Origin of the sequence: Oceanicola granulosus HTCC2516 (genome assembly GCF_000153305.1) — a bacterium.
Taxonomy (GTDB): Bacteria; Pseudomonadota; Alphaproteobacteria; order Rhodobacterales; family Rhodobacteraceae; genus Oceanicola; species Oceanicola granulosus.
In genome coordinates this window covers 452,267-498,076 of record NZ_CH724108.1, presented here as the reverse complement: position 1 = coordinate 498,076, position 45,810 = coordinate 452,267, and the positions used below count along the sequence as shown (strand labels likewise).

Genomic DNA, 45,810 nt, shown 5'->3' with positions numbered 1-45,810 from the left:
GCCCGCCCCCGGCACGCCCGAGCCGGACGCCGATTGGGGCGAGCCGGGCCTGTCCCGGACGGAGAGCATTTCGGCCTGGAACAGCGCCATCGTCCGGGCCATGATCGCCGTCCAGCCGCAGAACCCCGTCCCCGCCGTGGCCGGGACGGCCACCTCCCCCCGTCACCCCTTCACCGCGCCCTCGCTCAACCCGCTCACCAGGTAGCGCTGGGCGATCAGGAACACGACGGTGATCGGCAGGCCCGACAGGATCGCGGCGGCGGCGAAGTCGCCCCAGAGGTATCGGAACTCGTTGAGGTAGAGGCGCGAGCCGACGGCGAGGGTGAGGTTCTCCTCGCTGCGGATCAGCACGCTGGCGATCGGGTAGTCGTTGATCACGAAGATGAAGGCCAGCACGAACACCACCGCCATGATCGGCACCGCCAGCGGCAGGAACACGTAGCGGAAGGTCTGCCACGGGCTCGCCCCGTCGATCTCGGCGGCCTTGTCGAGCGCGGTGTCGACGGAGTCGAAGTAGCCCTTGATGGTCCAGATGTGCAGCGTGATCATCGACAGGTAGACGAGGATCAGCGCCAGGTGGCTGTCGATCCCGAGCATCGGGCTCACCTCGCCGGCGGCGTCGAAGATGGCGTAGAGCGCCACCAGCGCCAGCGTGGTGGGGAACATCTGGATCAGGAACAGCCCGTCGAGCATCGCGCCCTTGCCGCGGATGCGGATGCGGCTGAAGGCGTAGGCCGAGACCACCGACAGCGCCAGGATGCCGGAGGCGGCGATCAGGCCGATCTTGATGGAGTTCCACATCCACAGCAGCACCGGGTAGGGCGGCTCGACGACTGTGCCGTCGTCGCGCACGTAGTCGAGGCCGAAGGCGAGGTACCAGTGCTCGAGCGTCGGGTTCTCCGGCCACAGGCTGCCGACGGTGAAGTTGCCCTCCCGGAACGAGATCGACACCACCACGAGGAACGGAAACAGGATCAGCGCCAGGAACAGCAGCAGGAAGCCGTGCGCGAGGATCTTCTTGACCAGGAGGTCGCGGGGGCGCTCGACGATCATTGCGGCGCCCTCCGCGCCGCCGCCCGCCGCATCGCGACGAAGTTGGCGTAGGAGACCGCGCCGACGATGACGAAGATGATCAGCGTGATCGCCCCGGCGAGGCCGAATTGCTGGCTCGAATCGTTGAAGGCGAGGCGGTAGGTGAAGCTCGCCAGGATGTCGGTCTTGCCCGCCGGGATGGCGGTGCCGGGGATGTCGGGCTGGCCGCGGGTGAGCAGCAGGATCAGCATCAGGTTGTTGAAGTTGAAGGCGAAGGCGGCGATCAGCAGCGGCAGGAACGGCGGCAGGATCTGGGGCAGGGTGATCGAGAAGAAGGTCCGCACCGACGAGGCGCCCTCGAGTGCGGCCGCCTTCTTGTGATCCGCCGGCACCGCCTGCAGGAAGCCCATCGCCAGCAGCATCATGTAGGGATAGCCGAGCCAGACGTTGACGATCAGGATCATCACCCGCGCCAGCGTCGCGTCGGTGAACCAGTGCGGCCGGAGCCCGAACAGCGCCTCCAGGATCAGGTTCAGCTCGCCGAAATTCTGGTTGAAGATGCCGCGGAAGACGAGGATCGAGATGAAGGCCGGCACCGCGTAGGGCAGGATCAGCAGCACCCGGTAGACCGCCTTGAAGCGCAGGTGCTCCCACTGCAGGATCACCGCCAGCAGCAGCCCCAGCCCGAAGGCGAAGACGACGGTGCCGCCCGCGAAGAGCACGGTCCACACGAAGATCGACACCATCGGGCCGCGGATGCCCTCGTTGGTGAGGATGCGCTCGAAGTTCTGCCAGCCCACGGTGACGCGCCAGCCCGGCGGCACCCGCTCGCCGGCCTCGGTCTCGAAGAAGCCGGTGCGCGGGTTGGCGGTGAGCAGCGCGCCGTCCGACGTCCGGCGCAGGGTGTCTGGGTCGAGCAGCTCGTAGTCGGGCTGGACGCTGGCGAAGGTGCGCAGGCCGGCGTTCATCAGCACGGTTCCGTCGGGGGCGGTGAGGGTGGCGGCGCCGAGGCCGGAGCGGAGCGCGATGGCGTCGCGCCGCTCGAGCAGCGCGGCGGGCGCGTCGGCGGGCGCGAGCGCGGCGTTCTCCTCGCTGCCGTCGAGCGCGAGCGGCTCCGACAGCAGGCCGCTCTCGGGCAGCCAGACGCGGTAGAGGTCGCCCTCGGGCGCGACGGCGAAGGGCTCCTCGGTGTCGGGATCGACCGTCCCGCGCGACAGCAGCACCTCGACTGTGCGCGGCTTGGAGAGCAGGTTGAACGAGCTGTAGTTCGTGAAGCCGATCCAGATCGTGTAGATCACCGGGAAGGCGATGAAGATCAGCACCGCCGCGACACCGGGGAAGATGAAGCGGGCGCCGTAGAAGCGGTTGGAGCCGAACACGACGGCGATCCCGCAGGCCAGCGCCAGCAGGATCAGCCCGAACAGCGGCTGTTGCAGCTGGTAGAGGTGGAACGCCCCCCAGAGCAGCGCGAGGGTGACCAGCCCGGTCAGCGCGAGCCGGGGCCATTGGGCGGCGGAGCGGCCGCCATCGTGAGCTTGATCGAGCGCCGTCATGGGCGAGGTGCGGGCCGGCGCGCAGGCCGGCCCGGCGCCGGATCAGTTGCCGAGGATGCGCGCGGCGGCGGCGTCGAGTGCCTCCTGCGGCTCCTGGGCCTGGGTGGTGATGTTGGCGAGCGCCGGCTCCATCGCCGCCCAGAAGGCGCCCATCTCCGGGTTCGACGGCATCGGCACGCCGTTGGCGGCGACCTCGAGCATCGCGGAGATGTTGGGATCGTCCTGCGCCTCGGCGGCGGAGATGTCGGCGAGCGCGCCGAGCTCGCCGTTCCGGTTCCAGGTGGCGAGGCCCTCGTCGGTCAGCAGGTAGTTCTCGATGAACTCGACCGCGAGGTCGGTGTTCGGGCTCGCGGCGTTGAGGCCGAGCGCCTGCACGCCGAGGAAGGGCGGAGCCTCGTTGCCGTTCACCGTCGGGATCGGGGCGACGCCGAAGTCGATGCCCGAGTCGGCGAGGTTGCCCCAGGCCCAGGGGCCGTTGAGGATCATCGCCACCTCGCCGTTGTTCATCGCGGCGTCCATGATGCCGTAGTCGACGCCGGCATCCATCACGCCCTCCTCGATCAGCGTGTCGAGCACCTCGGCGCCCGCGACGGCGCCCTCAGTGTTCACGCCGGTCTGGCTGCCGTCGTAGCTGCCGTCGACCTTCTGGAAGGCGTACCCGCCGCCGGCCATCAGCAGCGGCATGGTGAAGTAGGTGTTGTTGTAGTCCCACAGGATCGGCGCGACGCCGTCGGGCGTCTCGAGCGCCATCACCTCCTCGAAGCTCGCGGGCGGCTCGGAGACGATGTCCTTGTTGTAGATCAGGTGCACCGCCTCGACGCTCACCGGGTAGCCCCAGGTCTTGCCGTCGAAGGTGACCGCGTCGAGCGTGGTGTCCAGCACCCCCTCGGCGAAGCTCGCGGAGGGCGAGACCGGGGCCAGCAGGCCGCCGTTGGCCCACTCGCCGAAGCGGTCGTGTGCCCAGAGGATGATGTCGGGGCCGTCGCCCGTGGCCGCGGCCTGCTGGAAGCGCTCGGGCAGGTCGGGGTCGACGACCTCGACGGTCACCTCGATGCCGAGATCGTCGGTGAAGGCCTGAGCCGCCTCGAGCAGCGCCTCGCGGTCGCGGTAGGCGCCGGTCCAGATCAGCAGCTCGCCGTCCTCGAAGGCGGCGGCGGGCAGCGCCGCGACGAGGGCGAGCGCGGAGACGGAGAGCGTCTTGGCGAAATGTGGCATGAGGTCCTCCCAAGGATGTTGCCGCCCGGGTTGTCCCGGTGTCGGAGTCATTAGATGCGCCTGCGCCCGCGCGCTGCAAGCGCTATCGGTGCGCCGTTGCGTCAGGACGGATGCCGCCGCTTGCCCGGCCCGCGCGGATGCTGTCACATGAGCCTGATCCACCAGCCCGGAGGCGTCAGATGCCGCTCGACACCCGCTCCGCCGCGCCGATGCGCACCGAGGCGCTGCACAAGTCCTACGGCGAGGTCGAGGTGCTGAAGGCGATCGACATCGACATGGCCGCCGGCGAGTTCCTGGTGCTGGTCGGGCCGTCGGGCTGCGGCAAGTCCACGCTGCTCAACTGCATCGCCGGGCTCGAGCCGATCACTGCGGGCAAGCTCTTCATCGGCGGGCGCGACATGACCAACGAGCCGCCCAAGGACCGCGACATCGCCATGGTGTTCCAGTCCTACGCGCTCTACCCGACGATGTCGGTGGGCGAGAACATCGGCTTCGGCATGAAGATCCGCCGGGTGCCGAAGGACGCGATGCAGCAGCGCATCCGCGAGGTGGCGGAGCTTCTGCAGATCGGCCACCTGCTGGAGCGCAAGCCGAGCCAGCTCTCGGGCGGGCAGCGCCAGCGGGTGGCGATGGGCCGGGCGCTGGTGCGCGATCCGGCGCTGTTCCTGTTCGACGAGCCGCTCTCCAACCTCGACGCCAAGCTGCGGGTGGAGATGCGCGCCGAGATCAAGCGCGTGCACCGCACGACCGGCGCGTCGATCGTCTACGTCACCCACGACCAGATCGAGGCGATGACGCTGGCGAGCCGGATCGTGGTGCTGAAGGGCGGCGTGGTGCAGCAATTCGGGACGCCCGAGGAGATCTTCGACCGGCCCGCCAACACCTTCGTCGCCGATTTCATGGGCGCGCCGCCGATGAACCTGATTCCCGCCGAGGTCGAGGGCGAGGCGCTGGTGCTGGGCGGCGGCCACCGGCTGAGCCTGCACGCGGGCCTCGCGGCGCGGCTGCCCCGGCGGCTGATCCTCGGCGTGCGCCCCGAGCGGATCCAGCGCAGCGCGACGCCCGACATCACGGTGCCCCCGGTGATGGTCGAGAATACCGGCGCGGAGTGCTACTTCACCTTCCGCCTCGGCAAGACCAGCGTCGTCGCCAAGCTCCCCGGCCGGATGCCCGACGACACCACCGAAGCGGCGGCGCTGGCGGTGGACCGGGAGGGGCTGAGCTTCTTCGACGCCGAGACCGAGCAGCGCCTGACCGTTTGAGGGGCGCTGGCCGGACGACCCCGCCGAAGTTTCGCGCTTCGCTTGCCACATGTTCCGCCCGGCCCCCGGCGGGGCAGCGCCGTCCCGCCCCCCCGGGGCGGCGCTTCTGGCGAAGGTCTGTCCGCCAACGCGACGTCGGTGCTTGCGGGAATATCCCAAGCAGCTCGCACCCGCCCCGGCGGGACGGCGCTGCCCGGCCGGGCGAAGGTCACGCCCCGGTGACGCGCCAGATCACGTTGCCGACGTCGTCGGCCATCAAGAGCGACTTGCCGTCCGGCCCGACCTGGACGCCGACCGGGCGGCCGTAGGAGACCGACTCGTCGGGCGCCAGGAAGCCGGTGAGGATGTCGCGCGGCTCGCCCGAGGGGCGGCCGTCGGCGAACGGGACGAAGATCAGCTTGTAGCCCGACAGCGTCGAGCGGTTCCACGAGCCGTGCTGGCCGATCGCCATCCCCGCGCCGAACCCCGGCAGCGTCCCTTCCGGCACCCAGCACAGGCCGAGCGACGCGGTGTGGCCGCCGAGCGCGTAGTCGGGCTTGGTCGTGGCCGCGACCTTGGCCGCGTCCTGCTCGACGCGGTCGTCGACGATGCGGTCCCAGTAGCAGTAGGGCCAGCCGTAGAACGCGCCGTCCTCCACCGAGGTCAGATAGTCCGGCGGGGTCTCGTCGCCGAGGCCGTCGCGCTCGTTGACCACGGTCCAGAGCTTGCCGGTGGTCGGCTCGAACGCGACCCCGACCGGGTTGCGCAGCCCGCCGGCGAAGATCCGGGCGGTGCCGCTGGCGATGTCGTACTCCCAGATGCAGGCCCGGCCTTCCTCGGCCTCCATCCCGTCGTCGCCGATGTTGGAGAGCGAGCCGACGCCGGCGTAGAGCTTGCTCCGGTCGGGCGAGACGATCAGCGAGCGGGTCCAGTGGCCGCCGGGCTTGAAGTCGCAGAGCTTCCTGCCCGGGCCGGTGAGCGAGGTCGCGCCCTCGGTGTAGTCGAAGGCGACGATGCCGTCGGTGTTGCCGACGTAGAAGGTGTCGCCCACCAGCGCCATGCCGAAGGGCTGGCGCTGGTTCTCGAGGAAGACGTGGCGCTCCTCGGCGATGCCGTCGCCGTCCCTGTCGCGCCAGAGCGAGATCCGGTTGGCGCTCTTGCCGATGGCGCCGGCGCGCCGCATCGTCGCCTGCGCGGCGCGGTCGAACAGGCTCCGGGGCGGGCCGGCCTCGTTGAGCGCCTCGGCCACGAGCACGTCACCGTTGGGCAGCACCTCGATCCAGCGGCAATGGTCGAGCTTCTCGGCGAACGCGTTGACCTTCAGGCCCGGCGCGGCGGTCGGGGTCTGGCCCGGGTCCCAGCCGCGGGCGGTCGGCATCTTCAGGGTCATGAGACCCTGCTTCTTCGCCTCCGGGATCTCCGGCTCCAGGCCCACCGCCTGCCGGCCGGGGGCCCCCATCCGCCGCAGCAGAACCATCGTGCCGCCCACGAAGGACGCCGCTTTCGCCATGAAGTCCATGAAGTCTCCTGATCGCTGGCCGGCCACGCCGGAGCGGGCCGGGAGAATGCTGAAGGCTGACTACCGCATCGCGCGGGAAGAGGGAACCTGCGCCTCCGGCGCCGCGGCGAGCCAGCGGCGGCGGCTCTCGGGATCGGGCAGCGCGCGCAGGGCGGCGACGCAGGCGGCGAGGGCAGGCAGGCCCTCGTGCGCGGCGGCCCGCGCGAGGCTGCCGCCGGGGGGCGCGTCGGCGGGAGGCCAGGTGCGGTCGCCCGCGAGGTGGCGCTCGATCATCGCCGACAGCGGGCGCAGCACGGAATCCACCGGCGCGGCCTCGGTGGCGATGCGGTGGCGCAGCGCCTCGGCCATGCCGCCCGGTGCCCGGCCGGCGAGGCGGCAGGAGGCGCGCACGACGACGTCGTCGGCGTGGCGCACCCGCCGCCCGGCGAGGCGCAGCCGGCGCACGAGGTCGCGGTCCTCCCCGGTGGGGCGATGCGCGAAGCCGCCGATGGCGCGGTAGGCCTCGGCGGTGACGCCGAGGTTGCACCCGGCGCACTGGCCGTGGTGCGGGTGGGGATTGAGCGGGTCGGGCGCGAGCAGGGCCTCGAACTCGAGCGTCAGCGTGATCCATTGGTGCTCGATCGCGCCGCGCTCGAAGAACTCCGGCGGCAGCAGCGCCGCCTCCTCCTCGATCAGCGCCACCTTGCCGCAGACCCCGTCCACCCGCGCCAGCCACGCCTCCGCGCGCGCCACCCAATCGGGCGCGGCAAGGCAGTCGGCGTCGCTGGTGAGCAGCCGCTCCGCGCCCGCGGCCAGCGCGATCTCCGCGCCGTACGCGCGCGCGGTGCCGACGCCGCCGGGGCTGGCGGGGATCTCGGAGACGGTGAGCGGCAGGCCGAGCTCGCCCGCCGTGCGGCGGGCGACGGCGACGGTGTCGTCGGTCGTGCCGTTGACGACGAGGATCGTCTCGGGCGGCCCGGCGGTCTGAGCGGCGAGGGCGGCGAGGCAGGCCCCGATGCGCTCGGCCTCGTCGCGGGCGGGGAGGATGACGACGGTACTCACGGCAGCCTCCGGTCGATGCGAAAGTCCGGCCCCGGGCGCAGGCAGGCGAGCGGCCGCGTCAGCGCCGCGTCGAAGGCGGCGAGGGCTTCGGGGCCTTGCAGCGGGTTGCCGCTGTCGCCGAGCCAGTTGACGCAGACCAGTTCGGCCCCGCCCCAGCGCCGGTCGATCTGCTCGGCGAGGTCGGCGAGGCCGGGGCGGTCGAGGAAGTACAGGATCTCGCTCATCAGGATCAGGTCGTAGTCGCCGTCGGGAAGCTCCGCCGGGAGCATCTGACGGTGAAACCTCCCTTCCGGCACCGCCACCCGCGCGCTCGCGAGCGCGCGCTCGACGGCGTCGACGCCGGTGTAGGCGCCGGCCCGTGGGGCGATGCGCCGGGCCAGCGCGCCGTTGCCGCAGCCGACCTCCAGCACCGAACCGTAGCGCGGCCGGGCGAGCGCGGCGGCGACGGCGTCGAAGCGGGCCTGTTCGTAGGGCGAGGTGGCGAATTTCCACGGGTCGTCCGTGGCGCTGTAGAGGCGAGCGAGGTGGTCGGGGGTGACGGCGTTCATGGATCGGCAGGCTCGAAGTAGAGCTCCTCCCCGGTCGCGAACATCTCGACGAAGCGGTCGTCGAGCACGAAGCCTTCCGGATCGTCTGTCACGACTTGCCCGAGCTGGCTGCGATGGGCGGCGATGGCGCGGCGCTTGGCGGGCTCGGCCGGGCCGGGGGCGAGACGCAGCTCGGCGCGGTGGGGCAGGTGGGTGCGGAAGCCGGGATCGTCCCAGCGCGACCAGACCGGGTAGTGCAGCAGCTCGACGCCGCCCAGCCGCGCGGCGCGGCGGGCGATGTCGGCGGCGGCCTTGTGGTCGGCGTGGTGATCGGTCGGCGCGGGCGCGAAGAGCCGGGCGGCGCCGGTGATGGCGCAGCAATCGGCGATGCGCTCGGCGAGGACGTCGTAGCGGTCGGTGAGCTGCCACATGCCGCCGTCGGGCTGGCCGAGCCAGGTGACGTCGGATGCGCCGCCGCCGAGGCAGCCAACGGCCTCGGTCAGCTCCGCCCGCCGGATTTCCGCCAGGCGCTGCCGAGGCCAGGCCCGGGAGCCGGGGTGCGAATTGCCACCGTCGGTGAGGCAGATGACGTGCGCGCCCTCGGCGGCGAACGCCCCGGCGAGCAGCGCGCCGCAGCCGAGCGACTCGTCGTCGGGGTGCGGCGCGAACACGACGACGGGCGCGTTGCCGGTCAGGTCGGCGACGCAGACGCGGCGGGCGGTGACGGTCTCGCTCATGATGCGAGCCAGTTCGAGAACGGCGCGTCGCCCGCGAACAGGCGGCGGGCGGCGCGCTGCAGGAAGGCGTCGCGCGCGGCCTGGCGCATGTAGCAGGCGAGGTCGCGCGCGGTCTGCCCGACGGGGCTGTCGGCGGCGAACATCGCCAGTCCGACGCTCTGCTCGGCGGCGGCGATGGCGGCCTGGCCGATCTCCTCGGTGAGCAGCCGGGCCGCGATGGCGCGGGCGACGGCGGCCTCGGGCTCGACACCCGGCGCGGCCACGGCCTCGGCGGTCTCGCGGACCATCTCCCCCGCCGCGAGGGCGCGGAACAGCACCGGCGCGAGGCGGGCCATGTGGGCCTCCGCCTCGAGCTGGCCGCGCGCGGCGAGCATGTCGCGGACCTGCCCGAGCAGTCCGAGCGCCCCGCCGAGCTGCACCGCCGCGATCCGCCAGACCCCGCCGACGAAGTGCGGCTCCTGCCCGTAGGCGCCGGGCGGGCCGATCAGCGCCGCCTCCGGGGCGGGCAGGCCGGCGCAGTCGAAGTCGCCGCTGAGCGTGTCCTGCATCCCGGCCATGTCCCACGTCTCGGGCCGCTGCCGGCCGGGGTCGGTCGCGTCGACCAGCACCAGCCGCTGCGCCGCGCCGCTGCCGGCGGTGACGAGCGCGCGCGCCACGATGCCGAGCCCGGAAGCAAAGCGCTTGCCGCCCGACAGGCGGCCGTCGAGCAGCGCGACCGGCTCGGCCCCGTCGGCGCCCCAGACGCCGAACAGCCGGCCCCGCGCCGCCTCGGCGCGGGCGCTTGTGATCTGCTCCGGCGTGCCGTGGACGGCGATGAGGGCGAGGGCGTTGGCGTGGCCCTCGACGAGGCGGGCGAGCGAGAGGTCGTCCTCGGCGACGCGGATCAGCCGGGCGGCCAGCGCGGTGGGAGTCTCGTCGCGCGGGGTGAGCGCGCCCCGGGCGTGGAGCGCGGCGATCGCTCCGGCGAGGCGCGGCGCGGCGGCGGGGGCATGGGCGCGGGCGAGGCTCATTCGGCGGCCATCGCGAGCGGCGCCGCGCGGACCGGCGCGAGCGTCTTGCGCCACGCCTCGAGCACCGCGCTCATGCGGAAGGCGGGGCGCATCGTCACCGCCGGCGGCGCGGCGCGCCAGTCGGCGAGCCGGGCGGCGAGGGCGTTGTCGTCGGTGGTGTCGAACACCTGCTCGGCGCTCGACACGACCTCCTCGTTGGCCCCGAGGCCGTGGTGGGCGATGACCGGCGTGCCGGTCGCGTTGGCCTCGGCGAGCACGAGGCCAAAGGTCTCGGCGAAATGCGTCTGCGGGTAGAACAGGCACAGGCTGCGCCGCATCCGCAGCAGCACCTCCTCGCGCGGCAGCGCTCCGAGCACCTCCACCCCCTCGGGCGGCTCCGGCACCTCCCAACGCATGTAGCCGGGATCGGCGACCCAGAGCTTCAGCGTCGGGATCCGCGCGCGCATCCGGGCGAAGCGCTCGTAGACCTGCCCCAGCCCCTTGTGCGGCGCGGACGCGAACAGCAGCTGGTCGCGGTCGCGCGGGGTGGCGTCGGGGCGCAGGTCGTCCTCGACGGGATTGTGCACGTGGCAGAGCCGCGGCAGGCCGGGCTGGTGCGAGAGCAGCGCGCGGCGCAGCATCTCCTCGTGGCTCGCCGACACGCACACCACCTCGATCCGCGCCGCCTTGAGGCGGGGGCCGATGTCGCGGTTGTGCTTTCCGGGCAGGACGTGGAGCCAGATCAGGATCCGCGCCGACGGGTTCAGCTTGCGCAGCCGCAGCGCGACCTTCCACGAGTTGATGACCACGATCACCGGCTCGCTGCGGGCCACGTCGAGCGCCTCGGCGAGCGGCGCGAGTCCGAGCAGGCCGTTGCGCAGCGGCGCGGCGCGGCCGGCCTGGGCGAGGGTGACGGGGCGCTCGGCGGCGAGCCGGGTGAGCACCTTCAGCACGGTCGCCTCGGTGCCGCCGATGCCGCCCCTCGCGAGGGCGGCGGTGTCGTAGGGCGCGGGGCAGCCGGGATCGACGACGAGGAGCGGCGCGCTCATTGGGCCGCGAGCCCCAGGCCGCCGTCGCCCTGCGCGGCGATGATCGCGGCGACGCGCGCGGCGGTGGCGTCGCTCATCAGCGCGGGCGACACGGCGAGGTGCTCGGGGTTCCAGACCTCGGCCACCTCGAGGTCGGCCAACTCGATGGGCACCGGCTCGACCGATCCGCCCGCGCGCCAGTTCTCCGCCTGCGCCCAGACCACCGCGCGGTCGCGCTTGCGCCGCTCGCTGTCGTAGTCGGACTCCGTCGACTGGGTGAGGGAGTCGGCCGTCTCGATCTTGGTGAGCAGGATCTCGGGCAGCACCCAGACGATCTCGCCGCCGAACAGGATGCGGTTGCGGATCTCGCGGTCTTCCTCGACGCAGTCCGAGAAGCCGCCGAGGCGCTGGAACAGCGAGACGTGGAACAGTCCCGAGTTGATGTGGGTCCACTCGCCGGGGACGCGCGAGCCCATCTGCAGGTTGGGGAAGATGTCGTCGACGATCGACAGGTCGCGCCGGATCTCGACGCGGCGGCCGTCGGGCAGGACCAGCTCGTGGTGCGTCAGCACGAGGCCGACCTGCAGCGTCGAGTTCGGCTCGTGGCCGGCCATCTTCCAGTTGAGGCAGGGGTGCGCGCCGATCTCGGGCTGCGCGAGGGTGCGCGCCTGCAGCAGCACCTTGTCGGGGTGCGGGCGGTCGTCGCTGTCGTGGAAGGTCCAGGCGTCGGGGGCGGTGAGGGCGAGGCCGACGTTCTTGGCCTGCGCGGTGCCGACGTTGCGGGCGAGGCGGATGTAGAGGAAGTCGGGCCGCTCGGCGAACCGGGCGAGCGCGGCGCGGGTGTCGTCGGTCGAGCCATCGTCGACCACGACCACCGTCTTGCGCGGGTGGGACTGGGCGAGAGCGGCGTCGACGGCGGCGCCGATCAGGTGCGCGCGGTTGTAGGTGGGAATGACGATGGCGACATGTGGGTCCACGGGCTTAATCCTCTCGGTTCAATGCGGCTGGCAGGCGGACAGGGCGCGCGACAGGAGCAGCGCGGCGGGCAGGAGCGACATCAGGCAAGCCAGCCCGGCGATCGCCCACGGCCCGGCGGCGAGCGCATTGGGCAGGGCGAGCAGGCCGGCGGCGAACAGCGCGAGATGATCGAGCGGCAGGGTGGCGGCGGCGCGGGCGGCCTTGGGCGTGACGGCGAAGGGCAGGCGGCCGGAGCCGAGGGCGTCGACGGTCCCGCGCGCAGCGGCGGGCAGCAGGGCGAGGCGGGCGACGAGCGCCGCCAGCACGGTGCCCGCCCGCTCGCGGCGGCCGACGAGGGCGAGCCGCAGCCCGGCGCGCAGCAGGCCCGCGAGCAGGCACAGCGCCGCCAGCGTCACCACCGCGCCGCGCTCGCCGGCGAGCAGCGCGCCGACCAGCACCCCGGCCGGCAGCAGCGCCGCGCTCTGCCACGCCGAAAGCTGCGCCAGGACGTGCCAGCCGCGCAGACCGCCGAAGCGGCGGCGGGCGAACTGGCCCAGCACGCGCGCGTTGCCGTAGCTCCAGCGGTGGCGCTGGCTTTCGCAGCTCGCGAGGTCGAGCGGCAGCGCGCCGCGCCCGACGCTGGCCGGCACGAAGCGCCCGGCGAAGCCTTGTCGGCAGAGCTTGAGGCCCAGCTCGGCATCCTCGGTCACGCTCATCGCGCGCCAGCCCCCCACCGCCGCGAGCGCGGGGATGGCGACCACCGTCAGCGTCCCCGTCGGCAGCGCCGCGCCGGAGCGGTTGGCGGCGCGGGCGTAGGTGGCAAAGTAGTCGCCGAGCTCCAGCTCGAAGCCCGCCGTCGCGGGCGCGCCGCGATAGGCCTGCGGGAATTGCAGCCAGTCGTCGCCGGCCTCGAGTTCGGCGGCGGTGCGCGACAGGAAGTCAGGCGCGACGACATAGTCGCAATCCACCGTCACCACGTGCGTCGCGCGCGCGTCGGCGGCGGCGAGCGCGATGTCGAGCGCCCCGGCCTTCGCGCCCTTCACGCCCTCGCGGTGCAGGAACGTCGCGCCGAGCTCGGCGCAGCACGCCTCCACCGGCCGCCAGAGCGCCGGGTCGGCGGTGTTGTTGTCCATGACGATGATCTCGTGGCGCTCGCGTGGCCAATCCTGCGCGGCGAGCGCCCGCAGGGTCTCGCACACCACCTCGGGGGGCTCGTTGTGGGTGGCGACATGGACGGAGAAGAAGGGCTCGTGCCCCGGCCGCCCGGCCGGCGGGGCGCTCGGCAGGCGCAGCATCGTGGCGAACTGGAGCAGGGCAAGGCCGGCCTCGAGAGCGAGGCACAGGATCATCAGCGGGAGCATGAGGACGGGGTCGAGGAAAGCCAGGGCGACCGAAATGCCGAAAATTGGCCGTGACAGGCGCATGTAGTCTTTCTCTCTGAAGATGCCGAGGGTAGGCTGGAACGGCGTGTCGTATTGATGGGTAACGGCGCCCGATCCTGCCGCGTTCCGGTGCGGGTCGCTAAATTTTGTCAGCGGAGGCGAGACGGCTTCCGAAGCTGCCCGGAAGGCGAGCGAACCTTTGTCGATGATGAAGCCCCCGAACTTCGGCCGCGAGCACAAGGTCGGCCTGCTACGGCAACTCACCGACGCCGACTGGACCAGCCTCTCGGCGCTGCACTCCGAGATCCGTCAGATCCCCGCGCGCACCCGCGTCATCGACGCGGGCGTCGCCCTGCACGAGAGCCTGCTGCTGTTCGACGGGCTGATGGTGCGCCACATGTCCGACCGGCGCGGCCGGCGGCAGATGGTGGCGGTGCAGGTGCCGGGCGACTTCGTCGATCTCCACTCGCTGCCGCTGGGCCATCTCGACCATTCCGTCACCACGCTGACGGAGGTGCGCGTGGCGGTGTTTCCGCACGATCGGCTGCGGGCCGGGTTGCCCGAGAATGCCGGGCTCAGCCTTCGGCTCTGGCGGCTGACGCTGATCGACGCGGCGATCCACCGGCGCTGGACCTTCCGCCTCGGGCGGCTGCGGGCGCTCGCCGGGATGGCCGACTTCTTCTGCGAGATGGACTACCGCATGCGCAATTGCGGTCACGGGACGGACGACGGCTTCCACCTGCCGCTGACCCAATCCGATCTCGCCGAGGTTTGCGGCCTGTCGCCGATCCACGTGAACCGGGTGCTGCGCGACCTGCGCGAGGCGGGGCTGTGCACCTTCGCCGACGGCCGGGTGCTGATCCACGACCGCGAGGAGCTGTGCCGGCTCGGCGAGTTCGACCCGAGCTACCTCTACTTCGAGGACGACCTGAAGCCCGGCTTCGAGGAGGCCCCGGCGCAGCAGCTCGCCGAGCGCTGACGGCCGGGCCGGGCGGGCAGGGCAGGCGGCTCAGCCGCCGTCTTCGCGCGCGATATTGGCCAGCATCCGCGCCATGATCCGCTGGAAGTGCGCGAGGTCGTCCTCGCCGATGCCCGCCACCAGCGCCGCCTCGCGCTTGATGGCGAGATCGAGCACCTTGTCGTGCAGTGCCTGCCCGGCCTCGCTCAGCCGCCAGAACTTGCGCCGCGGGTCGGTGGGGGCGGGCTCGCCGGCGAGGTAGCCGCGGCTCTCGAGGAACGCCAGCGACCGGCTCACCGCGCCCTTGTCGAGGTTGACCAACTCGCAGATCCGCACCGCCGGGCAGCCCGGCTCGACGGCGACGGTGGTGATGACCCTCACGTCGATGATGCCGATGCCGAGCTCGCGCAGGAACACGTTGGAGCCGCCCCGGGTGATCGCGTTGGTCACCGTCACCAGCCAGAACGGCGCGTAGCGCTCGAGGTCGAGCACCCGGCGGCCGTCGACCTCCTTGATGGGCGGCTGGCGGCCGGAGCCGCCCGGGGAGCTGTCGTGCTGCACTGTCACCTCGCTCGGCCGATTGGTGACGTTCAGACTAACCCCTTGATGCCGCTGACGTCTACCGAAGCCTCAGCTCCGGGCGTACACATCTTCGTAGCGGATGATGTCGTCCTCGCCGAGGTAGGAGCCGGTCTGCACCTCGATCAGCACCATCGGCACCTTGCCCGGGTTCTCCATCCGGTGCGTCGCGCCGAGCGGGATGTAGACGGACTCGTTCTCCGTCACGAGCTTGACCTCCTCGCCGACCGTCACCTTCGCGGTGCCCTCGACGACGATCCAGTGCTCGGAGCGGTGATGGTGCGATTGCAGCGACAACGCCGCGCCGGGATGGACGACGATGCGCTTGACCTGGAAGCGGCCGCCGATGACGAGGCTCTCGAACCAGCCCCAGGGCCGGTGGTCGCGCGGGAACTGGACCGCCTGCTTGGCGCCCTTCGCCTTCAGCGCGCTCACCGCCGCCTTGACCCGCTGCGCCTCGTCCTTCTTCGCCACGAGCACCGCGTCGGAGGTGGCGATGGCGACGATCCCCTCGAGGCCGATCCCGACGACCTCGACCTGGTCGGTCTCCGAGCGCAGCAGGGTATCGCTGCAGTCGATGGCGGTGGCGTGCTCGGAGCAGACGTTGCCCTGCGCGTCGGGGCCGGATTGCTGCCAGACCGCGTCCCAGCCGCCGACGTCGGACCACGGGCCGGCGTAGCGCTTCACTGCGAGGTTGTCGGCCTTCTCCATGATCGCGTAGTCGACCGAGATGTCGGGCGCGCGGCTCCACGGCTCGGCGGCGAGGCGGGTGAAGCCGAGATCGCGCTCGGCCCCGGCGAGCGCCTCGGACACGGCCGCGACGATGTCGGGCGCGTGGGTGCGGAACGCCTCGGCGGCGGCGCGGGCCGACATCAGGAAGATGCCCGCGTTCCACAGGAAGTTGCCTGCCGCGAGCATCTCCTCGGCGCGCGCCCGCTCGGGCTTCTCGACGAAGCGGGCGAGGGGCTGCGGCGCCTCGGCCCGCGCGTCCGCCCCGGCGGCGAGTTCGAGGTAGCCGTAGCCCGTCTCGGGCCGGTCGGGCGCGATGCCGAAGGTGACGAGATCGCCCGCCGCGGCGCGCGGCGCGGCGGCGTGAATCGCGGCGCGGAAGCCCTCGGCGTCGGGAATGACGTGATCGGACGGCGCGACGAGCATCAGCGCCTCCGGGTCCTGCCCGGCCAGCCACAAGGCCGCCGCGCAGATCGCGGGCGCGGTGTTGCGCCCCTCGGGCTCGATCAGGATCGCCTGCGGGGCCTGCTCGATCTGCGCCAGCTGTTCCGTCACGATGAAGCGGAACGGCTCGGCCGTCAGGATGACGGGCGCGGCGAAGCCCTCGCCGGAGAGGCGGCGGGCGGAGGCCTGGAACAGGCTCTCCTCGCCCATGAGGCGGGAGAATTGCTTGGGAAACGACTTGCGCGAGAGCGGCCACAACCGGGTTCCGGAGCCGCCGCAGAGCAAGATGGGATGGATCATCGAAAACACTCCTGACACCGCTCCCGTATCTCAAGACCGTGATCGGGGGACAAGGGCGAAGGCGTCGGGAGGAGCTGGAGCGGGCAGCGGGAATCGAACCCGCACCAAGAGCTTGGAAGGCTCGTGTGATACCATTTCACCATGCCCGCGCTCGAAGCGTGGCTAGTCGATGGCCGGGCCGCGGTCAAGGCGTCGACGCGGCGGCAGGCAGCCGGTATTGGGCAGGAGTGTGTATTCTGGAGACCCGCCCATGCTGTCCGATGTGATCCCCTTCTACGGGAAGCTGACCCCCGAGGCGCTGGCCCTCGAGATGCCGCAGGGCTCGATCACCTTCGCGCGCTTCGACGCCGACATCCGCCGCATGGCCGCGGCGCTCGCGGCGGAGGGGATCACCGCGGGGCAGGTGGTGCTGGTGAGCGACACGCGGCCCTACATCCACCTGCTGTGCCTGATGGCGCTGCTGCGGATGGGCTGCGCGTCGATCTCGGAGGAGCGGCTGTCGCGCACGGCGGCGCTGGTGCGGCCCGACTGGCTGCTGGCGGAGAAGCCGCCGGAGGAGAGCGGCGGGGCGCGAGTGATCCTGCACGACGCCGCGCGGCTCGAGCAGGTGCTGTCGTCGGAGCCGACGGCGGATGCGCCCGCCGAGCTGCCCGGCGACGCGCTGGTGCGGCTCGACATGACCTCGGGCTCGACCGGCACGCCCAAGATCGTGCCGCTGACGCTCGACGCATTGATGGCGCGCCTGCAGCACAACGGGCCGCAGCAACACGCGCCGGCGCGCATGCTCTCGACCCTGGGGCTCGACGTGACGGGATCGTTCATCGCGATGCTGAACACCTGGCAGCTCGGCTGCCCGGTCCTGTTCGCAGGCGGAATGCCGCCCGGGCAGGCGGTGCACGATTTGAAGCCGACCGTCGCGATCATGGCGCCGATACAGGCTTACTTCCTTCTGATGACATGGAAGCAGGAGTGGTCGAGGCCGGAGGCCTTCCGGCTCGGGGTGATCGGCGGCGCGTTGCCGCGCAAGCTTCGGGACGGGCTGATGGCGCGGATCACCGACGACATCCGCCTCAGCTACGCCTCCACCGAGACCTGGCGGATCTGTCACGGCGACGTCCGCCAGCTGCCCGACCTCCCCGGCGCCGCCGGCATCCCGCTGCCCGGCGCGCGGCTCGAAATCGTCGACGATGCGGACCGCCCCGTCGCCGCCGGCGAAATCGGCAACGTCCGGGTGAGGAGCCCGCAGATGATCGACACTTACTGGACCCCGGACGGCGAGGTGCGAAACCCGCTCTTTCGCGACGGATGGTACTATATCGGCGACCTCGGACACCTCACCGACGACGGCATCTTCGTCCACGCCGGGCGCGTCGACGACGTGCTCAACATCGGCGGCGAGAAGATTGCGGCGTTCGAGGTGGAGGAGCAACTCGCGACCCTCCAGGGCGTGCGCGAGGCCGGGGCCTTCATCCTGCCCGACGCCGACGAGGTGCCGCGCCTGCACGCCGGCGTGGTGGCCGAGCGGGAGGCGGACGAGCTGGCGCGGGAGTACCGGGCGGGCTTCCGGCGCGACATCACGGTCACAGTGCTGAAGGGCCTGCCCCGGACCCGCACGGGCAAGCTCGAGCGCGGGGCGCTGACCGAGACGGTGGCGGCTTTGCGGCGAGAGCAGGGGTGAGCGCCGCTTCCAAGGCCGATTGCGTTGCTCGCAAACCGCTTTGCGTGGAAATCGTGCTTATTGGGGCTAGGCGGAGCGCCCTCGTGCTGTAGAAGCTATCATCGAGGTCGTCTGCGATCCGCGGATGCTGCCGCATCAACAGAAGGTATTTCGCGTAGCCATGTCTTTCAGGCCCGTCCCGCGCCGCAAGTCGCTGCTCTCCGCCCTCGCCGCATCGACAACGCTGGCGTTCCCCCTTGCTGCAAATGCAGTGCCTGGAACCGATTCGTATACCTGGACGGATCCTCCTGGCTTCGATAACAACTGGCTCGACGCCGCGAGCTGGAGCGGCCCGGGCGGGTTCCCCAACAGTGCGACCGCAGAGGCCATTTTCACCGGCGACAATTCGACATTAACAACCTTCACGAGCGAGAGCGGCGCGACCACGGTCCAGGTCAACCGTGTGGTGCTCTCGGACTACGTTCACACCTTGCAGGGCAACAGCGGCGACCGTCTCCTGTTTGCCGGAACGCTGCCGACCATCCACGTCGAAACGGACAGCGAACTCTTCCTCATCGGCCCTGACACGTTCTATGCCGTTGACGGCACCCTGAACAAGACGGGCGACGGGACCGTAGAGCTACAAACTGTCTTGTCCGGCGCTGTCCTGGTTTCCGACGGAACGCTCGACCTCGGCAAAGGCGCCGGAGTCACCGGCAACGTCGACCTCGAGAGCGACGGCCGCGTGGTGGTGCAAGCCCCCTCGCAATCCGGCGCGCCTGCTGACTCGGCCATCTCGATCGGCTCCCTTTCGGGAGTGGGCGAGGTCACCCTGAATGGCAACCTCCTGACCAACGGAGACAATACGAGCACCATCTTCTCCGGCACCATCACCGGGGGACCTGGCTCGCTCATCAAGATCGGCACCGGAACGCTGACGCTGTCCGGCGATGCCTCCGGCTTCGCTGGTGGGTTTAGCGTCAACGAGGGAACGCTGGCCATCGGCAGCGACAACGCTCTCGGCGAGAACACGGTCGGCCTCAGCGGAAGCGCGGCCCTGGAGCTTCTCGACGGCGTCACCATCGACAACGGAACCGCCGTCGGCACCGGCACCCAGCTCGTCGTCACGAGCGGGACCGCGCGGCACGAGGGCGAAATCTTCAGCGCAGTGGCCGTGATCGATGTGCCGCTCGAGGGCCCTGCCACCACGCAACTGATCAGCGAGGAGCCTCCGTCGCAGCGGATCAGCAAGGCCGGCGACGGCGAGCTGATCCTGACGGGAACGCTGACGAACGTCGACCTCGATGTCTCCGAGGGCCGGCTGATCTTCAATGGCATGACAGAAGGGCTCATCAACGTCGAATCCGGCGCGCTTCTCGGCGGTGAAGGCGAGATCGGCAGCCTCGTGATCGGCTCCGGCGCGGCGCTCGCGCCCGGGAACTCCATCGGCACCGTGACTGTCCTGGGCGACACCACCTTCGCCGCCGGCTCCACCTACCTGGTCGAGGTGGCCGCCGACGGACGCTCCGACCGCACCGATGTCGGTGGCACCGCGGCCGTCGACGGCACCGTGACGCCCATCAGCGTCGATCCGGCGGCCGACTATTCCGCCACCACCCGCTACACCATCGTCACCGCGGTGGGTGGCGTGACCGGCGAATTCGACGCCGTCGTGGAGGATGCGGCGCTCGTGGAGTACGAACTCGTGCAGGACGACAACAACGTCTACCTCGTGCGCAGCGTCATCACCGAAGAGGAAGAGCCCGAGGAGCCGGAGGACGGCGAAGAGGAGGAACCCGGTGATCCGGAACCCCCGACCGAGCCGGATGACGGCGATGAGGAAGAGCCCGGCGCGCCGGACGACGGCGATGAGGAAGAGCCCGGCGCGCCGCCGCCCGTGCCGGAAGACGGCGAGGACGTGCCCGGCGACGACGGCGAGGAGCCGCTGCCGAACTTCGCGCTGCCCGCCAGCGGCGCCAACGCCGAGGGGCTCGCGCTCGTGCTCAGCGAGTTCGACTTCTCCGGCGACGACGTGGTCATCCTCAACAGCCTGCTCGGGCTCAACGAGGCCGATCTCAACCGGGCCTACCGCCAGCTGGGCGGCCAGATCCACGCCGAGGTGGGCCGGGCCTCCGCCGAGCTGTCGCAGCACTTCAACGCGACCATGATGAACGCCGCCGGCAGCGTGACCGGCGCAAGCGCGGGCACGGCGATCGGCAGCCTGCCGGCCTCGCTGACCTGGGCCGAGATCTACGGCAGCGACCTCGACGTGGACGGCGACGGCAACGCCTCGGGCTTCTCGCGCGGCACGTTCGGCGTCGCCAGCGGCACCGAGGCGCAGCTCGATCTGTTCGGCCAGGCCTCCACCGTCGGCGTCGCGCTCGGCTACAGCGAGGCGCATGTCGCGCTCACCGACGTGGCGGAGACGGCGGACATCGAGTCGTTCCATCTCGGCGTCTATACCGAGAGCGGCGCGGCTCCGATGGAGCCGGGCCTCGCGGTGTCCACCGCGCTGTCCTTCGGCCGGCACGCCATCGAGACCGAGCGTCACATCGTCTTCGGCAGCGTCGACCGTACCGCCACCGACGCCTATGACGCGCGCAGCGTGAACGTGGCGATGGAGACGAGCTACAACGTCGCCGTCGACAACCCCTACGGCATCCTGATGGTCTCGCCCTTCGCCGGCCTGCAATATTCGAGGGTCGACGTGGACGACGTGGACGAGAGTGGCGCAGGCTCGCTCAACCTCTCGGGTTCCGACAACGGCGCGGACTGGGCGACGATGTCGCTCGGCGTCGCTGTGGCGGGCGAGCTGGCGCTCGGCGGCGCGGGGCTCAAGACGGTGTCGACGCTGGCCTACGAGCGGGTGCTCGGCGACGAGGTCGGCTCGGCGACGCTGTCGCTCGACGGCAGCCCGGCCTCGTTCGAGGTGCAGGGCGTCGACCAGTCGCGCGACCGCATCCGCACCGGCACGCGGGCGACCTACTCCTTCGGCAACGGCGCCGACATGAGCGTCGCGCTCGACGGCATCTTCGGCGAGGACCGCGAGGAGCTGAACGTGAGCACGAGCTTCACCTTCACCTTCTGAGGCCGTCGCACCCGCAGATCAGCGCCCCCGCAGGAAACTGCGGGGGCGCTTGCCGTTCACGCGATGTTTCACTTGGCCAAGGCGGCGGCGCGCCCTGTAGGCTGGGTGCATGGCCTTCGATTACGACAAGCTCTACGGCGAGAGCCCCGACGCCCTCGGTGCACCGAGCCCGGTCTTCGTCGACTTCTTCGACCGCTTCGAGCGGCGGGGGGCACGGGTTCTGGATGTCGGCTGCGGGCAGGGGCGCGACGCTCTGTTCATCGCCCGACGCGGGCACAGCGTCGTCGGGGTCGATATCGCGCCCAACGGCATCCGCGATCTGCTGGCGGCGGCGCAGGCGGAGGCGCTGCCGGTCGTGGGCGATGTCGCCGATCTGGCGGACTACGCGCCGGAGGGGCTGTTCGACGTCGTCCTGATCGACCGGACCCTGCACATGATGCCGCCGCCGGCGCGCCACGCGGTGCTGGCGCGGCTGCTCGACCATGTCGATGCGGGGGGCTGGCTGCTGATCGCGGACGAGCGCTCGAACATGGCCGGCTTGCGGGCCGTCATCGCCGGCCACGCCGCCGGCTGGACTGCGCACCTTTCGCGCGGCGGCACCCTGTTCCTGCAGCGTGGCTGACCGGCCCGCAGCTCGGGCCCGACGGTGCAGAACCGTCGGGCCGGGGCGTCAGTAGTCGCGCTCGAAGAAGATGCCGAGCGAGGTCTCGCCGTCGCTGCCGACGGAGCCCTTGGCGGTGATGTCGTCGGTCAGGTCGAGGTTGAGGTCGATCTGCGTCTCGCCCTCGGCGTTGACCGTGACGTCGGTGTAGACGTTCTCGCTGAGATAGGCGCCGGCGCGGACGGCGGCGGTGCCTTCCTCGTCGGTGGTGACGTCGAAATCGTCGAGACCGAGCCCGTCGCGCAGGCCGCCGATGATCCCGCCGCCGCCGCGCCCGGCGAGGGTGCCGACGGCGGAGGCGAGCTGGATCGCCTGCAGCGGCGTGATCGAAGCCAGGTCGCGGCCGAAGATCAGCCGCGCCAGCACCTCGTCCTGCGGCAGTTCGGGCGACGAGGCGAAGGTGACGTCGGGCTCCGTCGCCGGCCCCTCGACGATGATGCGCACGTCGGTGCCGTCGCGGGTCTCCGTCTCGGCCACGAGGCGCAGGTAGGGGACGAAATCGCCCTGGAGCTGCGCGTAGCCCTCGGTCAGGTCGAAGCGCTGCTGCAGGATGTCGAGCCGCCCGCGCAGCAGGTCGAACCGGCCGATCGGGATGATGTCCTCGGTGGTGCCCTCGATCCTCAGCTGGCCGCCGAGCTCGGCGTCCAGCCCCCGGCCGCGCACGAAGATGCGCGCGGGGGCGCGGATCAGCACGTCGAGCGGGTAGGCGGCCCCGCCCGCGCCGTCGCCATCGCCGCTCTCCCCGGCCTCGCCGCCGGACACCGACAGGCGCGCCCGCTCGAGCGTTCTGACGACATCCGCCGGCGGTGCGACGTGGCGCACCTCGGGAAGGTCGCCGAGTGCCCCGACCGACGAGGAGGGCACGCGGATCTCGGTGCGGCCGAGGTCGAACGTCCCCGCGATCAGCGCGCCGCCCGCCAGCGGGCCGGTGACGGTGATGCGCCCGTCGGCCGTCGTCTCGTAGAGCTCCGGGTCGCGCAGCACGATGCCATCGAGGACCAGCGCGAGCTCCGCCGGATAGGGCGCGGCGAGCGCGACGGGGCCGGTGAGGGTCAGGCCGCCGCCGTCGTCCAGCCGCGCGGCGAGGTCGAGCCGGGCGCTGGTGCCGTCCAGCGCGACGGTGCCGTTGATGTTCTCCAGGGCCCGCGTCAGGCTCGGCACCGCGAGGCGGGCGTCGACGACGCGCACCGTCCCCGAGACGGAGCCAAGCGCGGGCGGGGCGTCGATGCGCAGGTCGAACTGCCCCACCCCCGAGACGCGGCGCGGGTCGATGTAGGCGTTGGCGAGGCCCAGCGGCACCGAGCCGGTCACCGTCAGGCCGAGGTCGAGGCTCTCGGTCACCTGTCCGTCGATGGCGGCGCTGACGCCGCCGGGGCCGGTGATGTCGGCATCGACGGTCCACGCGCCGCCGCCACTGCGGCTGGCGGTGCCCGTGGCGGTCACGGGACCGGAGAAGTCGGGCGCGAAGATGCCGATGTCGGCGAGCCGGGCATCGAAGCTGGCGGTGCCCGAGCCGTCCTCGCCGGTGAGCCTGCCGGAGGCCGAGAGGTTGGGGAAGTCCACGCGCGCGCTCTCCACCCGCAGCTGTCCGGGCCGGTCGCGCGAGACCTGCGCGCTCACGGTGCCGGGACCGCGCAGCAGCTGGTCGATCTCCGGGTTGCCGATGCCGAGGTCGGTCGTGGCGGCGTCGAGCGCGAGATCGAAGCTGCCCTCGATCGGGTCGAGGCTGCCGGAGGCGTCGAGCCGTACCGAGCCCGAGACGGGCTGGCCCACGAGCGTCCGGTAGGGCGCCAGCGAGCCGACGGTCGCGGCTAGGGTGCCGGTGACGCGGTAATTCTCCTCGGGCGGCGCGACGGTCGCGTCGAGGTCGGCCGAGAGCGACGGCGCGGTCGCGGTCAGGTCGACGGTGACGGTGCCGCCCGCGCCCTGGCTGGCGGTGCCGGTCAGGGTCGCGGGGCCGGAGACGCCGGCGAGCACGGTGCCGGTCTCGTTGAGCCGGGCGTCGATGCGCGCGGTGCGGCGCTCGTCGGTGATCGTCGCCTCGCCCGACGCGGTGATCTGCCCGGTGGTCAGCTCGAAGGCGTCGACCTGGATGCCGCCGGCGTCGCGGGCGGCGTCGAGGGTGAGGCGTCCGGTGCCCGCGATCAGCGGGTCGAGCTGGGCGATGCCGACGGCGAGGTCCTGGGTCGCCGCGGTCAGCTCCACGTCGAAGAAGCGGCGCAGCGGCGAGACCGAGCCCGACGCGTCGAGCACCACGGCCCCCGCGAGCGGCCGCCCGGCGAGCGGCGCGAACGGCGCGAGCGAGGCGATGTCGGCGGAGACGGTGCCGGTGGCGCGGTAGCCCTGCGAGGGCTCGACGAGCGCGTCGATGCTGGCCCGTGCGGCGGGGGCGGTGGCGGTCATGTCGACGCGGATGTCGCCGGCGGCGTCCTGCTCGGCGGTGCCGGTGAGCGTCGCCGGCCCAGAGAGCCCGTCGAGCACCACGGCCACGTCGCGCAGCCGCGCGTCGATGCGCGCCGAGCGGCCCGCCTCGCCGACGCTGCCCTCGCCCTCGGCGACCAGCTCGTCCGTCTCCAGCTCGAAGCGGGCGACGTCGATGCCGTCGGCGTCGCGCGCGGCGTCGAGCACGATCCGGCCGTCGCCCGCGATCAGCGGGTCGAGCTGCTCGATGCCGACGACGAGGTTGCGGCTGCGCCCCGAGAGCGCGATGTCGAAGAACTGCGTCTGAGGCGCGACGGTGCCCGACACGTCCAGCGTCACCGCCCCCGCCAGCTCGCGGCCCGCGAGCGACGAGAAGGCGGCGAGCGAGGCGATGTCGGCCTCGAGCGTGCCGGTGGTGACGTAGCCTTCCTCGGGCGGCGCGACGGTGGCGTCGAGCTTGACGACGGCGGCCGGGGCGCTCGCGACGAGGTCGAGCGCGACGTTGCCCGCGCCGTCCTGCTCGGCGGTGCCGCGCAGGGTGGCCGGGCCGGAGAGGCCGTCGAGCACCAGCGCCACGTCGCGCAGCTCGGCGTCGATGCGCGCGCTGCGGACGTCGTCGCCGAACATCGCCTCGCCCGAGGCGGTGATCTCGGCGGTGGTCAGCTCGAACGCGTCCACGTCGATGCCCTCGGCGCTGCGGGTGGCATCGATGACGAGCCGCCCGGAGCCGCCGATGAGCGGATCGAGCCGCGGGATGCCGACGGCGAGGTCCTCGGTGGCGGCACTCAGCTCGATGTCGAAGAACTGGCTCTCCGGCTCCACGCTGCCGGTGACGCGCAGCTCGGCGGCGCCCGCGATGTCGCGCCCGATCAGCGGCGCGAAGGGCGCGAGCGAGGCGACGTCGGCGGTGACGGTGCCGGTGGTGACGTAGCCGCCCTCGGGCGGGCCGACGACGGCGTCGACGGTGAGCGAGGTCTCGGGCGCGGTGGCGGTGAGGTCGAGGGCGACGTTGCCCTCGCCGTCCTGCTCGGCGCGGCCCTCGACGGTGGCGGGGCCGGAGACGTCGTCGAGCACCAGCCCGACATCGCGGATCTCGGCCGTCAGGTCGGCGGTGCGCTGGCCCGGCCCCCAGACCGCCTCGGCCTCGGCGGTGACCTCGTCGGTGGTCAGCCGGAACGCGTCGACGACCAGCCCGGCCTCGTCGCGCGCGACGGAGGCGAACAGGGTGCCCTGGCCGGCGAGCAGCGGGTCGAGCCGCTCGATGTCGAGCGCGAGGTCGTCGGTGACGGCGGAGACGTCGAAGTCGAAGAACCGCTGCTCGGGCCGCAACCGGCCCGTCACGTCGAGCCGCGCCGCACCGGCGAGGTCGCGCCCGACGAGTTCGGAGAACGGGGCGAGATCCTGCACCTCGCCCTTCAGCGCCAGCTCGGTGGCGTAGCCGTCGGCGGGCGAGGCGGCGGTGCCGACGAACTCCAGCTCGGCGGCCGGCGTGGTGAGGGCGAGGTCGAAGGTGGTGACCTCGGCGGCGTCGCGGTTGAGCGTGCCGGTCAGGTTGCCGGGGCCGACGAGGTCGTCGGACAAGATTGACATGTCGGCGATGTCGGCGTCGAGCCGGACGCTGGCGACGGTGCTGGTGATCGTGGCCGAGCCGGTGACATCGAGCGCGTCGGTGGCGATCTCGAGCCGCTCGACACGGGTGCCGGTCTCGTCGCGCGTCGCCTCGAGCAGCACGGTGCCCTCGCCGGCGAGCAGCGGGTCGACGACGTCGTTGCCGAGCGCGAGGCCGGTGGTGACGGCGGAGAGGTCGATGTCGAAGCCGCCGCCGAGCGGCAGGACGGTGCCCGAGACCTCGAGCTGCCCGGTGCCGGTGAGGTCCGTGCCGGTGAGGCGCGAGAAGCGGGCGAAGTCGTCCACCTCGGCGCTCGCGGCGAAGTCGGTCTCGAAGGCCGACTGGGTGCGCACGGTGGCGTCGGCGACGAGCGACAGGCCGTCGCCGTCGATGGTGAAGCGCTCCAGCCGCACCGGCGCGTTCTCGTCGAGCGTCAGGTCGGCGGCGCCGGTGATGTCGGTGCCGAGCGCCTGCGCCAGCGCGGGATCGGCGATCTCCATGCCGGTGGTGGAATAGGTGAGGGAGACCGTCGCCTCGCCGAGCGCGTTCTCGCTGGTCTTGGCGATGGTGCCCTCGCCGAACAGCGACACAGCGGGCAGGCGCAGGCCGGGGCGCTGGTAGTTGTTCAGCAGCGCAAAGCCGCCCCATTCCTCGCCTTCGGCGGCATCGTAGGCGAGGTAGATCTGGCCGCCGTCCACGTAGGTGCGCGGGCCCGGCAAGGGCAGCAGCAGCCGCTCGCCGTCGCCCTCGAGGTTGCCCTCGAGCGCGAACCGCTCGGGCCAGCCATCGGCGCCGAGCTCGAGGCTGCCCTCGATCTGCACCGACTCGGCGCTGATCGCCAGCTCGGGCAGCGACAGCGAGCCGTCGGGGCGCAGCCGGCCGCTCGTCACGAGGCGCACGTCGGGGCCGAAGAAGTCGCGGTAGTCGGGCGCGAGCAGGCTGGTGACGTCGCCGCCGAAATCGACCGAGAAGACGCGGGTGGCGGGGGGCAGCTCGCCCTCCACCTCGGGCTCCGCCTCGCGCAGGGTGGCGAGCTCGAAGCTGCCGTCGAGCCGCTCCACGCCGTCGGTGGCGAGGCTCAGCTCGGCGTTGTAGTCGTCGATCGGGCCGGTGCCGTCGATCGTCAGCCGCACCGACGGCTCGCCGGGCAGGTCGAGCGCGGTCGCGGCGATGCCGCCGGGGCCCTCCTCGAGCAGCAGGTCGAGCACCAGCACGCGGCTTTCGTTCGAGAACGCGCCGGTGATGACGAAGCGGCCCTCGCCGCCGTCGATGCGCTCGGCGCGGATGTCGGCGGTGCCCTCCCCGTCGATCAGCGATGCCTGTCCGGCGACCTCCACGGCCACCGGCTCGCCGATGAATTCCTCGCCCAGCTCGATGCGGTCGATGGAGAAATCGTCGACCTCGATGGAGACGGGCAGGTCGGGCAGGCTGAAGGCGCTCGCCTCGGGCGGCGGCAGGTCGAGGTCCGGGTCGGGGACGGGCGGGCGCAGGATCGCGATGCGCCCGGCCGCCAGGGTCTCGACGTCGACCCGCCGGCGCAGCAGCGCCGAGCGGTTCCAGTCGAGCACCAGGTCCTCGGCCTCGAGCCAGACGCCGGCGACGTCGGCGATGGTCAGCGACTCGATCGTCGCGCGGCTGCTGAGCGCTCCGTCGAAGCCGCGGATGCGCACCTCGCGGCTGACGTCCGATAGCTGGTTCTGCAGCACCCGCGTGAGGTAGCCGACATCGTCCTCCCCGTCCTGCTGCTGCTGCGCCGCCGCCGGCAGGGCGAGGGCGACGAGGATGAAGAACGCGAGAAGATGTCTCAAAACGCCTGTCCGATTCCGATGTAGAGCTGTACGGCCTCGAAGGCGTCGTCGCCGCTGACCGGGGTCGCGACGTCGAGCCGGATCGGGCCGATGCCGGTGTCGTAGCGCACGCCGATGCCGGCGCCCGCGTGCGACGGGTCGTCGGCGGTGGGGTAGGGATCGTCGCCGACCTGCCCGTAATCGTAGAAGCCCACGGCCGAGATCCTGTCGCGCACCCGCACCCGGCCCTCGAGCTGCGCGCCGAGGAACGAGGTGCCGCCGATGGTCGCGTCGCCGACCTCGACCCCGAGCGACTGGAACGGCTGGCCGCGCACCGTGCCGCCGCCGCCCGAGTAGAACAGGAAGTCGGCCGGCGCGTCGGGGCCTTCAGGGCCGACGACGGAGCCGAGCTGCAGGCGCCCGGCGACGGTGAAGCGGTCGTCGGTGCCGAAGCTGCGGTAGGCGCGCGCGTCGGCGAACAGCCGCGCGCCGCTCTCGGCGCTGTCGAGGCCGATGAACGGCGTCAGCTCGGTGTCGATGTAGTAGCCAGACTTGGCATCGAGCGGGTCGTCGCGCCGGTCGAGCTCGGCGGTGACGGGCAGGGTGAGCAGCAGGTACTGGTTGGTGCCGAGATCGGTGCGCACCTCGGCGGCGCGGAAGCCGAGCGCGCCGGTGACGGTGAGGTCCTCGGTGACGATGCGCGACAGGCCGATGTCTCCCTCCGCGCCGGTCAGGTCGATCTCCGGGTCCTGCACCCGCTCGAGCCGCAGGTTGGCGAACAGCGCGGTGTCGGGGCCGAAGGTGGCGGGGCGGTCGAACGAGAGGTCGAGCTCGTAGTCGATCTCCTCGGTGTCGGTCGCGATGCCGTTGATCTCGCCCTCGATGCGGAAGCGCTCGGCGCCGCCGAGCAGGTTGCGGTGCAGCCAGAACCCCGACAGCGTCAGCCCCTCGACCGAGCTGACCTCGATCCCGAACCCGATCCGACGCGGCTCGTCCTCGACGATGGTCGCCTCGATGGGCAGCGTGTTGCCCGGCCCGATCGCGTCGGCCTCCTCGAGCGCCACCGCCGAGAACGCCCCGGTGCGGCGCAGCCGGGCGGTCGCGGTCTCGATCTCGTCGGGGTCGTAGCGGGTGCCGGTGGGCAGGCCGGCGATGGCGACGATGCGCTCGGTGCGCACCCGCTCGTTGCCGGTGACGATCAGGTTACCGAAGGTCAGCACCGGCCCCGGCGCGATTCCGACGTCGACGTCGAGCTGCTGGGCGGGGTGGCGGGCGGTGATGTCTTCGCTCGCCACCTCGGCCTTGGCGTTGCCCTGCTGGCGCCAGCCCTCGATGGCGGCGCCGACGGCGGTGCGCACGATCGTCGAGCGCGCCCGTTCGCCGGGGCGGAAGCCCTCGGGCAGCTCGGTTCCCGGCGCGAGCGGGGTGATCGCGGTGCGCCCGAAGGTGAAGCGGGGGCCGGGATCGACGAGGATGCGGATCCGCTCGATGCTGGCGGGCGCGCCGAGCGGCGCGATCGACGCCGCCTCGCGCCCGTCGATCAGGATCGAGACCGCGCCGCCGTAGTAGCCGTTGGCGTAGAGCGCGGTCAGCAGGCGGCGGTAGTCGGCACGCGCCGAGGCGACGAAATCCTGCGCGGTCGGCGTGTCCTCGTCATCGAGCGTGATCAGCAGCGAGGCGTCGCGCAGCTGGTCGTCGAGCTCTTCCGAGGCCGCCCCGGCATCGAGCGAGACCCGCACCGCGAGCGCCGGGCTCGCCAGCGCGCAGAGCGCCGCGGCCATCGCCGCACCCGTCAGGACCTTCCATTGCCGCACTCGATCGCCCCCCGGCCTGCCATGTCACCCGCCGGTCGCCGCGCCGGCTGTTGCCGGACAATAACGGAGGGCAGCAGGCGGAGAAAGCGGCTTGTGGCGGCAAAGGTGCCTTGGCAGGTCAGTCGGCGAAGGGATCTGACGGATATTTGACCGCGGCGAGGTAGAGCCCCTGCGGCGGCGCCACCGGCCCGCAGGCCTTCCGCTCGCGCGCCGCGAGCGCCTCGCCCACCCGCTCCGGCGGCCAGGCGCCGGCGCCGACGCGCTCGAGCGTGCCGACGAAGCTGCGGACCTGGTTGTGCAGGAACGAGCGGGCGCGGACGTGGAAGCGGTATTCGGGGTAGCCGTCGGGGCGGGTCACGGTCTCGACGGTAAGCTCGTCGAGCGTCTTCACGGGGCTGTCGGCCTGGCAGATCGACGAGCGGAAGGTGGTGAAATCGTGGTGCCCGACCAGCAGATCGGCCCCGGCCTGCATCGCGGCGGCGTCGAGCGGCTGGTTGACCTTCCAGACCTGCCCGCGCTCGAACGGCAACGGCGCCCGGCGCGCCACGAGGCGGAACAGGTAGCGCCGCTCGTTGGCCGAGAAGCGGGCGTGCCAGTCGTCGGCGACGCGGGCGCAGGCGACGATGGCGATGGGCGCGGGCTTGAGGTGGTAGTTCAGCGCCTCGGCGAGGCGGAACGGCTCCCACGCCTTGGCGAGATCGGCCTGCGCCACCTGCCCGAGCCCGTGCACCCCCGCATCCGTCCGCCCAGCCGCGGCGATGGTGTGCGGGCCCGGCTCGAGCCTGGCGAGCGCGGCCTCGATCGCGCCCTGCACCGTCGCCGGCCCGTCCTGGCGCTGCCAGCCCGCGTAGGGGCCGCCGTCGTATTCCACCTTGAGCGCGTAGCGGGGCATGGCGGGGCGGTAGCGGATGCGGCGGGGGCAGGCAAGCGGAGGCGGGCGTGCCCTGCTCGCGGCGGTGCGGAAGGCGGATGAGGCGGGAGGTGGATATTTGCAGGACAGAGGAGGGGGCGGCGCGCGCAGCTCCGGCGCTGTGCGAGGGTGGCAGCGGTCGGTGGAGGCGTGTCCTCTGGTTGTCGCGAGCGCAAGGCGTCCCGGGGGGAGGCGGCGGTCCCCTACACATCCGCGCCGGGCCGGCCTATCTTGCGGGCAGGCAAGAGAGAAAGGGCAGGGCGTGGTCATCACCGCCATCGCGGACGGCATCACGCGCGGGGTCGAGACGGTCGCCGACATGGCGACCGCGCCGTTCTCCGATCCGGTGATCCGGCTCGGCGTGACCGGGCTCAGCCGGGCGGGCAAGACCGTGTTCATCACGTCGCTCGTCGCGAACCTGATGAACCGGGGGCGGATGCCGCAGCTCGTCGCCGCGCAGAGCGGCGCGATCCGCTCGGCCTACCTGCAGCCCCAGCCCGACGACACCATCCCCCGCTTCGAATACGAGGATCACCTGGCCGCGCTGACCTCGCCGGCGCCGCACTGGCCCGAGGGGACGCGGCGGATCTCGGAGCTGCGCCTGTCGCTGCAGGTTCAGCCGTCGGGGCTGCTGGCCGGGCTGCAGCGGCCGCGCACGGTGCATCTCGACATCGTCGACTACCCTGGCGAGTGGCTGCTCGATCTCGGCCTGCTCGAGCGCGACTACGCCACCTGGTCGCGCGAGACGCTGGCGCGGATCGAGGGGCGGGACGAGGCGCGGGCCTACCTCGCCCGTGCCGCCGCGACCGAGGCCGCGGGCGAGCTGGACGAGACCGCGGCGCGCGGGCTTGCCGATGCCTATGCCGATTATCTGCAGACCGCGCGGCGCAACGGCTGGTCGGACTGCACCCCGGGGCGGTTCCTCCTGCCCGGGGATCTCGAAGGATCTCCCGTTCTGACGTTCGCGCCGCTCGCCCGCCCCGAGACCGTGCCGCGGCGGTCTCTCTGGCGCGAGTTCGAGCGACGGTACGACTCGTACAAGCGAAACGTTATCAAACCGTTTTTCTCGGAGCATTTTTCCCGCATCGACCGTCAGGTCGTGCTGGTCGACGTGCTGGGCGCCATTCACGCCGGGCCACGCGCCGTCGAGGACATGCGCCGCGCGCTGGCCGACATCCTGTCGGCGTTCCAGCCCGGTCGCAATTCGTTCCTGACGCGCCTGTTCCAGGGGCGCCGTGTCGAGCGGATCCTGTTCGCGGCGACCAAGGCCGACCACCTGCACCACAGCCAGCACGACGAGCTCACCGCAATCGCCGAGGCGCTGCTGCGCGACGCGCGCGACCGGGCCGACTTCGCCGGCGCGAAGACGGGCGCGATGGCCATCGCGGCGCTGCGTACCACGGTCGAGGATCGGGTCGAGCACGAGGGGCGGACGCTCGACGTGGTGCGCGGGCGGCTGGCGGACAGCGGCAAGCAAGCCGCGTTCTACCCGGGGCAGCTGCCGCGCGATCCGAACCGGCTGCTGGCGCCGGCGCGGGACGGCTCGGAGCGCTGGCTCGATGCCGATTACGGGATCATGCGTTTCGCGCCGGCACCGCTCGAGCTGCGGTCGGGCGAAGGGCCGCCGCACATCCGCCTCGACCGGGCGGCGCAGTTCCTGCTGGGGGATCGGCTATGAGCGGGATGCACATTCGCGATCTCGGGCGGCAAACTGCGGCCTGCATCTGCGCGGTTCTTGCACATTTCGAACCAGACGGCGGCTTTGATGCCTGAGCGCCGGGATGGACCCGTCCTGATCGACCTCGGGGACAGCGGGTTCGCGCCGTCGCCGGCCGATGCCGCGCCGGTGCCCGACGACACCGGCCTGCCGCAGGGCGCGGCGATGGTGCAGGCCGCGACCTTCGCCGCCCGCCCGCGCTCGCCGCTGGTGAAGTGGTTCTGGTCGCTGCTGCTGGGCATCCTCGGGCTCGTCCTCTCGGTCGCGGCCTGGGGGTTCGTCGCGAACCTGCTCGCAGGCGCGCCGCTGCTGGGGTGGATCGCGGCGGCGCTGATCGGGGCGTTCGTGCTGGTGGCGCTGGCGCTGGCGGTGCGCGAGCTTGCGGCGTTCCACCGGCTGAAGCGGCTCGACGACATCCACCGCGACGCCGCCGAGGCCATCGCGGCGCGCGATCTCGCCATGGCGCGCAAGGTGGTCGACCAGCTGACCGCCCTCTACGCCCACCGCGCCGACACCGAGTGGGGCCGGGCCGCCCTGCGCGAGCGGCGCGACGACCTGCTCGACGCCGACGGGCTGCTCGGGCTGGCGGAGGCGGAGCTGCTCGCGCCGCTCGATGCGCGGGCGATGCGCGAGGTCGAGGCGGCGGCGCGGCAGGTGGCGACGGTGACGGCGGTGGTGCCGCTGGCACTGGCCGATGTCGTCGCGGCGCTGACGTCGAACCTGCGGATGATAAGGCGGATCGCCGAGGTCTACGGCGGGCGCTCGGGCGGGCTCAGCTCGTGGCGGCTGACGCGGACGGTCTTCACCCACCTCGTGGCCACCGGCGCGGTGGCGGTGGGCGACGACCTCATCAACTCGATCGCCGGGGGCGGGCTGCTGGCGAAGGTCTCGCGCCGCTTCGGCGAGGGCGTGGTCAACGGCGCGCTGACCGCGCGGGTGGGGGTGGCGGCGATGGAGGTCTGCCGGCCGCTGCCGTTTCACGCGGTGGCGCGCCCGTCGGTGACGGCGCTGGTGCGGCGGGCGCTGACGGGCCTGTTCGGGCAGCGCGACTGACCCTCCAGCCACCGCCCCCGACCGCGCGCCCATTGACCCCGCGTCGGCGCGGCGGTACGTCCGCGGCCATGTTCCGTGCGCTGCGCATTCGAATTAGCACCCCGGCGGTCTGAGCCCCAGACCCGCCGGCCAAGGCGTTGCGCTTGCTGCCGCCGCACTCTACTCCCCAATCCCGTTATGCCCGAGATCCCCTGAAGGAGCCTCGCCCCATGTGCGCCGAGACCGTCACCGAGCCCGACTACAAGGACACCCTCAACCTCCCCCGCACCGACTTCCCGATGCGCGCCGGCCTGCCCAAGCGCGAGCCCGACTGGCTCGCCCGCTGGGAGCGCATCGGCGTCTACGAGCGGCTGCGCGAAAAGGAGGGCCGCACGCCCTTCACGCTCCACGACGGCCCCCCCTACGCCAACGGCCACCTCCATATCGGCCACGCGCTGAACAAGGTGCTCAAGGACATGGTCGTGCGCTCGCACCAGATGATGGGCCGCGACGCGCGCTACATCCCCGGCTGGGATTGCCACGGCCTGCCGATCGAGTGGAAGATCGAGGAGAAGTACCGCCAGAAGGGGCAGGACAAGGACGAGGTGCCGGTGCTCGAGTTCCGGCAGGAATGCCGCGACTTCGCCGCCGGCTGGGTCGACGTGCAGCGCGAGGAGTTCAAGCGGCTGGGCGTCACGGGCTGCTGGGACATGCCCTACCTGACGATGGACTTCCACGCCGAGCGGGTGATCGCGGGCGAGTTCATGAAGTTCCTGATGAACGGGACGCTCTACCAGGGCTCCAAGCCCGTCATGTGGTCGCCCATCGAGAAGACGGCGCTGGCCGAGGCGGAGGTCGAGTACCACGACAAGGAGAGCTTCACGATCTGGGTGAAATTCCCGGTGCTGACCGAAGGCGACCTCAGGGACGCGCGCGTGGTGATCTGGACCACGACGCCCTGGACGATCCCGTCGAACAAGGCCGTCGTCTTCGGCGCCGACATCGCCTACGGGCTCTACGAGGTGACGGACACGCCCGAGGAATGCTGGGCGAGCGTCGGCGAGCGCTTCCTCGTGGCCGACAAGCTGGCGGGCGACATGTTCGCCCGCGCGCGGCTCGAGGAGGGGCAGTATACCCGCGTCCGCGACGTCACCGCCGAGGAGCTGGCCGGGCTGTCGCTGGCGCACCCGCTGGCCGGAATCGAGGGCGGCGAGGGCGAGTGGGACGCGCCGCGCGACTTCCGCGCCGCGCCGTTCGTGTCGGACGAGGACGGCACGGGCTTCGTCCACTGCGCGCCGAGCCACGGGATGGACGAGTTCGAGCTCTACCGCGATCTCGGCATGCTGAGCGAGGTCATCACCTACAACGTCGACGAGGACGGCGCCTTCCGCGCCGACCTGCCGCTCTTCGGCGGCAAGCGCATCCTCAAGCCGAACGGCAAGGAGGGCGACGCCAACAAGGCGGTCATCGACGCGCTCGTCGCCGCGGGCGGCCTGCTGGCGCGGGGCAAGATCAAGCATTCCTACCCGCACTCGTGGCGCTCCAAGGCGCCGCTGATCTACCGCAACACGCCGCAATGGTTCGCCGCCATCGACCGCGAGGTGGGCGACGGGCAGGACGCGCTGGGCAGGACCATCCGCGAGCGCGCGCTGACGGCCATCGACAGGGTCGAGTGGACGCCGCGCTCGGGGCGCAACCGGCTCTACTCGATGATCGAGGCCCGGCCCGACTGGGTGCTCTCGCGCCAGCGGGCCTGGGGCGTGCCGCTGACGTGTTTCGTGAAGGAAAACACCCGTCCCGACGCGCCGGATTTCCTGTTGCGGTCGGAAAAGGTCAACCAGCGGGTGCTCGAGGCCTTCGAGTCCGAGGGCGCGGACGCGTGGTATGCCGAGGGAGCCAAGGAGCGGTTCCTCGAGGGCGTCGTCGACCCGGCCGAGTATCGGCAGGTGTTCGACATCCTCGACGTCTGGTTCGATTCCGGCTCGACCCATGCCTTCGTGCTGCGCGACCGCGACGACGGCACCGAGGACGGCATCGCCGACGTCTACCTCGAGGGCACCGACCAGCATCGCGGCTGGTTCCACTCGTCGCTGCTGCAGGCCTGCGGCACCATCGGGCGTGCGCCCTACCGCAACGTCGTCACCGCCGGCTTCACGCTCGACGCCAAGGGCAACAAGATGTCCAAGAGCCTCGGCAACACCGTGGCGCCCGACGACGTCATCAAGCAGTACGGGGCCGATATCCTGCGGCTCTGGGTGGCGCAGGTCGACTACACCGCCGATCAGCGCATCGGGCCCGAGATCCTGAAGGGGGTCGCCGACAGCTACCGCCGCCTGCGCAACACGATGCGCTTCCTGCTCGGCGCGCTGGCGCACTTCGAGGAGAGCGACCGCACCGCGCCCGAGGACATGCCCGAGCTCGAGCGCTGGGTGCTGCACCGGCTGAGCGAGCTCGACGCGGAGGTGCGCGCGGGCTACGCCTCGTTCGACTTCCAGGGCGTCGTGCAGCGGCTGTTCAACTTCTGCACGCTGGAACTGTCGGCCTTCTACTTCGACATCCGGAAGGACGCGCTCTACTGCGACGGCGACACCGCCCGCCGCCGTGCCGCGCGCACCGTGCTCGACCTGCTGTTCCACCGCCTGACGACCTGGCTCGCGCCGGTGCTCGTCTTCACGATGGAGGAGGTCTGGCTCGAGCGGTACCCGGGCGAGGAGAGCTCCGTGCACCTCGTCGACATCCCCGAACACCCCGGCCGACTGGCGCGACGAGGCGCTGGCGGCGAAGTGGTCCGAGGTGCGCCGGGTGCGTCGCGCGGTGACGGCGGCGCTCGAGGTGCAGCGCGCCGACAAGACCATCGGCGCCTCGCTCGAGGCCGCGCCGGTGGTGCACGTGGAAAGCGCGGAGACGCTCGAGGCGCTGCGGTCCGTGGCCTTCGACGACATCTGCATCACCTCCGGCGTCTACCTCACCACCGATCCCGCCCCGGCCGAGGCGTTCCGCCTGCCGGAGGTGTCCGGCGTGGGCGTGGTCTTCGAAAAAGCCGATGGCGAGAAGTGCCAGCGGTGCTGGAAGATCCTGCCGGACGTGGGCAACCACAGGCATCCGGGCACCTGTGCGCGGTGCGACGCGGCGTTGTCTGACGGTTGATCGGGGCGTGGGGGTGCGCGATGAATGCGCACCCTACGGAGCCGGTGGGTGCGCAATGAATGCGCACCCTACGGGTGGGCGATGTCGGTCAGGAAGCGGGTGAGGAGGCGGGCGTAGGCCTCGGGCTGCTCGACGCAGGGAATGTGGCCGACGCCGCGCATCAGCTCGAACTTCGAGCCGGGGACGAGGTCCGTGGTCTCGCGCACGAGGTCGGGCGGCGTGGCGCCGTCCTCGCTGCCGGCGATGCCGAGCGTGGGCAGGCGCAGCGCGGCGGTGGGCGTGTAGAAGTCGGTGTGCGAGATGGCGGCGCAGCAGCCGATGTAGCCCTCGGGCGGCGTCGACAGGAACAGCGCGCGCCAGCGTTCGATCTCGGGGCTCTCGCGGAAGGGGCGGGAGAACCAGCGCTCCATCACCGCGTCGACCAGCCCGTCGAGCCCCTGCGTCCGGACGGTGGCGATGCGCTCGTCCCACGTGGCGCGGGTGCCGATCTTGGCGGCGGTGTTGGAGAGCACGATCGCGCGGACGATGTCGTGCCGCTTGACCGCGAGCCCCTGGGCGATGATGCCGCCGATGGACAGGCCGACGACGACGGCGTCGCGCACCTCGAGCGCATCGCAGACCGCCTCGGCGTCAGAGATCAGCTTGCCCATCGCGTAGGGCGCGGGCGGCACGGAGGAGCGGCCGTGGCCGCGCTTGTCGAAGCGCACGATGCGCAGGCTGTCGGGCAGGCGCGGGAGCACGTCGTCCCAGATCGACAGGTCGGTGCCCAGGGAGTTGGCGAACAGGATCGTGGGGGCGGTCGGGTCGTCGACGCCGTCGGTGCGGGCGAAGAGCGTCGCCTCCCCGTGCTGGATGCGGTGCTCGGCCATGGAGGTCTCCCGGTCTGGTGGTGAACGGTCCGGGCCCTCGCGCCTCGGCGCGGCCCGAACCGTCATGGCCAGCGCTCCTCCGCCCCGGATGGGCGTCCGGAGCAGGCTGACCCTCCTCCCTGAGGCTGCGACAAAACATCACGTCGGGGCACTTGTCAACGGCTGGATGCGAGCGTGCAATCCCGCATGCCGGCAAGGCCGTCCGCGCCGATCAGGATGGTTTTCCGCAGATCAGAGCGTCTCGAGGGCGCGGGCGAAGAGGGCGGCGTCGACATTGCCGCCGGTGCAGACGACGATCACCGCGTCGCCCTGCACCGCCTCGGGGCGGAACAGCGCCGCCGCGAGGGCGACGGCGCCGCCCGGCTCGACGACGATCTTCAGCCGCTGGAAGGCCCGCGCCACCGCGCGCAGCGCCTCCTCGTCGCTGACGACGAGGCCGGGGCCGCAGAGGCGATCCATGATCGGGAAGGTCAGCTCGCCGGGGCTCGGGGTGACGATGGCGTCGCAGATCGAGCCGGCGGTGGCGGCGTTGCGCGCGATGGCGTGGTCGGCGAGCGAGCGGGTGACGTCGTCGAAGCCCTCCGGCTCGACCGGGCGCACCCGAAGGCCGGGCGCCTCCGCCTCGAGCGCCAGCGCGACGCCCGACGTCAGCCCGCCGCCGCCGCAGCAGACCAGCACGTCGCCCGTCTCCACCCCCGCCTTGGCGGCCTGCCGGGCCAGCTCGAGGCCGAGCGTGCCCTGGCCCGCGATGACCTCGGGCTCGTCGTAGGGGCGCACCAGCGTCAGGCCGCGCTCCTCGGCGAGCGCGGCGCCGAGCGCGTCGCGGTCCTCGCTGGCGCGGTCGTAGGTGACGACCTCGGCGCCGAGGGCGCGGGTGTTGTCGAGCTTCAACTGCGGCGCGTCCGACGGCATCAGGATGGTGGCCGCCGCGCCGTGCATCCGCGCCGCGAGCGCGACGCCCTGCGCGTGGTTGCCGCTCGAATAGGCCATCACCCCGCGAGCCCGCGCCGCCTCGGAGAGGGCGGACAGGGCGGCATAGCCGCCGCGGAACTTGAACGAGCCGGTGTGCTGCAGGCACTCGGCCTTCACCAGCACGCGCCGCCCGGCGATCTCGTCGAGGAACGGCGAGGACAGCAGCGGGGTCTGCCGCGCGTGGCCGGCGAGGCGGTCGGCGGCGGCGCGGATGCGGTCGATGTTCATGCGGTCTCCAGGATGGCGCGGATCAGGGCGACGGCCTCGGGCTCGTCGAGAAACGGGACGTGGCCCCGGTCGGGGACGGTGACGGCGCGGGTGCCGGGGTAGCGGTGCAGCATCTCGACGATGGTGCGCTCCGAGAGCAGGTCGGACCGCGCGCCGCGGATCACGCCGGTGGGGATCGCGGCGAGGCCGTGGGCGAAGCTCCACGGGTCGGGCGGCGGCCCGCCCGACTGGGTGAGCAGCGCGTCGCGCAGGCGCGGATCGTAGCGCAGCGCGAGCCCGTCCTTCGTCTGGCGATACATCGCCTCCGCCTGCTCGCGCCAGCGCGCGCGGGGCACGCCGGGAAACTCCGCCGCCATCTCGGCGCTCAGCGCGTCGGCGGCGGCCTCGTAGTCGGGCCAGGGCGGCGGGCGGCCGACATAGTCCATGATCCGCGCCAGCCCCTCGGGCTCGATGACGGGGCCGATGTCGTTGAGTACCACGGCGGCGAGGCGCTCGGGGTGGCTCCGGGCGAGCGCCATGGCGACCAACCCGCCGCGCGAGGTGCCGACCAGGGCCACCCGATCAAGGCCGAGCACGTCGAGCAGCTCGATGGCGTCCTGCCCCTCGCGCAGGATGTTGTAGCTGTGGAAGTCCTGCGCCCATTCCGACTGGCCCCGGCCGCGATAGTCGAGCCGGATCAGGCGGGTGTCCGCGAGGTGCGGCGCGAGGTAGCGGAAGTCGGCGCCGTTGCGGGTCAGGCCGGCGAGGCAGAGGACGGGCTGGCCGTCGCCCTCGTCCTCGTAATGCAGGCGCAGGCCGTCGCTCGTGGTGAAGGACCCCATCAGAGCAGGGCGTCCAGGCCAGTGAGGTCGGGCGCGACGTAGTCGGGGCGGGCGTAGAGGCGGTCGACGGGCTCTCCGGTGCGGTTCACCCAGAGCGTGCGGAAACCGAAGTCCGCCGCGCCCGCCGCGTCCCAGCCGTTGGAGGAGACGAACAGCACCTCGCCGGGCGCGCAGCCGAAGCGGGCGGGGACGAGCTCGTAGACGGAGGCGTGCGGCTTGAACACGCCGACCGCCTCGACCGAGAGCACCGCGTCGAGCCACTCGCCGATCTGCGCCGAACCGATCGCGCCTTCGAGCATCTCGGGCGAGCCATTGGACAGGATGCCCGTCGCCAGCCCGCGCCGCTTCAGCCCCGCCAGCATCGCGGGCACCTCGGGGTAGGCGTCGAGCTCCCAGTAGAGCGCCAGCAGCCGCTCGCGCAGCTCGGGATCATCGATGCCGGCGGCCTCGAGCGCCCAGTCGAGCGCGTCCTGCGTGACCTGCCAGAAATCGCAGTGGCGCCCGGCGACGGCGCGCAGCCAGGTGTAGCTCAGCTGCTTGGCGCGCCAGTCGCGGGCGAGGGCGGGCCAGGCCTCGGCGAGGCGCGCGCCGCCCGGCTCTTCGGCGGCGGTGCGTGCGGCGGCGGTGACGTCGAACAGCGTGCCGTAGGCGTCGAAGATGCAGGCTTTGGTGGTCATGTCAGGCGCTCCCGGCGCGACATTGGCACGCAGGGCGGGGCTGGGAAAGGCGCAAACGGCCCCTGCGGTTTGCAATCCCGGCCCGCCGCCCCTACCTTGACGCCTGTACCGGAGAACCCGTCGAGACTGGCGGCCTCCCGATCCGACAGACCCTTTCCCCAGACAGCGGAGTTTCTCATGACGCAGGTCAAGACCGGCGACACCGTGCGCATCCACTATACCGGCACGCTCACCAACGGCGACACGTTCGATTCCAGCGCGGGCCGCGACCCGCTCGAGTTCCAGGTGGGCTCCGGCCAGATCATCCCCGGCCTCGACGCCGCCATGCCCGGCATGGAAGTGGGCGACAAGAAGGTCGTCGAGGTGCCCAGCGCCCAGGCCTACGGCGACCCCGACCCGAACGCCCGCCAGGCGATCCCGCGCGAGCAGGTGCCCGCCGACATCCCCACCGAGCCCGGCACCCAGCTGCAGATGCAGACGCCGCAGGGGCAGGTCGTCCCGGTGACGGTGGTCGAGGTGACGGACGAGCAGATCACGCTCGACGCCAACCACCCGCTCGCGGGCAAGGACCTGACGTTCGACATCGAGCTCGTCGAGATCAAGGCCGCCTGAGCGGACGGCCGGCGCGTCCGGGGGCGGCTGCCCCCGTCGCCGCCACGGGCGGCGACTCCCCCGCGCATATTTGCGGCCAGATGAAGCAGGAGCCGGTCTCGAAGGGGCCGGCTTTTCGCTTATTCGGGCTTGGGCAGCGCCTCGGGCTGCGGCATTCCGATGATGTGGTAGCCGCCGTCGATGTGGACGACCTCGCCGGTGGTGCAGCAGCCGGCGCCGGAGCAGAGCCATACTGCGGTGCCGCCGACGGCCTCGAGCGTGGCGTTGGCGCGCAGCGGCGCGTTGGTCTCGGTGTGCTTGAAGGTGCGGCGGGCGCCGCCGACGGCCGCGCCCGCGAGGGTGCGCATCGGTCCGGGCGAGAGCGCGTTGACGCGGATGCCCTGGGGGCCGAGGTCGTTGGCGAGGTAGCGGGTGGCGCTCTCGAGGGCCGCCTTGGCGACGCCCATCACGTTGTAGAACGGGATCACCTTCTGGCTGCCCTGGTAGGTCAGGGTCAGGATGGTGCCGCCCTCGGGCATCATCTCGGCGGCGCGGCGGGCGACGTCGATGAAGCTGTAGCAGGAGATGTTGAGCGAGTTCAGGAAGTTGCCGCGCGTCGTGTCGGAGAAGCGGCCCGAGATCTCGGCCTTGTCGGAATAGGCGATGGCGTGGACCAGGAAGTCGATCGAGCCCCACGTCTCCTTCAGGCCGGCGAAGGCGGCGTCCATCGAGGCGTCGTCGGTGACGTCGGCCTCGAACAGCCGCTCGCCCTTGCCGAGCCCGGCGACCAGGGGCTGGACCCGCTTCTTGAGCTGCTCGCCCTGGTAGGTGAAGGCGAGTTGGGCCCCGGCGGCGTCGAGCGCGCGGGCGATGCCCCAGGCGATCGAGCGCTCGTTGGCGACGCCCATCACCAGGCCGCGCTTGCCCTGCATCGAGATCATCGCCTCAATCCCTCATTCTGGAGAGCAGCATCGAGCCGTTGGTGCCGCCGAAGCCGAAGCTGTTGGTCATCAGCGTGTCGTGCCGGGCGTTCTCGACCAGCGCACTGGCGATCTCGTCGGGCTCGAGCGCCGGGTCGAGGTTGTCGACGTTGATCGAGGGGGCGATGAAGTCGTTCTGCAGCATCAGCAGGCAATAGATCGCCTCCTGCGCGCCGGTGGCGCCCTGGCTGTGGCCGGTCATCGACTTGGTCGAGCTGATCGGCGGGGTCTGGCCCTTGCCGAACACGCGGCGCACCGCCTCGACCTCGCCGACGTCGCCGACCGGGGTCGAGGTGCCGTGGGCGTTGATGTAGGTGATCTTGCGGTCCTCGGGCAGGGTCTCGAGCGCCAGCCGCATCGCCCGCTCGCCGCCCTCGCCGGAGGGGGCGACCATGTCGTGGCCGTCGGAGGTGGCGGCGAAGCCGGTGACCTCGGCGTAAATCCTGGCGCCCCGCGCCTTGGCGCGCTCGTAATCCTCGAGCACCACCATGCCGCCGCCGCCGGCGATGACGAAGCCGTCGCGGTCGGCGTCGAAGGCGCGGCTGGCCTTCTCGGGGGTGTCGTTGAACTTGGAGCTCATCGCGCCCATCGCGTCGAACAGGCAGGACAGGGTCCAGTCGAGCTCTTCGGCGCCGCCGGCGAACATCAGGTCCTGCTTGCCCATGGCGATCTGCTCGGCGGCCGCGCCGATGCAGTGCAGCGAGGTCGAGCAGGCGGAGGTGATCGAGTAGTTGATCCCCTTGATGCGGAACGCCGTCGACAGGTTGGCCGAGATCGTCGAGCTCATGCACTTGGGCACCGCGAAGGGGCCGATGCGCTTGGGCGAGCCCTTCTCGAGCACGGTCTGGTGGGCGGCGAACATTGCCGAGGTCGAGGGCCCGCCGGAGCCGGCGATCAGCCCCGAGCGCGGGTTGACGATGTCGCTCTCCTCGAGGCCGGCATCGGCGATTGCCTGGCTCATGGCGATGTGGGCATAGGCCGCGCCCGGGCCCATGAAGCGCAGGGCGCGCTTGTCGACGTGCTCGGCGACGTCGATCTTGAGCGTGCCCGCAACCTGGCTGCGGAAGCCGTGCTCGGCCATCTCGGGCACACCCTCGATGCCGGACTTCCCGGCCCGGAGCGAGGCTTCGACCTCGGCGGCATCGTTGCCGATGGGCGAGACGACCCCGAGACCTGTTACGACGACGCGGCGCATGGCGCCTCCCTTGCTTGCGGGTCAGCTCTCGGAGAGCGCGACCTTCATGTCCTTGACCTGGTAGATGACTTCGCCGTCGGCCTCGACCCGGCCGTCGGCGACGCCCATGGTCAGCCGGCGGGTCTGTACGGCCTTGGTGAAATCGACGTAGTACGTCAGCATCTTGCGGTCGGGCCGCACCATGCCGGTCAGCTTGACCTCGCCGACGCCGAGCGCGTAGCCGCGCCCCTGCCAGCCGCGCCAGCCGAGGTTGAAGCCGGTGAGCTGCCAGAGCCCGTCGAGTCCGAGGCAGCCGGGCATGATCGGGTTGCCCGGGAAGTGGCACTCGAAGAACCACAGGTCGGGGTGGATGTCGAACTCGGCGACGACGTGGCCCTTGCCGTGCGCGCCGCCGTCGCCGCTGATGTCGGTGATGCGGTCCATCATCAGCATCGGCGGCTCGGGAAGCTGGGCGTTGCCGGGCCCGAACAGCTCGCCCCGCGCGCATTTCAGCAGGTCGTCCTTGTCGAAAGAGGTGGGATGGTCGGCCATGCGGGCACGGCTCCTCGCGGTAGGTCCGGGATGGACGGGCATGGGTTCAAACTGCGCCTTATCACCCGGAGGCAAAGCGTGGCAAGGGCAGCACTTTCCGCGCGAGGGTGCCGGGGCGACGCATTGAAAAGGGCGCGGCTTCTGTCCTATCTAGGAGGTGACGCAACGATTGGAACGTATCCTTGGAGCGAGTGACCGAACGAAGCGAGAGCTGGCTGGCCGGCGCGGGCCTGCGCCCGACGCGGCAGCGCCTCGCGCTGGCCGGGCTCCTGGTGGGCGACGGGCACAACCGCCACGTCACCGCCGAGAGCCTCTTCGAGGCGTCGCAGCGCGCCGACGAGAAGGTATCGCTGGCGACGGTCTACAACACGCTGAAGGCCTTCTGCGAGGCCGGGCTGATGCGCGAGATCGTGGTGGACGGCTCGAAGAGCTACTTCGACACCAACATTACCGACCACCCGCACTTCTACTGGGAAGACACCGCCGAGCTCACCGATGCACCCGCCGACCAGCTCGAGATCGCCCGCCTGCCCGACGCGCCGGAGGGCGCGGAGATCGCGAAGGTCGACGTGGTGATCCGGCTGCGGCGGGGATAGCCGGCGCGGGCCGGGCTGAAGCCCGGCCTACGGAGGGGCGGTCTGCCCATTGATCGCGCGCGCGCGGCGGGGTAGGGCGCGCTCCCATGTCGGATCAGCACAAGAGCGGCGCCCCCTGGCGCAATTTCTACGGGCGCACCAAGGGCAAGGGCCTGCGCAAGTCGCAGGAGGCCTACCTCGACGAGGACCTCGCGAAGCTCTCGCCCGGTCCGGTCGGCTGGGACGTCAACCCCGACCGCGCCCCGCTCGACCTCGGCGCATTGTTCGGCGGGCGCGACACGTGGCTCGAGATCGGCTTCGGCGGCGGCGAGCACATGGTGCACCAGGCGGCCGGCAACCCGGATGTCGGCCTGATCGGCTGCGAGCCCTACATCAACGGCGTCGCGATGCTGCTGGGCAAGATCCGCGCCTCGGGCGTGGACAACCTCCGGGTCCATCCCGGCGACGTGCGCGACCTGTTCGACGTGCTCCCCGACGCCTCGATCGCCCGCGCCTTCCTGCTCTACCCCGACCCCTGGCCGAAGACGCGCCACCACCGCCGCCGCTTCGTCACGCCCGAGTTCCTCGCCCCGCTCGCCCGCGTGCTGCGCCCGGGCGCGACGTTCCGCGTCGCCACCGACATCCCCGACTACGTGCGCCAGGCGCTCGAGCAGGTGCCCCGCCACGGCTTCGCCTGGGAGGCCGAGCGCGCCGACGACTGGCGCCGCCCGTGGGGCGACTGGATCTCGACGCGCTACGAGCAGAAGGCCCTGCGCGAGGGCCGGGTGCCGCATTACCTGACATTCACGCGCACCTGATCGCTGGCAGCCCGCCCGCCGCCGCACTAGGTTGGCGCGACATGAAGGAGGACCCCCGATGACAAACGCAACGCTCGGCCTGTACGGGCTCGGCACGATGGGCAGTGCGCTGGCGCTGAATATCCTCGACAACGGCTATCCGCTGCACGTCTCCAACCGCACCGACAAGGTGGTCGACGACTTCGTCGCCGAGGCCGGGCCGCTCGCCGAGAAGCTGACGCCGGCCAGGAGCCTCGTGGCGATGGCGCAGGCGATGGAGGCGCCACGCGCGATCATCCTGATGGTGCCCGCCGGCCGCCCGGTCGACGAGTCCATCGCCGAGCTGGTGCCGCATCTCGAACATGGCGACGTGATCGTCGATGCCGGCAACGCCGACTTCAACGACACCATGCGCCGCACCCGGGAGCTCGAGGCCCAGGGCCTCGCCTTCCTCGGCATGGGCGTTTCCGGCGGCGAGGAGGGCGCGCGGCGCGGGCCCTCGATCATGGTCGGCGGCACCGAGGCCGTCTGGGAGGGCCTGCGCGAGGTCATCGAGGCCATCGCGGCCAAGTTCGAGGGCGACCCCTGTGCGGCGCGGCTCGGGCCGGACGGCGCGGGCCACTTCGTCAAGACCGTGCACAACGGCATCGAATACGCCGACATGCAGCTGATCGCCGAGACCTACGGCCTGATGCGCTACGGCCGCGGCATGGCCCCGGCCCGGATCGGCGAGGTCTTCGCCGGCTGGAACAAGGGACGGCTGCAGAGCTACCTCGTCGAGATCACCGCCGAGGTGCTCGCCGCGACCGACCGCGAGACCGGCGCCCCGGCACTCGACGACATCCTCGACCGCGCGGGCCAGAAGGGCACCGGCCGCTGGACGGTGATCGAGGCGCTGCGCATGGGCCAGTCCGCCAGCGCCATCGAGGCCGCCGTCGCCGCGCGCTCGTGGTCCGCCGAGAAGCCGACGCGCGAGGCCGGGGCCGTGCTGCTCGGCTTCACCCGCGGCGCGGTCGAGCTCACCGACGCCGAGCTCGAGGCCGCGCTGCTCGCGGGCCGGATCGTCGCCTACGCGCAGGGCTTCCGCATCCTGCGCGCGGCGTCCGACGAGTTCGGCTGGAGCCTCGACTTCGCCCGCGTCGCCGAGATCTGGCGCGCCGGCTGCATCATCCGCTCCTCGCTGCTCGACGACATCTCGGGCGCCTTCCGCGGCGACCTCCCCGAAGGGCAGCTCATCTTCGCCCCCGCCTTCGCCCAGATGCTGCAACAAAGCGCCCCGGCCCTGCGCAAGGTCGTCGCCGCCGCCGCCCTGGCCGGCCACGCCGCGCCCGCCTTCTCGGGCGCGCTCGCCTTCCTCGACACCATGTCCACCGCGCGCGGCACCACCGATCTGATCCAGGGCCAGCGCGACTTCTTCGGCCGCCACGGCTTCGAGCGCCTCGACGGGCGCGCGGGCCAGCACGGGCCGTGGTGGGACTGAACCGGGGCAGGGGGCCCGCG

Annotated in this window: 34 protein-coding genes, 1 tRNA gene and 2 pseudogenes; 13 read left to right on the top strand and 24 right to left on the bottom strand. The window is 71.9% G+C overall.

Features of this window, described 5'->3' with window-relative positions; translation table 11 throughout:
- Positions 1–205, top strand: a pseudogene (locus tag OG2516_RS20575) (hypothetical protein); the annotation flags it as partial.
- Here OG2516_RS20575 and malG read toward each other — a convergent pair.
- From malG to malE, 3 genes are read right to left on the bottom strand one after another with little or no spacing between them, the layout of a single operon-like run.
- Positions 163–1,053, bottom strand: a complete 891-nt coding sequence (gene malG, locus OG2516_RS14550) for a maltose ABC transporter permease MalG (protein WP_007256468.1) — start codon at positions 1,051–1,053, stop codon at positions 163–165. The pseudogene OG2516_RS20575 and the gene malG overlap by 43 nt on opposite strands.
- Positions 1,050–2,585 carry a maltose ABC transporter permease MalF gene (gene malF / locus OG2516_RS14545; RefSeq protein ID WP_007256467.1) on the bottom strand — a complete coding sequence of 512 codons (1,536 nt, stop codon included), beginning with the start codon at positions 2,583–2,585 and terminating at the stop codon, positions 1,050–1,052. Before malF ends, malG begins: the two co-directional genes overlap by 4 nt.
- 42 nt (positions 2,586–2,627) lie before the next feature.
- Positions 2,628–3,800: a maltose/maltodextrin ABC transporter substrate-binding protein MalE gene (gene malE, locus OG2516_RS14540; RefSeq protein ID WP_007256466.1), complete on the bottom strand. Its 1,173-nt coding sequence runs from the start codon at positions 3,798–3,800 to the stop codon at positions 2,628–2,630.
- 179 nt (positions 3,801–3,979) lie between these two features.
- On the opposite strand from malE, the gene OG2516_RS14535 reads away from it, so the two are divergent.
- The gene (locus OG2516_RS14535) at positions 3,980–5,062 is read left to right on the top strand and encodes an ABC transporter ATP-binding protein (RefSeq protein WP_007256465.1); all 1,083 of its coding nucleotides are present in this window, start codon (positions 3,980–3,982) and stop codon (positions 5,060–5,062) included.
- Between the two features lie 208 nt (positions 5,063–5,270).
- Here the strand turns inward: OG2516_RS14535 and OG2516_RS14530 are convergent, their stop codons facing one another.
- The 8 genes from OG2516_RS14530 to OG2516_RS14495 are packed head-to-tail and all read right to left on the bottom strand — an operon-like array spanning position 5,271 to position 13,200.
- Positions 5,271–6,560, bottom strand: coding sequence for a PQQ-dependent sugar dehydrogenase (locus tag OG2516_RS14530; RefSeq protein ID WP_007256464.1), 1,290 nt, complete (start codon positions 6,558–6,560; stop codon positions 5,271–5,273).
- Positions 6,561–6,620: 60 nt separating this feature from the next.
- The gene (locus OG2516_RS14525) at positions 6,621–7,601 is read right to left on the bottom strand and encodes a glycosyltransferase family 2 protein (protein ID WP_007256463.1); all 981 of its coding nucleotides are present in this window, start codon (positions 7,599–7,601) and stop codon (positions 6,621–6,623) included.
- Positions 7,598–8,149 carry an SAM-dependent methyltransferase gene (locus tag OG2516_RS20470; RefSeq protein WP_007256462.1) on the bottom strand — a complete coding sequence of 184 codons (552 nt, stop codon included), beginning with the start codon at positions 8,147–8,149 and terminating at the stop codon, positions 7,598–7,600. Before OG2516_RS20470 ends, OG2516_RS14525 begins: the two co-directional genes overlap by 4 nt.
- Complete coding sequence (locus OG2516_RS14515; protein ID WP_007256461.1) at positions 8,146–8,865, bottom strand: PIG-L deacetylase family protein; 720 nt, start codon at positions 8,863–8,865, stop codon at positions 8,146–8,148. The genes OG2516_RS20470 and OG2516_RS14515 overlap by 4 nt, the downstream gene beginning before the upstream one ends.
- Positions 8,862–9,875: an acyl-CoA/acyl-ACP dehydrogenase gene (locus OG2516_RS14510; protein ID WP_007256460.1), complete on the bottom strand. Its 1,014-nt coding sequence runs from the start codon at positions 9,873–9,875 to the stop codon at positions 8,862–8,864. Before OG2516_RS14510 ends, OG2516_RS14515 begins: the two co-directional genes overlap by 4 nt.
- Positions 9,872–10,903 (bottom strand): glycosyltransferase, encoded by a 1,032-nt coding sequence (locus tag OG2516_RS14505; protein ID WP_007256459.1) that lies wholly within the window; start codon positions 10,901–10,903, stop codon positions 9,872–9,874. The genes OG2516_RS14510 and OG2516_RS14505 overlap by 4 nt, the downstream gene beginning before the upstream one ends.
- Positions 10,900–11,859 carry a glycosyltransferase family 2 protein gene (locus tag OG2516_RS20570; RefSeq protein ID WP_007256458.1) on the bottom strand — a complete coding sequence of 320 codons (960 nt, stop codon included), beginning with the start codon at positions 11,857–11,859 and terminating at the stop codon, positions 10,900–10,902. The genes OG2516_RS14505 and OG2516_RS20570 overlap by 4 nt, the downstream gene beginning before the upstream one ends.
- A gap of 18 nt (positions 11,860–11,877) precedes the next feature.
- Positions 11,878–13,200, bottom strand: coding sequence for a glycosyltransferase family 2 protein (locus OG2516_RS14495; RefSeq protein ID WP_192808385.1), 1,323 nt, complete (start codon positions 13,198–13,200; stop codon positions 11,878–11,880).
- A 226-nt stretch (positions 13,201–13,426) separates the two neighbouring features.
- Here OG2516_RS14495 and OG2516_RS14490 point away from each other — a divergent pair, with 226 nt between their 5' ends.
- Complete coding sequence (locus tag OG2516_RS14490; protein ID WP_202795423.1) at positions 13,427–14,200, top strand: Crp/Fnr family transcriptional regulator; 774 nt, start codon at positions 13,427–13,429, stop codon at positions 14,198–14,200.
- Positions 14,201–14,230: 30 nt separating this feature from the next.
- Here OG2516_RS14490 and OG2516_RS14485 read toward each other — a convergent pair whose 3' ends face one another.
- From OG2516_RS14485 to OG2516_RS14475, 3 genes are all read right to left on the bottom strand, one after another.
- Positions 14,231–14,740 (bottom strand): MarR family winged helix-turn-helix transcriptional regulator, encoded by a 510-nt coding sequence (locus tag OG2516_RS14485; protein ID WP_007256455.1) that lies wholly within the window; start codon positions 14,738–14,740, stop codon positions 14,231–14,233.
- Between the two features lie 69 nt (positions 14,741–14,809).
- A complete protein-coding gene (locus OG2516_RS14480) occupies positions 14,810–16,231 on the bottom strand; it encodes a mannose-1-phosphate guanylyltransferase/mannose-6-phosphate isomerase (RefSeq protein WP_007256454.1) in 1,422 nt (473 codons plus the stop codon).
- Between the two features lie 75 nt (positions 16,232–16,306).
- Positions 16,307–16,380 (bottom strand) — tRNA-Gly (locus OG2516_RS14475).
- Between the two features lie 101 nt (positions 16,381–16,481).
- Here OG2516_RS14475 and OG2516_RS14470 point away from each other — a divergent pair.
- The 3 genes from OG2516_RS14470 to OG2516_RS19105 all read left to right on the top strand — a co-directional run bounded on the left by OG2516_RS14470 (position 16,482) and on the right by OG2516_RS19105 (position 21,598).
- On the top strand, positions 16,482–17,909 hold the full coding sequence (locus OG2516_RS14470) for a class I adenylate-forming enzyme family protein (protein WP_007256453.1): 1,428 nt from the start codon (positions 16,482–16,484) through the stop codon (positions 17,907–17,909).
- 124 nt (positions 17,910–18,033) lie between these two features.
- Positions 18,034–20,976: an autotransporter family protein gene (locus OG2516_RS14465; RefSeq protein ID WP_156799385.1), complete on the top strand. Its 2,943-nt coding sequence runs from the start codon at positions 18,034–18,036 to the stop codon at positions 20,974–20,976.
- Positions 20,977–21,085: 109 nt separating this feature from the next.
- Positions 21,086–21,598: a class I SAM-dependent methyltransferase gene (locus tag OG2516_RS19105; RefSeq protein ID WP_007256451.1), complete on the top strand. Its 513-nt coding sequence runs from the start codon at positions 21,086–21,088 to the stop codon at positions 21,596–21,598.
- 48 nt (positions 21,599–21,646) lie between these two features.
- Here the strand turns inward: OG2516_RS19105 and OG2516_RS19100 are convergent, their stop codons facing one another.
- From OG2516_RS19100 to truA, 3 genes are all read right to left on the bottom strand, one after another.
- Entirely contained in the window at positions 21,647–27,475 is a 5,829-nt protein-coding gene (locus OG2516_RS19100) for a translocation/assembly module TamB domain-containing protein (RefSeq protein WP_007256450.1), read from the bottom strand.
- Complete coding sequence (locus tag OG2516_RS14445) at positions 27,472–29,268, bottom strand: autotransporter assembly complex protein TamA (RefSeq protein WP_245544325.1); 1,797 nt, start codon at positions 29,266–29,268, stop codon at positions 27,472–27,474. Before OG2516_RS14445 ends, OG2516_RS19100 begins: the two co-directional genes overlap by 4 nt.
- Positions 29,269–29,386: 118 nt before the next feature.
- On the bottom strand, positions 29,387–30,160 hold the full coding sequence (gene truA / locus OG2516_RS14440; RefSeq protein WP_007256448.1) for a tRNA pseudouridine(38-40) synthase TruA: 774 nt from the start codon (positions 30,158–30,160) through the stop codon (positions 29,387–29,389).
- A gap of 280 nt (positions 30,161–30,440) precedes the next feature.
- Between truA and OG2516_RS14435 the strand changes: the two genes are divergently transcribed.
- From OG2516_RS14435 to ileS, 3 genes and pseudogenes are all read left to right on the top strand, one after another.
- A complete protein-coding gene (locus OG2516_RS14435; RefSeq protein WP_007256447.1) occupies positions 30,441–31,856 on the top strand; it encodes a YcjX family GTP-binding protein in 1,416 nt (471 codons plus the stop codon).
- 87 nt (positions 31,857–31,943) lie between these two features.
- Complete coding sequence (locus OG2516_RS14430) at positions 31,944–32,948, top strand: YcjF family protein (RefSeq protein WP_040615889.1); 1,005 nt, start codon at positions 31,944–31,946, stop codon at positions 32,946–32,948.
- A gap of 209 nt (positions 32,949–33,157) precedes the next feature.
- Positions 33,158–36,074: pseudogene (gene ileS / locus OG2516_RS14425) on the top strand (isoleucine--tRNA ligase).
- A 68-nt stretch (positions 36,075–36,142) separates the two neighbouring features.
- Here ileS and pcaD read toward each other — a convergent pair.
- The 4 genes from pcaD to OG2516_RS14405 all read right to left on the bottom strand — a co-directional run bounded on the left by pcaD (position 36,143) and on the right by OG2516_RS14405 (position 39,641).
- The gene (pcaD, locus tag OG2516_RS14420; protein WP_007256443.1) at positions 36,143–36,943 is read right to left on the bottom strand and encodes a 3-oxoadipate enol-lactonase; all 801 of its coding nucleotides are present in this window, start codon (positions 36,941–36,943) and stop codon (positions 36,143–36,145) included.
- Positions 36,944–37,174: 231 nt separating this feature from the next.
- A complete protein-coding gene (locus tag OG2516_RS14415; protein WP_007256442.1) occupies positions 37,175–38,143 on the bottom strand; it encodes a threonine ammonia-lyase in 969 nt (322 codons plus the stop codon).
- A complete protein-coding gene (locus OG2516_RS14410) occupies positions 38,140–38,964 on the bottom strand; it encodes an alpha/beta fold hydrolase (protein ID WP_007256441.1) in 825 nt (274 codons plus the stop codon). The genes OG2516_RS14415 and OG2516_RS14410 overlap by 4 nt, the downstream gene beginning before the upstream one ends.
- The gene (locus tag OG2516_RS14405) at positions 38,964–39,641 is read right to left on the bottom strand and encodes a haloacid dehalogenase type II (RefSeq protein WP_007256440.1); all 678 of its coding nucleotides are present in this window, start codon (positions 39,639–39,641) and stop codon (positions 38,964–38,966) included. The genes OG2516_RS14410 and OG2516_RS14405 overlap by 1 nt, the downstream gene beginning before the upstream one ends.
- Before the next feature lie 177 nt (positions 39,642–39,818).
- Here OG2516_RS14405 and OG2516_RS14400 point away from each other — a divergent pair, with 177 nt between their 5' ends.
- Positions 39,819–40,253, top strand: a complete 435-nt coding sequence (locus OG2516_RS14400) for an FKBP-type peptidyl-prolyl cis-trans isomerase (RefSeq protein ID WP_007256439.1) — start codon at positions 39,819–39,821, stop codon at positions 40,251–40,253.
- Positions 40,254–40,372: 119 nt separating this feature from the next.
- On the opposite strand, the gene OG2516_RS14395 is transcribed toward OG2516_RS14400, so the two are convergent.
- Genes OG2516_RS14395 through fabA form a run of 3 tightly spaced genes read right to left on the bottom strand, consistent with a single transcriptional unit; the run spans position 40,373 to position 42,938 of the window.
- Entirely contained in the window at positions 40,373–41,173 is an 801-nt protein-coding gene (locus OG2516_RS14395) for an enoyl-ACP reductase FabI (RefSeq protein ID WP_007256438.1), read from the bottom strand.
- Positions 41,174–41,177: 4 nt separating this feature from the next.
- Entirely contained in the window at positions 41,178–42,407 is a 1,230-nt protein-coding gene (fabB, locus tag OG2516_RS14390; protein WP_007256437.1) for a beta-ketoacyl-ACP synthase I, read from the bottom strand.
- A 21-nt stretch (positions 42,408–42,428) separates the two neighbouring features.
- On the bottom strand, positions 42,429–42,938 hold the full coding sequence (gene fabA, locus OG2516_RS14385) for a bifunctional 3-hydroxydecanoyl-ACP dehydratase/trans-2-decenoyl-ACP isomerase (RefSeq protein ID WP_007256436.1): 510 nt from the start codon (positions 42,936–42,938) through the stop codon (positions 42,429–42,431).
- A gap of 191 nt (positions 42,939–43,129) precedes the next feature.
- Between fabA and irr the strand changes: the two genes are divergently transcribed.
- From irr to gndA, 3 genes are all read left to right on the top strand, one after another.
- Positions 43,130–43,534: a Fur family transcriptional regulator Irr gene (gene irr / locus OG2516_RS14380; protein WP_007256435.1), complete on the top strand. Its 405-nt coding sequence runs from the start codon at positions 43,130–43,132 to the stop codon at positions 43,532–43,534.
- Between the two features lie 86 nt (positions 43,535–43,620).
- Positions 43,621–44,331: a tRNA (guanine(46)-N(7))-methyltransferase TrmB gene (gene trmB, locus OG2516_RS14375; RefSeq protein WP_007256434.1), complete on the top strand. Its 711-nt coding sequence runs from the start codon at positions 43,621–43,623 to the stop codon at positions 44,329–44,331.
- A 58-nt stretch (positions 44,332–44,389) separates the two neighbouring features.
- Positions 44,390–45,790 carry an NADP-dependent phosphogluconate dehydrogenase gene (gene gndA, locus OG2516_RS14370; RefSeq protein WP_007256433.1) on the top strand — a complete coding sequence of 467 codons (1,401 nt, stop codon included), beginning with the start codon at positions 44,390–44,392 and terminating at the stop codon, positions 45,788–45,790.
- Positions 45,791–45,810 lie beyond the last annotated feature (20 nt).

Bases quoted from the DNA above. Each gene is read 5' to 3' on its own strand.
- malG (WP_007256468.1), bottom strand. From the start codon at position 1,053: ATGATCGTCGAGCGCCCCCGCGACCTCCTGGTCAAGAAGATCCTCGCG.
- malF (WP_007256467.1), bottom strand. From the start codon at position 2,585: ATGACGGCGCTCGATCAAGCTCACGATGGCGGCCGCTCCGCCGCCCAA.
- malE (WP_007256466.1), bottom strand. From the start codon at position 3,800: ATGCCACATTTCGCCAAGACGCTCTCCGTCTCCGCGCTCGCCCTCGTC.
- OG2516_RS14535 (WP_007256465.1), top strand. From the start codon at position 3,980: ATGCCGCTCGACACCCGCTCCGCCGCGCCGATGCGCACCGAGGCGCTG.
- OG2516_RS14530 (WP_007256464.1), bottom strand. From the start codon at position 6,560: ATGGACTTCATGGCGAAAGCGGCGTCCTTCGTGGGCGGCACGATGGTT.
- OG2516_RS20470 (WP_007256462.1), bottom strand. From the start codon at position 8,149: ATGAACGCCGTCACCCCCGACCACCTCGCTCGCCTCTACAGCGCCACG.
- OG2516_RS14515 (WP_007256461.1), bottom strand. From the start codon at position 8,865: ATGAGCGAGACCGTCACCGCCCGCCGCGTCTGCGTCGCCGACCTGACC.
- OG2516_RS14510 (WP_007256460.1), bottom strand. From the start codon at position 9,875: ATGAGCCTCGCCCGCGCCCATGCCCCCGCCGCCGCGCCGCGCCTCGCC.
- OG2516_RS14505 (WP_007256459.1), bottom strand. From the start codon at position 10,903: ATGAGCGCGCCGCTCCTCGTCGTCGATCCCGGCTGCCCCGCGCCCTAC.
- OG2516_RS14495 (WP_192808385.1), bottom strand. From the start codon at position 13,200: ATGCTCCCGCTGATGATCCTGTGCCTCGCTCTCGAGGCCGGCCTTGCC.
- OG2516_RS14490 (WP_202795423.1), top strand. From the start codon at position 13,427: ATGATGAAGCCCCCGAACTTCGGCCGCGAGCACAAGGTCGGCCTGCTA.
- OG2516_RS14480 (WP_007256454.1), bottom strand. From the start codon at position 16,231: ATGATCCATCCCATCTTGCTCTGCGGCGGCTCCGGAACCCGGTTGTGG.
- OG2516_RS14470 (WP_007256453.1), top strand. From the start codon at position 16,482: ATGCTGTCCGATGTGATCCCCTTCTACGGGAAGCTGACCCCCGAGGCG.
- OG2516_RS14465 (WP_156799385.1), top strand. From the start codon at position 18,034: ATGCTGCCGCATCAACAGAAGGTATTTCGCGTAGCCATGTCTTTCAGG.
- OG2516_RS19105 (WP_007256451.1), top strand. From the start codon at position 21,086: ATGGCCTTCGATTACGACAAGCTCTACGGCGAGAGCCCCGACGCCCTC.
- truA (WP_007256448.1), bottom strand. From the start codon at position 30,160: ATGCCCCGCTACGCGCTCAAGGTGGAATACGACGGCGGCCCCTACGCG.
- OG2516_RS14430 (WP_040615889.1), top strand. From the start codon at position 31,944: ATGCCTGAGCGCCGGGATGGACCCGTCCTGATCGACCTCGGGGACAGC.
- pcaD (WP_007256443.1), bottom strand. From the start codon at position 36,943: ATGGCCGAGCACCGCATCCAGCACGGGGAGGCGACGCTCTTCGCCCGC.
- OG2516_RS14415 (WP_007256442.1), bottom strand. From the start codon at position 38,143: ATGAACATCGACCGCATCCGCGCCGCCGCCGACCGCCTCGCCGGCCAC.
- OG2516_RS14410 (WP_007256441.1), bottom strand. From the start codon at position 38,964: ATGGGGTCCTTCACCACGAGCGACGGCCTGCGCCTGCATTACGAGGAC.
- OG2516_RS14405 (WP_007256440.1), bottom strand. From the start codon at position 39,641: ATGACCACCAAAGCCTGCATCTTCGACGCCTACGGCACGCTGTTCGAC.
- OG2516_RS14400 (WP_007256439.1), top strand. From the start codon at position 39,819: ATGACGCAGGTCAAGACCGGCGACACCGTGCGCATCCACTATACCGGC.
- OG2516_RS14395 (WP_007256438.1), bottom strand. From the start codon at position 41,173: ATGATCTCGATGCAGGGCAAGCGCGGCCTGGTGATGGGCGTCGCCAAC.
- fabB (WP_007256437.1), bottom strand. From the start codon at position 42,407: ATGCGCCGCGTCGTCGTAACAGGTCTCGGGGTCGTCTCGCCCATCGGC.
- fabA (WP_007256436.1), bottom strand. From the start codon at position 42,938: ATGGCCGACCATCCCACCTCTTTCGACAAGGACGACCTGCTGAAATGC.
- trmB (WP_007256434.1), top strand. From the start codon at position 43,621: ATGTCGGATCAGCACAAGAGCGGCGCCCCCTGGCGCAATTTCTACGGG.
- gndA (WP_007256433.1), top strand. From the start codon at position 44,390: ATGACAAACGCAACGCTCGGCCTGTACGGGCTCGGCACGATGGGCAGT.